26 protein-coding genes (1 of these 26 running past the window's edge) are annotated in these 57,671 nt (G+C 50.7%); 23 read left to right on the forward strand and 3 right to left on the reverse strand.

The features are described from left to right. The first annotated feature begins 991 nt into the window (after positions 1 to 991). The 11 genes from BCT34_RS06490 (at position 992) to BCT34_RS06540 (ending at position 40,273) form a co-directional block, all read left to right on the forward strand. Complete coding sequence (locus BCT34_RS06490) at positions 992 to 16,411, forward strand: hybrid non-ribosomal peptide synthetase/type I polyketide synthase (protein WP_076654312.1); 15,420 nt, start codon at positions 992 to 994, stop codon at positions 16,409 to 16,411. Further along, positions 16,408 to 31,566 (forward strand): non-ribosomal peptide synthetase, encoded by a 15,159-nt coding sequence (locus BCT34_RS06495; protein WP_076654311.1) that lies wholly within the window; start codon positions 16,408 to 16,410, stop codon positions 31,564 to 31,566. The genes BCT34_RS06490 and BCT34_RS06495 overlap by 4 nt, the downstream gene beginning before the upstream one ends. A 23-nt stretch (positions 31,567 to 31,589) precedes the next feature. After that, positions 31,590 to 32,555 (forward strand): TauD/TfdA family dioxygenase, encoded by a 966-nt coding sequence (locus tag BCT34_RS06500; RefSeq protein ID WP_053308782.1) that lies wholly within the window; start codon positions 31,590 to 31,592, stop codon positions 32,553 to 32,555. 13 nt (positions 32,556 to 32,568) lie between these two features. Beyond that, positions 32,569 to 33,690 carry a phytanoyl-CoA dioxygenase family protein gene (locus BCT34_RS06505; RefSeq protein ID WP_083702828.1) on the forward strand — a complete coding sequence of 374 codons (1,122 nt, stop codon included), beginning with the start codon at positions 32,569 to 32,571 and terminating at the stop codon, positions 33,688 to 33,690. A gap of 19 nt (positions 33,691 to 33,709) precedes the next feature. Then, positions 33,710 to 34,252: a VOC family protein gene (locus BCT34_RS06510; RefSeq protein WP_102300553.1), complete on the forward strand. Its 543-nt coding sequence runs from the start codon at positions 33,710 to 33,712 to the stop codon at positions 34,250 to 34,252. A 14-nt stretch (positions 34,253 to 34,266) separates the two neighbouring features. Next, positions 34,267 to 35,571 (forward strand): PLP-dependent aminotransferase family protein, encoded by a 1,305-nt coding sequence (locus tag BCT34_RS06515; protein WP_076654310.1) that lies wholly within the window; start codon positions 34,267 to 34,269, stop codon positions 35,569 to 35,571. Further along, complete coding sequence (locus BCT34_RS06520; RefSeq protein ID WP_076654309.1) at positions 35,564 to 36,571, forward strand: Ldh family oxidoreductase; 1,008 nt, start codon at positions 35,564 to 35,566, stop codon at positions 36,569 to 36,571. Before BCT34_RS06515 ends, BCT34_RS06520 begins: the two co-directional genes overlap by 8 nt. Positions 36,572 to 36,705: 134 nt before the next feature. Further along, the gene (locus BCT34_RS06525) at positions 36,706 to 37,677 is read left to right on the forward strand and encodes a hypothetical protein (protein ID WP_076654308.1); all 972 of its coding nucleotides are present in this window, start codon (positions 36,706 to 36,708) and stop codon (positions 37,675 to 37,677) included. Positions 37,678 to 37,800: 123 nt separating this feature from the next. After that, entirely contained in the window at positions 37,801 to 38,724 is a 924-nt protein-coding gene (locus BCT34_RS06530; RefSeq protein ID WP_076654307.1) for a cupin-like domain-containing protein, read from the forward strand. A gap of 15 nt (positions 38,725 to 38,739) precedes the next feature. Beyond that, entirely contained in the window at positions 38,740 to 39,534 is a 795-nt protein-coding gene (locus tag BCT34_RS06535) for an alpha/beta fold hydrolase (protein WP_076654306.1), read from the forward strand. After that, entirely contained in the window at positions 39,503 to 40,273 is a 771-nt protein-coding gene (locus BCT34_RS06540) for a 4'-phosphopantetheinyl transferase superfamily protein (RefSeq protein WP_076654305.1), read from the forward strand. The genes BCT34_RS06535 and BCT34_RS06540 overlap by 32 nt, the downstream gene beginning before the upstream one ends. Positions 40,274 to 40,359: 86 nt before the next feature. Here the strand turns inward: BCT34_RS06540 and mrdA are convergent, their stop codons facing one another. Continuing rightward, the gene (mrdA, locus tag BCT34_RS06545; protein ID WP_076654304.1) at positions 40,360 to 42,219 is read right to left on the reverse strand and encodes a penicillin-binding protein 2; all 1,860 of its coding nucleotides are present in this window, start codon (positions 42,217 to 42,219) and stop codon (positions 40,360 to 40,362) included. 924 nt (positions 42,220 to 43,143) lie between these two features. Here mrdA and BCT34_RS06550 point away from each other — a divergent pair. From BCT34_RS06550 to BCT34_RS06575, 6 genes are all read left to right on the forward strand, one after another. Then, entirely contained in the window at positions 43,144 to 43,653 is a 510-nt protein-coding gene (locus tag BCT34_RS06550) for a S26 family signal peptidase (RefSeq protein WP_102305786.1), read from the forward strand. After that, positions 43,640 to 45,220, forward strand: a complete 1,581-nt coding sequence (locus BCT34_RS06555) for a TrbC family F-type conjugative pilus assembly protein (protein ID WP_102305787.1) — start codon at positions 43,640 to 43,642, stop codon at positions 45,218 to 45,220. The genes BCT34_RS06550 and BCT34_RS06555 overlap by 14 nt, the downstream gene beginning before the upstream one ends. A 16-nt stretch (positions 45,221 to 45,236) precedes the next feature. After that, positions 45,237 to 45,464 (forward strand): hypothetical protein, encoded by a 228-nt coding sequence (locus tag BCT34_RS06560; RefSeq protein ID WP_102305788.1) that lies wholly within the window; start codon positions 45,237 to 45,239, stop codon positions 45,462 to 45,464. A 10-nt stretch (positions 45,465 to 45,474) separates the two neighbouring features. Continuing rightward, positions 45,475 to 46,542, forward strand: coding sequence for a TraU family protein (locus BCT34_RS06565; protein ID WP_157936598.1), 1,068 nt, complete (start codon positions 45,475 to 45,477; stop codon positions 46,540 to 46,542). A 133-nt stretch (positions 46,543 to 46,675) separates the two neighbouring features. Then, positions 46,676 to 49,639 carry a conjugal transfer protein TraN gene (gene traN, locus BCT34_RS06570; protein ID WP_102305790.1) on the forward strand — a complete coding sequence of 988 codons (2,964 nt, stop codon included), beginning with the start codon at positions 46,676 to 46,678 and terminating at the stop codon, positions 49,637 to 49,639. 25 nt (positions 49,640 to 49,664) lie between these two features. Next, the gene (locus BCT34_RS06575) at positions 49,665 to 49,934 is read left to right on the forward strand and encodes a hypothetical protein (RefSeq protein WP_102305791.1); all 270 of its coding nucleotides are present in this window, start codon (positions 49,665 to 49,667) and stop codon (positions 49,932 to 49,934) included. A gap of 75 nt (positions 49,935 to 50,009) precedes the next feature. Here BCT34_RS06575 and BCT34_RS24300 read toward each other — a convergent pair whose 3' ends face one another. Then, positions 50,010 to 50,177: a hypothetical protein gene (locus BCT34_RS24300; protein WP_157936599.1), complete on the reverse strand. Its 168-nt coding sequence runs from the start codon at positions 50,175 to 50,177 to the stop codon at positions 50,010 to 50,012. Positions 50,178 to 50,188: 11 nt separating this feature from the next. Then, positions 50,189 to 51,193: a hypothetical protein gene (locus tag BCT34_RS06580; RefSeq protein WP_102305792.1), complete on the reverse strand. Its 1,005-nt coding sequence runs from the start codon at positions 51,191 to 51,193 to the stop codon at positions 50,189 to 50,191. A 265-nt stretch (positions 51,194 to 51,458) separates the two neighbouring features. Between BCT34_RS06580 and BCT34_RS06585 the strand changes: the two genes are divergently transcribed. From BCT34_RS06585 to BCT34_RS06610, 6 genes are all read left to right on the forward strand, one after another. After that, entirely contained in the window at positions 51,459 to 53,306 is a 1,848-nt protein-coding gene (locus BCT34_RS06585; protein ID WP_102305793.1) for an ATP-dependent helicase, read from the forward strand. A gap of 303 nt (positions 53,307 to 53,609) precedes the next feature. Further along, positions 53,610 to 54,551, forward strand: a complete 942-nt coding sequence (locus BCT34_RS06590; RefSeq protein ID WP_102305794.1) for a single-stranded DNA-binding protein — start codon at positions 53,610 to 53,612, stop codon at positions 54,549 to 54,551. 16 nt (positions 54,552 to 54,567) lie between these two features. Beyond that, positions 54,568 to 54,726, forward strand: a complete 159-nt coding sequence (locus BCT34_RS24305) for a hypothetical protein (RefSeq protein WP_154723760.1) — start codon at positions 54,568 to 54,570, stop codon at positions 54,724 to 54,726. Between the two features lie 60 nt (positions 54,727 to 54,786). Beyond that, positions 54,787 to 55,872: an AAA family ATPase gene (locus BCT34_RS06595; RefSeq protein WP_102305795.1), complete on the forward strand. Its 1,086-nt coding sequence runs from the start codon at positions 54,787 to 54,789 to the stop codon at positions 55,870 to 55,872. Between the two features lie 404 nt (positions 55,873 to 56,276). Next, positions 56,277 to 57,311, forward strand: a complete 1,035-nt coding sequence (locus tag BCT34_RS06605) for a DUF3150 domain-containing protein (RefSeq protein WP_102305797.1) — start codon at positions 56,277 to 56,279, stop codon at positions 57,309 to 57,311. Between the two features lie 65 nt (positions 57,312 to 57,376). After that, a protein-coding gene (locus BCT34_RS06610) for a hypothetical protein (protein ID WP_102305798.1) crosses the window boundary here: on the forward strand, positions 57,377 to 57,671 show its 5' end (the start). Its footprint extends 1,565 nt past the window's final position; 295 of the gene's 1,860 nt are visible here — the first part of the coding sequence; its start codon is at positions 57,377 to 57,379; the stop codon falls past the right edge of the window.

The raw sequence follows: 57,671 nt of genomic DNA on the forward strand, positions 1-57,671 counted from the left end.
ACTTAAATAATGTTATTAAATAATAGTTAAATTAGTGGCACATGGTGTTGATTTTTTCGAAAATAATGAATATATTTATCTCGTTTTGATAACAAGCCCAGATATTCGATTACGGCCTGAACGGGATATTTTCCGTGCCGAAATGTGCGAACCCTGTGAAGCGTAATATGAAGGCGTAGTTGGCTAGAGACGCTTGTTTAAAGGGGCGCATTAGAACGAGATTTGCTGGCATATTGATGACAGTCGAACGCCCCCCCATCAACAACAAGGTCTGGAGAAGAATTATAAAAATTCTTAAAAAACAAATTGTTGATGTTGATTTTGGATAGCTGTGGATGCCGTTTTCTGCCTGGTCAGTGAAAGAAGAGGAAGTGCCGCTCGTGTTAAGGTGCCTCATGAGGTTGCCAATTGGAACGCGTTTAGTGCGAGCAAACAAAACGAATGCTGCAAGGGAAATAAAGTATTAAAGACGGTCTCCCAATGGGTCAACTTAATAGAAGGAAATAAAGCGTCATAAATATTTAATATAAGTTACCTCTTATGGTCGACGCTTTTTATTGTTATATAACCCATTGGTTATATATTTCTCAGGCCTAATCATTGCCATTAAAATGCTCGTTTCTGTCATTAAAAATAAATGAAATTTTACTCTGGTTTTAATCAACCATTAATAAGCAGAGTAATCGATTTATTTGACGATGTGATACGACGCGTTGCGTTACTTCTTTACTGCAGATGGTCGTCAATATCTCCCGCCATGATGGATAACTCGATCGACCGCGATCACGATGATGAAGTTGGGCTGCCAATATTTTTATTAACGAAATAAGTTAACTTAATACCCGCATAAAAAACAAGCCTATTAGTGTGGCGTAAATAAGCTTAGTCACCATTAGAAATACCTGCAAATCCAGCCAGACACTGCTGGGATGCACCGTGTGTGCGATTTGAATATGGATTACCACGATAATTAGAAGGATTGCTCGATCTCATGAACAGCAGCTCTCAAAGCAAAACGCTTTTGCAACACCTGGAACTCAACGCCGCTCAAAAACCGCAAGAGACGGCTTTTATTTTTCTGGAAGGCAAAGCACTGACGGAAGCCAAGATCAGTCATCGCGAATTAGTCAATGACGCGAAACGTCTCGCCGCCACCTTAGTTGCCGAAGTGCCTCGAGGTGAGAGAGTGATGTTATTGTTCCCCCCTGGTTTGGAGTACATTCGTGCCTTAATGGCGTGTTTTTACGCGGGGGTCGTGGCCGTTCCGCTATTTCCGCCGAGGGTGCGTGAAAAAAACAGCCGCTTGGCCAATGTGTTGGCGGATTGTGATCCGCGTCTTGTCCTATCGTGCTTATCTGTCAAATCGGCGCTTGATCGCCTGTTATCCAAGCAACGAGCAGCATGCTTATTTGACGTGATGTACACCGATACTCTGCCACTGAATGCCCTTGGTGAAGCGGCGGTAGAGCAGGCGTTAGCTGACCGGTCGTGCCCATCGGCTGACGACGTCGCCTTCCTTCAGTACACTTCCGGCTCCACTGGCGATCCTAAAGGAGTGATGGTCACCCATGGGAATGTGATCGCCAACCTGCAAGCGTTGGAGTCAACGACGGCTTGTCACGAAGACGACATTTTTGTTAACTGGTTGCCTCTTTTTCATGATCTTGGATTGGTAAACACCATTTTCCTACCGATTTACTTGGGGACGCAGTCGGTGTTAATGGCGCCTGGCACGTTTGTGCAGTCGCCGGCGTGTTGGTTTGAGGCCATCAGTCGTTATCGAGGAACCGTTTGTGGAGCACCGAACTTTGCTTATGAGTTGTGCGTCCAGCGGATCAGTGACGCGCTGGAGGCCGATTTGTCGTCTTGGCGCTTGGCGTTTAACGCGGCGGAGCCGATTAAACTCGAGACCTTGGAGCAGTTCGCGCAAAAATTCGCCGGGTTGGGTTTTGATCGTCGTGCGATTTACCCAAGCTATGGTATGGCGGAAGCCACGGTGTTTCTCTGTGGTGGCGTGCCTCAACGTTTCCCTGGGACGCATTCCTTGCCGAGCAAGCGCAGCAAACTTGTCAGTTGTGGGGCCATCGCTGAGCACCATCAGCTGATCATTGTCAATCCTGACTCAAAACAGGTATTGGGCGAGGAACAGGAAGGTGAGATTTGGGTACGAGGCCCGAGTATTGCGCGAGGTTACTGGGGAAGAGAAGCGGCGACGGCGGACGTCTTTCACGCGGTGCCATTGAATGGCGAACAACACTATTTGCGTACCGGAGATCTGGGCGTCTTATCTCAAGGACAGTTGTATGTCACGGGTCGGATCAAAGAGCTGATCATAGTGAATGGTCAAAACTATTACCCGAACGACTTGGAACATACGGCGCAGCGGGCTCATGACGATTTGGTGCTGGGTAAAGGGGCGGCGTTGAGTGTCAATGACAAGGGTGTCGAAAAGCTGGTGTTGGTGCAGGAGCTCAAGCGCACAGCGATGCGCCGAGCAAACGATCAGGCGATTTTTGACACGGTCAGTCAGGCCATCGGTGACGAACATCAATTGGCGTTGCACACGCTTATTCTCATTAAGCAGGGGTCGTTGCCGGTGACCTCGAGTGGCAAGATCCAGCGAGTGTCGGTGTCCGAGCAGTATTTGCGAAATGGCTTTGCTGAGGTGACGATTTTTGGTTGCCAGGCCGATGAGGTCGCGCCGATTGCCTTGGAGACGATGTCAGCCACCGAGCACCAGTTATGCCAGATGATCGAAACAGTGTGCAAGAGACGGGTCGTTTCGCTAGAGCAGAATTTCTACCAAATGGGACTGGACTCGCTGCAACAGTCAACACTGCTGTCTCAGATCAATCTTAAACACAACTTGCAGTTGAGCTTGGTCGAGGTGGCCGAAAACAATATGGTTTCGGCGCTCGCTCAGATCATCGACAAGGCGGGCACGTCGGCGGGGTTAGGGGCGTTACCTGTGGTGAGGAAATGTCCAACACGTGACGCGGGCCTTTCTCCGATGCAGACGCAACTTTACCGTCTGTGGAAAGCGGGGGTGGGTCATCATGCCTACACCGAAAGCAAAGTGTTCGCCTTGCCTTATCAGATCGAAAAGGACGTGTTACATGAGGCAATAATGGCCTTGATTGACAAACACGCATTACTTGCGGCACGGGTCGATGATCGGGAGCCGCCATTGTTGGTGTGCGATCAGGATGTGAACGCCCTTATTTCGTATCGTGATTTCGACAGTCAAGAGCAGGCAGAACAAGCCATAGCGAAAGAAAGAGTGTATGAGTTTGACCTAATCTCTGGCCCGCTGTGTCGTATTACCTTCATCACAACACCAGAGCAGCTATTTTTCCAATTTACGTTGCACCACATGATCACCGATGGTTGGTCGATGGCGATTCTGATCGAGGACCTCAATGCCTTGTATCGTGCGCGTTCGTTGGTGGCCGATGACGCGCACCTAGGCGAGTCAGAGTTAGGGAGAGACCTTGGCGCTGAGTTTGACTACCAAGATTATGTCAGTTGGTTACAACGGGCCAGCCAGGATAACGGCATGGCCGAGCAAATTCGTTACTGGCAGACGCGTTTGGCGGATCTGCCCCTGGTGCATCAGTTACCTTTAGATCACGCCAGGCCGGCGACTCAGAGTTATGATGGGGTCAATTACTTTGGCGAACTGTCGCCGTTATTGAGCAGTAAAATCGATGCGTTTTGTCGCGATCAAGGCGTGACGCCGTCTGCTTTTATGCAAGCCGGCTTTGCGCTGCTATTGAGTTATCTAAGCGGTGAAACAGATATTGTAATGGGCACCATTAGCGCAGGGCGGCGACAAGCACAATGGCAGCGGATCGTGGGTCTGTTCACCAATACCTTGGTGTCTCGGATCACTGTGGATCCGACACAGACTTTTCTGCAGTTGCTGCGCGATCATCAGGCAAACAGTGTGCGCGATTTCGATCATCAAGAATTGCCTTTTGAGGCGGTGCTCAAGGCGTTAAAGCCCGCTCGCAGCCCGGCGTATCATCCGTTGTTTCAGGTTTGGTTCGTCATGCAAAATGTCGAACAGGCATCCCTTGATCTGGATGGTCCCGCCCCCTTGATAGAGTCCCAGTCGCTTGCAACGGCTGCCAAGTACGAGCTGGCGTTGTACATCACGCCAAAAGCAGGAAAACACAAGCAATACACGTGTCAGTGGCAGGCCAATACCGCGCTGTTTAGTGGCGAAACACTGGCGTACTTTGCGCTTCAGTATGTGTCGTTACTTGAGGCGTGCTTGGACGCCCCGCAGCAACAGTGCTCGGACTACCCGATATTGCAAGTCAAACACCGGATTTCAAACCGCCTGGGATCGCAACCATTAACCCCCGCTCATGAACGTCAAGGTTTACTGACGAGATGGGACGACATGGTCGCACAGTATGGGGAAGCGTTGGCGGTAACCGACGGTGAGTTCGCCCTGACGTATCGTGAGTTGGCGCAGCGCAGTGAGGCCTTAGCGGGGCAGATCTTGTCGCAGAGCCGCGGTCAGCAAGTGGGTTTGTTGTTGGGCCAACAGGTGTCAATGGCGGTGGCCATATTGGCGGCGCTCAAAGCGGGCAAAACCTACGTCCCACTGGATCCCCAATTACCGCTCCCGCGTTTGCACGACATTTGCGAGGATGCACAAATCAGTATGCTGCTGTGCCATGAGGAGTTGCAGTCGGTGGCTGATGAGCTGGTGACGCTGAACCCGGTGCCGGTGTTGACTGTGACTGAGAGTACGGGGGGGGAGGTTGAGTCACAACTTGCGCGCGTTGAGCGCCCGGCCGATTCCGTCACATACATTTTGTATACATCAGGTTCTACCGGTAAGCCAAAGGGGGTATACCAGTCGGATGCCAATGTGGGCTACTTTGCTCAGCGCTACAGTGAGAGTGTGGCCATCGGCCCTAGGCAGCAGGTACTGCAGCTAGCGTCGTTCAGTTTCGATGCCTCAGTGATGGACTTCTATGGCGCGCTGTTGAGCGGGGCCACTTTGCATATCAAAGACATCAAACGCACTTCGTTGAGCGATCTTCAACGCTACATGAAGGAGGCGCACATTTCGCTCTTTCATGCCACTCCGACGGTATTCAAATACCTGTTCCGCGAGTTTGAGAGTCACGCTGAGCTGCAAGCGGTGGTCTTGGGCGGAGAAGCGGTGGATACTGACACGCTGAATATTTTCCAACGCAGCTGCAAAGCGCACTGCTTATTGATCAATGGCTATGGGCCGACAGAGTCGACCTTGGTCGCGCAGCGCGCCATACCACACGACGCGAACTTGGTCGATGTCGAGCGTGCTGGCCGCTTGGCGAATATTGGCCAGACGGTACCAGGGACGGATCTGATCTTACGCAATGAAATCGGTAAAACGTGTCGCGTTTACGAGGTTGGCGAAATTCATGTTGTGAGTCCACATGTGGCGTTGGGCTATTGGAACGATCCGGCGCTCACACACGCCAAATTTACTGATCTGGGGGATGGGACCAGGCAATACGCGACGGGCGATTTGGCCCGCTATTTACCGGATGGCAGCGTGGAATATTTGGCGCGCAAAGACAGTCAAATTAAGCTTAACGGTATTCGCATTGAGCTGTCAGACATTAAATATCATTTGTCGCGATTACCGGGTGTACAGCAGACCGCTGTTCAACTCAAAGCCTTGCCAGGCTTAGGGTGGCGCTTGGTGGCTTATGTGCAAATGGCGGGCGAGGAGCACGGTGCGACGCACGCTCAGGTTCAGAAATGGAAAGCGCAGCTGGCGGCGGCGTTACCCGATTACATGGTGCCGTCGTTTTTCGTGCCATTGGCGGATTTTCCTCGAACGGCCACAGGCAAGGTGGATCACGCACGTTTGCCGCTGCCTGAATCAACGGCAGAAGACGTACTGCCGTTTACTGAGGGTGGGGAAGCGGCCGATAACGTGATCCAGCCGATCCAATCTGTCTGGCAGGCACTGTTGAATCAAGTCCCGGTCAATCTGCAGGATAACTTTTTTGATTTAGGGGGCAACTCGCTGCTGATGATGCAACTACAACAGGCATTGAACACGCAGTTTGGGGTTGATATCAAGTTGACGGAGTTGTTTGCGTTACCCACGATCAGTGCCCAGGCTCAACGTGTGCGCACCTTATTGGGGCAAGCGGAGTTGGAGAGCGTGTTGGATGAGGCTCGCGAAACGACGAGGCATGGCCGTGTGCCCTCTGCTGGTCGCGATATCGCCATCATCGGAATGTCGGGTCAGTTCCCTGGCGCATCGGATGTGGAGGAGTACTGGCAGAACATTCGTGATGAGGTGGAGTCGATACGTCACTTTGATCAGGCAACGCTGCGAGAGGCGGGCATTGACGAGGCGATGCTGAACCATCCGGATCATGTTGCGTCTGGCGCCCCTTTGGCAGCGTTAGAGCAGTTTGACGCGGGCTACTTCGCGATGTCGCCTAAAGAGGCGAGCCTGACTTGTCCACAGCAACGTTTGCTGTTGGAAAATGCGGTGAGCGCACTGGAACATGGCGGTTACGGTGATTTTGACCAACCCCAGGATGTTGGGGTCTTTGTCGGCACTGGCCACAGTATGTATATGCTGGAGAACTTGTTACCGCAGACGGAGCTGGTCGCCTCTCTTGGGCCTATGACCGTGCTCAACGCGAATTCTCGAGCGGCCATGCGCATTTCGTACAAGCTCAATTTGTCGGGCCCTTCGGTGAATGTCGATACCGCGTGTTCGACTTCGGCGGTTGCCGTGGCTCAGGCGTGTGACAGTTTGGTCAACCGCCAGTGTCAAATGGCGCTGGCAGGCGGAGCCTCGGTGACGGCGTTGTCGCCAACGGGATACATTTACGAAACCGGTGGCATCAAATCACAGGATGGTCATTGCCGAGTGTTTGATCAAGCGGCTACGGGCACGGTGTTTGGTAGCGGCAGTGGATTACTGCTATTGAAACGGTTGGAAGATGCCGTGAGCGACGGTGATCTGATCCATGCGGTGATCAAAGGTTGGGCTGTGAACAATGATGGCAGTGATAAGGTGGGGTATACGGCGCCGTCTGCCGCAGGACAGACAAAGGTCATACGCCAGGCGCTCGCGAATGCGGGGGTGTCGAGTCGCGACATCGGTTACGTTGAAACGCATGGTACGGGCACCAAGATGGGCGATCCGATTGAGATTGCGGCGTTGTCTGATGCGTTTGCATCCCCAGGGGATGAGGGTCAACGCTGTGCGCTAGGTGCGGTGAAAGCGAATATTGGTCACCTGGACGCGGCGGCGGGTGTGGCGGGGATTATTAAAACCGTGCAAGCGCTGAAGCATCGAACCTTGCCGGGTAACCTGCATGTCAATCAGTTGAATGCCAACATAAATTTAGCGGGTGGACCGTTTCGTATTCATTCTAGCACACAACCTTGGGTGTCTGAGAGCCCGCGAACGGCGGGGGTCAGTTCGTTTGGCATTGGCGGCACCAATTCGCACCTGATCTTACAAGAGGCGCCGGTCCAACAACCCCAGCCTACGCCCGTGGCGCCACTCTTATTCCCGGTTTCGGGTAAATCGGAATCGGCTTTGAAGGCGAACTTAGGGCATTTACAGGCGTATTTGGCTGACCACCCAGAGGTGGATCTGCAGGCGGTGGCTTGGACATTGCAGCATGGACGTCAACAGCAGGCCTGGCGCCAAGTGGTGGTTGGCCATGAAACGGCGGAGCTACAACATCAGTTATTGACGGCGGCCAAGGTGGGGACCGCGCCGGTTTCTGGATCCGCGAATGTTGTGTTTATGTTTGCCGGACAAGGCACGCAAACGTGGGATATGGGCCGAGATCTGTACGACAGCCATCCGGTGTTTGCTGACGCGATTCGCGAGTGTGCGGCGATTTTCCAGCAGACGATGCAATTGGACATCATTGAGTTGTTGTTCCCGAGCCAGCCTTATGCGCAAGATCCATCGCGGTTTGAGCGTCGCTTTGCTGATACGGCGAACGCGCAACCGGCGCTGTTCGCCATCGAATACGCGCTTGCTCAGCTTTGGCTGGAGGCGGGCCTTCAGCCGAGCGCGATGATCGGTCATAGTTTGGGTGAATACGTCGCGGCCTGCCTCAGTGGCGTGATGTCGCTGGAAGACGCTTGCTATTTGGTGGCGGTTCGCAGTCAGTTGATGGCGCAAAGTCCGGATGGTGCCATGGTGGCGGTGATCGCCACGCAAGAAGTGGTGGCCTCACTGTGTGGGGACTTTGAGGTGTCGGTTGCGGTGGTCAATGGACCGACACGATTTGTCCTGGCCGGGACCATCGCGGCCGTGGAGGCTCTGCAAGCTCACCTGAATGAACGCGCGATTAACTGGTCGCGCCTCAATGTGGGTAAGGCGTTCCACTCACCCTTGATGGAGGCGGTGTTACCTGCGTTTGCTGATGCGTTTTCAGAGGTGAGTTTGCATGAGCCTCGCGTGCCGTTGGTGTCGAATGTGACGGGCGTGTTTGTTGAGCCTGGTCAAGTGACTCAGCGTCAATACTGGTGTGAGCATTTGCGCCAACCCGTGGCGTTTTCTGCCGGCATCGCGCATTTGCTGGCGCATTACGCTGATGCTTGTGGGCCAACGATCTTTATTGAAATCGGTCCGGGTGGCGCTTTGGGGGCCTTAGTCAAAGGGCGACGTCATGCCGATGGGCAGCCAGCGATAGAGGTCGTGGCTTCACTGCCTGATCTCACCAAAGGTGACGGGCAGGGTAGCGAGCAGGACTACCTGTTACGTAGCCTGGGCGCGGTGTGGCGCCGAGGGGGCGCGGTGCGCTGGCCGACGCCGCCGGAACAGGGGCGCAGACTGGCCTTACCGACGTATGCGTTTCAGAAACAGCGTCATTGGATAGAGGCGCCAAAACAGGCACAAAAAGCGGCGACATCGTTCCGAACACAGCCCTACTACGCGCAACAATGGCGCAAGGCTGACTGTGCCGAGCAGGCCCCAGAGACGGGCGCTGACGCCAGTCATTGGCTGATCTTCTCTGATGGTGCGGGTTTTGGTGCAGTGCTCGCGCATCTATTGGAAGAGCGCGGCGCGTCGGTGGTGTGCGTAGAGCAAGGGATCGCGTTCAGTCAGAATGGCGCTTATCAGTTTACCGTCAAAGCGGGCGCGAGCGACGATATCGACCGTGTGCTGAGTACATTGAAGCGTCAGAACTGGTTCCCAGATCACCTGGCGTATATGTGGCCATTGGATCAGCAAGCCGCGAGCGACTGTTCATCTCAGCTTGAATGGTGTGAACCGGAACAGCATGCATTGATGGACATTTATCAGGCGATCACCCGCCTTGGGCGCGCCCAGTTGGTGGATTGTTATCTGCTGACGCATCGGGGTGCTATCGCCAGTGATGCGGCGTTGGGGCATGGATCGCAGGTAGCGCTGTCGGCGCTGTGTCAGGTCATCGCACAAGAGGATCCGTTGTTCCAGATCCACCAGATTGATCTGGACCAGCCGAGTTTGGATGACGTGGCGATGTCGCTGTTACTCGACGATCTGTACGCAAAAGAAAAGCCGCCTCGTGTGGCGTATCGTGACGGCGTCAGAATGGTCCCTGAGCTTGTGCGTTTACCGACGGACACGACGCCCTTCTCTTTGAGTTCGGGTACCTATGTGATCACCGGTGGACTGGGTCGAATTGGTTTGAGTTTGGCGGCGCAACTGGCGATGGCGTGTCCTTGTCATCTGGTGCTGTTAACGCGTCAGGATTTTCCCGAGAAAGCCACTTGGTCGGCGTGGAGGCAAGCCACGGATCTGTCAGATGAAATGAAAGTAACGTTGCGTCAGTTGCAAGCTCTGGAGCGAGAAGGGGTGACGGTGTCCGTATTGCAATCGGATGTGACGGATTTGGCGCAGCTGCGGGGCACACTCGACGCGGTGACACAAGAATTTGGTGCGATCAAAGGCATCATCCACTGTGCGGGGCAGGTTGAGGGTTTAAGCCAATCTGCGACCCAGATCACGGCGGCCGATTTGGCGGCGCAGGCTTTACCTAAAATGGCGGGCGCGCGCAACCTTCAAACGGTTTGCCAAGATGTGCCCGTGGAGTTTGTGGTGCTTATGTCGTCGATTTCCACGGTGTTGGGAGGATTGGGTTACAGTGCCTATGCGGCGGCGAATGCGTGGATGGACAGCTTGGCCTTTAGTGAGCGCCATAACGAGGTGACGCGTTGGCGCACCATCAACTGGGACACTTGGCTGTTTGACTCTTCTCAAGGGGCTCAGCATGGCAACGGAATACCAGGCATGGATCCGAGCGAGGGTTTGGCGGTCATTGAAGCGGCGCTGAATCAGTCCGAGCCGCAGCTGATTTACGCGGCAGGTGACGTTGAGGCGAGACTGGCAAAATGGGTACATCGTCAGAGCGCACGAGAAGCGCAAAGCGTGGGAACGGTCGCCGCGTCAAGTACTGAGGCGTCGTCATTGCCGCGGGCTCATGAAGCATCCTTGCGAGACATTTGGCATGAGTTGTTGGGGGTAGAGCACATTGGTCCTGAGGATACGTTTTTTGATTTGGGTGGGGATTCCCTCTTAGCGACCCGTTTGGTGAGCTTGATCCGCCAGCGCTGTGGTGTGGAAGTGTCAATCGAGCAAATCTATCAATCCGCGGACTTTGCCGGATTGGCGACCTTGTTGGAGGCCGGCTCAGATCACGTGATGCTACCGGCCATTGCCGCGGTGCCAAGAGACGGCCAGTTGCCGCTCTCATTTGCTCAGCAACGCCTTTGGTTCATTGATCAGTTGGCTGCGGAGCAGTCTCATTATGTGATCCCGAGTGATTTTGAGCTCAACGGAGAGGTCGACGTTGAGAAATTGCATCAGGTGTTCAGCGCAATTATCGCGCGTCATGAAGTGTTGAGGACGCATTTTAGCCAACATGAGCAAAGCGTCACTCAGCATATCTGCAAGGATTTCGAGCTGCCGTTTACGCTGCATGATCTCTCGGACCGCAGTGGCGATGAACAAGAAGCCATCGTGGCTCAGTTGTTTGACGAAGAGGCCTCGACACCATTTGATTTGATGCGTGACATTTTGTTTAGAGCGACGTTGATCAAATTGGCCAGCGATCGTCATCGGTTACTCATTACGATGCACCATATTGCGTCGGATGGTTGGTCACGACAGATCTTCATCGAGGAATTTACCCAGTTGTATCTGTCGCCGTCAGTTGATGCCGCCCAGTTGCCAGCGTTGCCTATCCAGTATGCCGATTACGCGCACTGGCAACGTGACACCTTGGCGCACCCGGTGATGGTGGGACAGCTGGAGTATTGGCGCAAGCAATTGGCTGAGGCACCGGCTTTACACAGTTTCCCGTTGGACAGAGAAAGACCGGAAAAGCAAAGCGTTGAAGGGCATATTCTCCACTTTGATGTGCCAGCAGACATCGTCACGCCACTGAGACAGGCATGTGAGCAGCACAAGGTGACCTTGTTTGCCTATCTGCAAACGGTGTTTGCCATCTTGATCTCGCGCTACAGTCACAATCGCGATGTGGTGATGGGGACGGCCGTCTCCGGGCGCAGCCATGCTGAGCTGTCGGATCTGATCGGCTTTTTCGTCAACACTTTGGTCCTGCGTAGTGACTTTACGGGCGCGTTAAGTTTTGCGCAAGCCCTGTCCGAGAACAACGACATGATTGCGGCCGCGTTCTCCAATCAGCACGTGCCGTTTGATCAAGTGGTGGAGGACCTAAATCCGGAGCGAAGTGTGGCGTATAACGCGCTGTTCCAGATCATGTTCTCGATGCAGACCGCGCCGAAAAGCGGTGCGGACTTAGGGTCTCTTGAGGTGATTGCGCGGGACATCAATAACACGCAAGCCAAGTTTGATATAGAGCTAGACGTCACAGACTTGGAGGACGTGTTACGGTTGCGTTGGCGTTACAGTACGGCGCTGTTTGACGAGGCCACGATGACACGCGTCGCCAAGAACTTCTTGACGCTTTTGGTTTCGAGTCTCGAGCAGCCTAACACTGACATTATGGCGTTGCCGATGGTGAGCCGTGCGGAGTTGGCTCGGATCGAGGATGAGTGGAACAATGTCGGCGCAGAGTATCCGTTGGAGCTCAGTGTCAATGCGTTGTTTGAAGCTCAGGCACAAAGGGTGCCGGAGCAGACGGCAGTGATCTATGACGGAGAGGAGTTGAGCTATCGTGAACTAGACGCTAGAGCCAACCAACTGGCCCAGTATTTATTGGCGCAGGGCGTGCGTAGCAATCAACTGGTGGGGATTTACATGGAACGTTCCATCGACATGCTGGTGGCGATGTTCGGGATCCTCAAGGCGGGAGCCGGGTATTTGCCATTGGATGTGACGTACCCCTTAGCGCGTTTGCAGTACATGCTGAGTGACTCCGGTACATCGCTGATCCTGACGCAGATGAAGCATCAGGCCATGCTCAAGGACGTTGAGGTTGAGGTGATCACCCAAGATGCACCAGAGACGGTAGGTGTACTTGCGCAGATGCACACCTGTCAACCGCAATTACCGGTACTGCTACCGACGCATGAACGTTTGGCGTATGTGATCTATACCTCTGGCTCAACCGGGATGCCTAAAGGGGTAAAAGTCCATCATCGCAGTGTGACTAACTTTCTGTGTTTCAGTAAACAGCACTTTATGCTGCCACATATTGATGGTGCAGTGGTGAGTTCTCCGTTGACGTTTGATGCGACGGTGGGCTCGATTTTGGTGCCATTGGTGGCGGGCGGCTACGTCGAGCTGTTGCCTGAAAATGACATGATTTTAGAGGTCTTGGCCGACTATCTACTGGATGATGACGAAGCCCTGTTATTTAAGATCACCCCGGCGCACTTGGAGGCATTATCGGGTCAAGGGATCCTGCGAGATAACCCTGAGGCTCAGCACGTGGTTGTGGTGGCGGGTGAAGCGTTGCGTGAAAACGTGATCCAGCCATGGCGAAAAGCGCAGCCCAACACCCTCTTTATCAATGAGTACGGGCCAACAGAAGCGACCGTGGGCAGCACGATCTTCAAATTCCCGACGAACAGTTTAGAGAAAACATGGGGCTTCACGGTGCCGATTGGTGCTCCGATTGAAAACAGTCGCTTGTATGTGATGAACGAGCATTTGGTCCAGCAACCGATTGGCGTTGTGGGTGAACTCTACATTGCGGGGGAAGGCTTGGCGGCCGGTTATCTCAACCGTGATGAGCTCAACGCTGAACGTTTTGTGTCATTGACATTGGCGAGTGGTCAGGCTGTACGAGCCTATCGAACGGGCGATCTGGTGCGTTGGAACGACACCGGTAATCTGGAATTTTTTGGTCGTACGGATCATCAGGTCAAACTCAGAGGGTTCCGGGTGGAGCTGGATGAGATCCAGAGTAAGTTGCTCACCAGTGAACGCATCCAGGCTTGTTTGGTTACCGATTATCAAGCGCCGGATGACAGCAAAAAGTTGGCGGCGTATATCGCCCTCGATAAGGCGCAGTTTAGACAGATCTCGGCAGCCAAAGGTGAAGAAATTGTCGACAGTTGGCAAGAAGTTCACGACGAGTTCTACGACAAGGACGATCACAATCTGGGCGTTGAAGCCAACTTCAGTGGTTGGAATAGCAGCTATACCGGTGAGCCGATCGTGGTTGAGCAGATGCTGGAATGGTTGGATCTCACCATGTCGAGGATCTTAGTGCTGGCGCCTCAAAATCTGTTGGAAATCGGCAGTGGGGGTGGTTTGTTGTTGTATCGCTATGCGGATAAGTGTGACACTGTCACAGCGCTCGATATTTCGCATCAAGCGATTGCGATGATGCAGAAGAACTTGGACGACAAGCAATGGGATCATGTGGCTTTGTATCACGATGATGCCTCCGGGATCGCGCGTTTTTCTGCCGGTCAGTTTGACACGATCGTCTTGAACTCTGTTGTGCAGTATTTCCCGAATGAAGACTACCTGACTCAGTTATTGGAGCAAGCGGTCAGCAAATTGGAAGACGGTGGTCACGTCTTTATTGGTGACGTGCGTAACTTGGATTTGTTTGAGCCGCACCTCGCCACGGTGGAGGCGCACCGCTTAGGCAGCTCTGAGTGTCAAGTGAGCGCCTTTGCACAGCGGATTCAGCGTGCCAGATTGCAAGAGCATGAGCTGTTGATCAGTCCCGCTTACTTCAAGCAGCTTGGTGACAAATTGGCGCGCGTTAGCGACGTGGACATCCAAGTGAAACTCGCTGACGGCGACAATGAGTTAATGCGTTATCGCTATGACGTGGTGATCCGAGTGGGTGGATCCGCTCAACGCCGATCCGTTACCCAATGGCATCAGTGGGAGGACTCGCACGACTTAGCGCAGCGTTTCTTGAACGACAACACGGGACTGTTTGGGCTTCATTCCGTACCTCACGGGCGGGTCGAAGGGGCGGTGGATTTGGTGAGAGAGCTGAAACACTGGCCTGGAAGCAAAAAACTGGACAGCCGTGTCTTGCAGGACTACATCCGCTGTGATGCGTCAATGATGCGTGACATTGAGACCAAGGCAAACGCGGCGGGTTATCAGGTGGCCGCGACTTGGTCCCAAACGCATGCCCAACATTTGGATTTCGTGTTCTGGCAAGGGGAGTCTCCGGTGATCCAAGCTCAGGCGGAGTATCGTCAGACTCACTTCACCAACTTGACCAATATCAGCAAACTCAGCGCGGGGCTATCAACGGAGCTCAATCAATACTTAGCGGAGTACCTACCTGAGTTCATGTTGCCCGACATTTACGTGTTTATGGAGCAATTCCCGTTGACACCGAACGGTAAAGTCGATCGTAAGGCGTTACCGACACCGGACGAGACGGACTTGCTTAAGGAGCAATACCAAGCGCCAGAGACACGCATTCAGACGCAAATCTGTCAACTGTGGGAAGAGCTGCTGCAGGTGAGTGAGATTGGGATCAACGACAACTTTTTCTCGTTGGGAGGGGATTCCGTGACCTCCATTCAGATGGTGTCCAAAGCGAAAACGCTGGGTTTGCCACTGAAGGTGAGGGACCTATTTGAACATCAAACGGTGGTGGCGTTGGCGCAAAAAGTGGAGCAAAACCTTGGAGATGAGGCCGATGAGGCAACGTCGCTAGACTGGGTCAACCAAGTCCTGCATGCCCAAGGTGTGGCCACGTTGACAGGGGAGACACAAATCACGCTGACGGCCTTGCCGGAGGCGAGTTCGGTGTCAGAGGTTGAAGCCCGGCTTGCACAGCTGGTGGAGCAGCAGCCCCTGCTTGCCGCGACCTACCAGCCGGCATCAGAGTCGCTTAGCGTCTTGCTGCCGTCTACCGATCAACCGGCTGTTGCGCGAATGTTCTCTCATGTCGAGTTGGCGGCGTTGCCGGAGGCTAAGGACTTGGCGCGACGGATGACAGAACGCACCGCGGGCCAGGATCAGTCGTTATTTCGACTGGTGTTCCTCAGTATCGCATCCGGGGGCGATTATTTGCTGACGGTTAGCCATCGTCATTTTATGAATGTGGCCGCACTTCAGCAGTTGCTGGCGAGACTCACGCAACCCCTGGCGATAGGTGCGGATGCCCTGTCCGCAGGTAGGGTCAAAGGAGAGCCGCCGATGCACCAGTTAAGCCGAGTCGGACGAGCCGTGAAGATACACATTCCTGAAGGGGGGAGTCACCGCACAGTGAAGGCTCAACAGGACACCGCTGGCTGTTTAGCGATGCGGATGTCGACAGAGCAAACGGCGCTGCTGCTGGGGGAGGCCAATGACGCCTACCAGACTCATGCCTCGGAGCTGTTGATGGCCGCGGTTCATCAGGCGTTGTGCCAACTCCCTGAGGGTCAGGCTTGGCAATTGAACGTTAATCGCAACGTTTTGACGTTAAACATCGATCAGCCAGCGCCGGATAGTGAGCTATTTCGCTTACCTGTGGTGACCCGTTTCACCGACTCGACCGGATCTGAAGTGTCGACGACAGAGCCAGGCGCGTTGATCAAGCGGGTGAAAGAGAGGAACCGTCAACAGATGGCGCAGGGCTATCAACTGTTGTCAGAGGTGACACCGGCTCTGCAGGCCTGGCAAGTCAACTTCCATTATGTCAACCACATGACGGTCGGTGACGAGCTAGCAGTGGGCATGGCTTCGCCGCTCTTGGTCGAGGTGGAGGCTGCGCTGGGTGAAGAACGGGATAGCCACCTTATTGACATTGAGTATTGGACCGAACAACAGCAACTGTCCCTGCGGATACACGCTTCAGAGCAGGCTCTGGCGGGGGCAGCCATGACCGAGTTTTCAACCTTATTACCGCAATCATTGGCCGCAATATTAGCGCACTGTCAGTTAGTGAACTCAGTGAAGCTAAAGGCAATGTTAGAAAAGAACAACCCACCAGGTGTGGACGAAGGAGAGACGCTTTACCTATGAGTATTTTTGAGCTTGTAAGTCGTATTCGCTTAACAGGACTGGAGTTGGCACTGGAGGCTGGGCAGCTGAAGGTCACCAAACGTGAAGGTGCCGTGTTAGACGAGGGGATGATTGACGAGATAAAAGCGCATCGCGATCACATCATCGAATTCTTGTCGGCTGAGCAGTCTCTGGCGCAGGAAATGGCGCAAGGAGGGGGAACGTTATCGGCTTCTGATCACGAGTTTAGTGAGTTGAGTGATGGCGATCTTGCCCGCCTTCAGCAGGCGCATCCTAATGCGGTGGCGGTTTATCAGGCGACCGCGATGCAGGAAGGGATGGTGTTTCACGGCATGTTTGAGGAGACGCGTTCAACGTATCTGACTCACATGGGCTGTTATCTTGAGGGGGAGGTCTGCCCGCAAGCATTCGAGGAAAGTTGGGCGACCTTGGTGGCGCGTCACGACATGTTCCGTACTTGTTTCTTTGAGTCGGAAATGGGCAAACTGCACCAGGTGGTGTTGGCTGAGGCGGAGCTGAGCGTCACATTCGAGGATTGCTCTCAAGCGGATGACGCTCAGAAAGCGGCGCAGATAGACCGATTGCAGCATCAGCCATTGTCGGATTTACAGGGGGCGCCGCTGATGGCGTTAACGCTGCTGAAGCTGGCCGAGGGACACTACTATTTCCACTGGTGTTATCACCATCTGTTGATGGATGGATGGTGTCAACCGGTGTTGCTGTCCGAGGTGATGCAGTGTTATCAGGCCAAAGTGAAGGGTCAACCGGTGACGCTCAATGCGGTGCGACCGTATAAAGACTACATTCGCTGGCTAAACGATCAAACGCCGGGTGAAGCGCAAGCTTTCTGGGAGACATATCTGGCGGGGGTGAGCAGTCCAACGCAAATGGCGATTGATAAATTGCCGATGGTGGCCGGTGCGGTGGCCGAGGTGCGCAACCACATCACCATCCCTCCAGAGTTGATGACGCCGTTACGAGCCCTGGCTCGACGCTGTCATACCACCGTCAGTGTGGTGTTTCAGGCCGCCTGGTTAGTGTTGCTGTCTCGTTATTCTGGAGAGCAGGATGTCGTGACCGGCACGACGATTTCTGGGCGCCCGGCGGATTTGCCGGGGGCGGAGACCATGATTGGCCTGTTTATTAATACGATTCCCTTACGAGTGACAGTGGATGATGAGGCGGATCTGAGTCACCTGTTACAAAACGTGCATCAGAGCGTGATAAGCAGAGACGAGCACAGTTATTTGCCCCTGACGCATATCCAGGCACAGTGTGATGTGCCGAACAACATGCCTTTATTTGACCACTTATTGGTGATAGACAACTATGATCTGCGAGGGGCAGTCACGGGCGAAGGGGAAGAATTCGCGGGGATCCGAGTGGGGGACAGTCTGACCCAAAATGCCACTCATTATCCGTTGACGATGCACATTACCCTGGCCAATGAGGCGAAGATCACGGCCGACTATCATACTGATAAGATCCCGGGTACGGCGATTGAGCGTCTGTTGGAACAGTTCCATTGTCTGCTTGAGGACATGGCGGCTTGCGATGTGCCGCGTAAAGTCGGCGATCTGACGTGGCTACCTTGCCGTCAACAGCGACAGTTGGACGCGTTTTGCGACGTTGAGGACGAGAAGGTGATGCCCGTGGCAGCGTGGGTTGACCAGCAAGCCTTGTGTCAGGGTGACAAAGTGGCGGTGGTCGCGGGTGAGCAAGCGTTGAGTTATCGCGAACTGCACACCAAGGTTACGGCGCTGGCGAGCCATTTGAAAACGCAAGGTGTATCGGTAGGCACAAAGGTGGTGGTGTATCTGGAGCGAGATACCGATCTGCTGGTGGCGTTGTTAGCGGTATTGAGAGTCGGGGCGACGTATGTGCCTATTGATCCGGGGTACCCCACTCAGCGCAACAATGACATTTTGACAGACAGTGGTGCCACTTTCATCCTCTCTCATCGAGGGTGTTTGGACGGTCTTCAACGTCAGCAGCAATCGGTAATTTTGCTGGATGACACGAGCGTTTGGCAGCCGAGTTCGGACGCCGATCTGGATGTCTATCCGGTTGAGGAGACCACGGCGGCCTACATCATTTATACCTCGGGTTCGACGGGGCAGCCCAAAGGTGTGGTGATCAGTCATGGTGCGTTAAGCCAGGCGTTGAGCGCGTTCCAGCACAGTTTTGTCTTTACCCAAGACGATGTCTTACCGTGTTTGGCTTCTCAATCGTTTGACATTTCCCTCGTTGAAATGCTGTTGCCTCTGATCTCTGGGGGCCAAGTACTGTTATTGACCAAAGCGCAAGTGACGGATCCCGATCGCTTGGTGGTGGCGACGCAAGGCGCGACCGTTTTGCATGCTGTGCCGAGTTTGATGCGACTTTGGTTAAATCACCTGCAAGAGACGCATCAATTAGGGGCTTACTCTCAATTGCGTACTCTGTTGGTGGGTGGAGAGGCGGTGCCACCGGAGCTGGTCTCTGATCTGGGTCAAGCCTTACCAGAATGCCAGTTGATTCAATTGTATGGCCCAACAGAAAACACGGTATTGAGCAGCTATAAAAAGGTGCATTGGGATGAGCAACCGATCCCGTTTGATTTAGGCTGTCGTTTCTCTCATGTGGCGATGCAGGTGCGTGATACGGCGGGACGCGAGTGTCCGGTTGGCGTGCCAGGCGAGCTCTATCTGGGCGGTTCCGCTTTGGCGCAGGGTTATCTCAACCAGTCGGCGACTACGGCTGATAAATTTGTCACCTTGGCGGATCAGCGCTGGTATCGCAGTGGCGATTTGGTTCGCTGGGTCGACAGTGGGGAGTCGGAGGTGACACTGCAGTTTTTAGGTCGTATTGATAACCAGGTCAAGATCCGCGGTTTTCGTGTTGAACCGGGGGAAGTCGCTCAGCAAATCAAGGCGCTTGGGTCCGTTGAAGACGCGGTTGTGGTGGCGATGGAAGATGACGCACGAGGGACGCAGTTGGTGGCTTATGTGTGTGTTCAAGCAGAGGACACTGGCCGCGTGATTGAGGCGCTTCCTCAGGCATTGCAGGCACGGTTACCTGACTACATGGTGCCGGCGGTGTTCGTGCCTTTGTTGGCGATGCCACTGTTGCCAAATGGCAAGTTAGATCGTAATGGCTTACCGGCCATCACGGCTGATGATTACCGCACGCACGCCTATCAGGCACCGCAGACTGAGCGGGAAAAACAGTTGGCGCAAGTGTGGGAACAACTGCTGGATCTGGACAAAGTCGGGGTCCACGACAATTTCTTTGCGTTAGGGGGGCATTCGTTGATTGCCACGAAAATGTCGGGGTTATTGAGGCATCAGTTCAACATTGAACTGCCGGTTGCGGCGGTGTTTACGCATCCTACGATCGCGTTGCTGTGTGGCTATTTATCGGCAGCTTCTGGTACGACGAGCCCTGCCACGATAGAAAAACGCGACGATCATGGCCTGGCACTGGCGTCATTTTCACAGCAGCGTCTTTGGATGGCCACGACGCTCAAACGCGCATCCGGTGAGTACAACATGGCGGGCAGCTTGAGCCTGACGGGGGAGGTTGATCCCCAAGCGGTTCAGGCGGCTCTGGACGCGATCGTCGAGCGCCACGAAGTGCTGCGTACTGGCTTTATCGAGCGGGAGGGAGAGTTATACCAGCGGATCGTTAGTGAGGTCGACAGCCCGTACCGCTGGGTGGATCTGTCCGCCTTGTCTCAAGAGGCGCAAGCGGTTGAACTCGAACAATTGATTGCCAAAGATGCTGAGCAGGGCTTTGATTTGGCCCAGGGGCCGTTGCTGAGAATGACGTTGGTGAAGTTGGCGGATCAGCCAGGCCACACGCCGTCCTATCGTGCCTTGTTTAACATTCATCACATTGCTTGTGATGCTTGGTCTATGGATATCCTGATCCGTGAGTTTGTCACTTTGTATCGTCAATTGACGAGCGGCCAGGCGACCGCTTTACCGGAGCTTGCCATTCAGTACGCCGATTATGCTCACTGGCAAAGACAACAGTTGGCCCAAGAGGAGGGAGTGAAGGCAGGTTTGGCTTTTTGGCAACACGCCCTTAAGGATGTGCCGACGTTGCATGAGTTGCCATTGGATTTTGTGCGACCGGCGGTGCAAGGGTTTGAAGGCCGTATCCACCAACTGAGGGTGGAAGGCGACCTATTGCAGCGTTTGAAAACGTTTTGTCGTCGCCATTCGACCACACCATACATGGTGTTGCAGTCGGTATATGCGGTGCTGATGGCTCGACTCAGTCGCCAAGAGACGGTGGTGATTGGGTCGCCTATCTCGGGACGTGGTCAGCAAGAAACCGAAGCGTTGATTGGTTTTTTCGTTAATTCGATGGCGATCCCATCCAAGGTGTGTGGTGAGCAGAGCTTTGACGCGTTTCTGAAGCAAAATCAACGCACGATTGAATCGGCGTTGGATCAGCAACACATTCCCTTTGACTTAGTAGTGGAACACCTCAACCCGCAGCGAAGTCAAAGTCACCATCCCGTGTTCCAATTGCTGTTTGCATATCAACCGGCCAGCGCGAAAATTCCGGATTTGCCGGCGCTTGAATTTGGTGACTACGTGCCTTCTCAGGCCAAATCCCGTTTGGATTTGGAGTTGTATGTGAACGATTTGGGTGAGGCACTGAGTTTCAATTGGCATTACAGCCGCGAATTGTTCGCGCCTCAGACAATCGTCAGTTGGGCCGATAGTCTGTTGGTGTTGTTGGAGGCGGCCTTGTCTTGTCCTCATGCGAGTCTGGCCTCCCTCAGTCTGCAGTCTGACGCGCAAGCGCAGTGGATGACAGAGTGGAATGCTGCGTCTTGGGCGCCGGTCAGTGAGTCCAGTTTTCTTGAGTTGTTCCGCGCCCAGTGCGCGAAAACCCCTGATATGACAGCGGTGGTGCATGGGAGCACGTCGCTGAGCTACCGTGAACTGGATGAGAAATCGACGCAGTTGGCGCAGTATCTGGCGCAGTGCGGGGTGGCGTCTGAGCAGAAGATCCCTGTCTGCTTATCACGAAATGAATGGTTACACATTGCGCTGATTGGGGTGCAGAAAGCGGGAGCGGCCTTTGTGCCGATAGATCCCCAATTACCGGATGCTCGATTGGCGTATATTGCCTCTGATTGTGCGGCAGATCTGATCTTGACCGAGCAGTCTCTGTGTGACCGATTTGAGGCGTTCGACTATGCTGGGCAGGTGATTGCTGTCGACGCACCTGAGGTTCAGGCTCGTTGTGCTGAGCAGACGCAAGATGGCCAGCGAGTCTTTGCCAGTCGCGGTTTGGACTCATTAGCCTACATCATTTATACCTCGGGCTCGACCGGCCAACCTAAAGGGGTCTTGATAGAGCAACAAGGTTGGGTGACGTATTTAAGCACGGCAGCGCAACAGTATATCAATGCAGAGCCTGAGGCGCCGCTTGCGGGCAGTGTTGTGTGCACCTCAATTTCCTTTGACGCGACATTGACGACGTTGTTTGCGCCGTTGCTCACGGGGGGATTTGTCGAGTTGATGCCGGATAACCGCAACAGTTTATCGCTGCTTGCGGACTCCGTGATGGACAGTGAAGAGCGGTTACTCTTTAAGCTGACCCCGACGCACATGGACGCGTTGCTGCACACGGAATTATTGGCGCCGGATGACGAGGTGGCACATACCTTAGTCATTGGGGGGGAGCAGTTGAGCGAAAGGTTGCTGCTGCAATGGCTCGATCTGTATCCGAATATGCAGTTCTGCAATGAATATGGACCGACCGAAGCGGTGGTGGGTTGTAGTGTGTTCGCGACGACGAAAGCGCATTACCAGCCAGGGCAAGCGTCGGGCGCTGTCCCGATTGGTCGCGCCTTTTCGGGAAATCAGCTCCACATCCTGGCACCGGGCGGTAAAAGCGTTCCGTTTGGTGCCATTGGCGAGTTGTATGTATCGGGGACACCGCTGGCGCGAGGGTATCACAATCAAGCTGAGTTGACCGACAACGCGTTTGTTCGGGTGAACGAATCGCGTATGTATAAAACCGGTGATCTGGTGAGAATGCAAATGAATGCCAAGGGTGAGCCCACGGAGCTGGTGTTTATGGGGCGCGCGGATGAGCAATTTAAGCTGCGTGGCTATCGCATCGAACCAGGGGAAATCGAAAGTGCCTTGACTGATCTGGACGGCATCACGCAAGCCTGTGTGGCGAAACGAAGCGAGGCAGACAGCCATGATGAGTTGGTGGCGTATTTGGTGGGCGACCGTCCGGAGGTGAGTGGTCACACGTCGAGTGAACTGTACAAACGATACAATGCGCCGTTGGCGGACAGATTGCCGGCCTATATGTTGCCATCGCGTTATGTGATGGTGGCGGCATTGCCACTGACGGCCAATGGTAAGCTCGATCGTCGGGCGTTGCTGCAAATGGAGATCGATGAGGGTCAGTTATTGCCGTTGAGCCAACCGCGTACCCAAACCGAAGAGGTGATGCTGGGATTGTGGCAAGACGTGCTGCAGACTTCGGAGATTGGGCGCCAGGACGATTTCTTCGCCTTGGGCGGTCATTCCCTGTTGGCGACCCAATTGGTCAGTCGGATCAGGGACGTCTTTTCAGTGGAGCTTTCGCTTGGCGTTTTGTTTGACCATTCCACTTTGGTGGCATTGTGTGAGCAAATTGAATCTCTCAGCCCTGGGGCTCAATTGCCGGACATCAGCGTGGCGCCGGCGGCTCAGTACCCACTGTCGTACTCTCAGCAACGACTGTGGTTTGTGCAGCAAATGGACAAACAATCCCATCACTACAACATGCCGGGGAAATTTGAGCTGGCGGGATCGTTTGATGACACCGCATTCGAGTATGCGCTCAACACGATTTTGCAGCGTCATACTGTGCTGCGCAGTGTGTTCTGCCAGCAGGGGGATGAGGTTTTCCAGCGGGTTGTTGCTGACTATCGCTTGCCATTGCAGGTGACCGATTTGAGTCACCTTGACGCGGCGGAGCAGCAACAGCGGATCGCGGCACTTGAAACCCATGACATGCAGCAGCCGTTTGCGCTGGATCAGGAGATCCCTTGTCGTTTCCATCTAATCAAACTCAGCGCTGATGCGAGCGTCGAGCCAAAGCATGTGGTGTTGTTTAGCTTGCACCACATCGCGGCGGATGGCTGGTCTTTGGCGGTGATGGTGAATGAGTTCAAGGTGTGTTACGAAGCGAAACGAGCCAAGATCTCAGCGTCACTGCCGACGTTGCCCGTGCAATATGGTGATTTTGCGCGTTGGCAAAAGCAGTGGTTGTCGGGCGAAGTCTTGGCGTCGCAATTGCAATACTGGCGACAGCGTTTGGCGGGGGCGCCGCAGTTGCATGACTTGGCGACGGACAAACCAAGGCCAGCGAAGCAGACGTTCGCGGGGGCCCGCTACGAAACGGCCTTATCGTCGGATTGTCAGAAGCGCATCAGTGCGTTTTGCCGCCAGCATCACTTGACCTTGTTTACGTTCTTGCAGACGGCGTTTTCTGTGTTGATCAGTCGCCAAAGCGGGAGTCAAGATATCGTGATGGGCTCGCCGATTTCCGGTCGAGTTCACAGCAAGGTGGAAGCCCTGATTGGTTTTTTTGTCAACACGTTAGTGATCCGTACTCAGTTGGATGATGAGCAAACCTTCTTGGAATTAGCCGCGTGCAACAGACGCAATGTATTGGAAGCGTTCAACCACCAGCATGTTCCTTTTGAGCTGATAGTCGAAGCGGTCAATCCGGAGCGCAGCTTGAGTCATGCGCCGTTGGTTCAAATCACTTTTGCGTTGCAAAACAACGACAAAGCCGAAATGCGCCTGTCCGATGCGCAGGTAAGCAAGGGGCCGATCGCCGATCGTCATGCTGACACGAATGCGCGTGTTGATCTTGAACTGCACATCTATGAGGAAGAAGACGGCCTGCGTTGTGATTGGATCTACAACAAAGCGCTGTTCTATCCGGCGACGATTGAGCGGATGGCAGACAACTTCTCAGTGCTACTGGATGGCATTTTGAGTGCCCCGCAGACGCAGTTAGCGCGACTGCCTGTCGTGAATGCCGCGGATCAAACGTTGTTGCTTGAAACGCTCAACGCGACTCAGGCGGCGTTTCCACAACACCGACTCTTGCACCATTACCCGCAGACTGCGCGCGAGGCGGACCAGCGCATTGCGGTGAGATGTGGTGACGTTTCATTGAGCTACGCGGAGTTGCATCAGCAGTCTGAGCGCTTGGCGCGTCGATTACGTTGCTACCACGATGAGCCGGGTCATTTTATTGCGGTGTGTTTGCCAAGATCGGTCGAGATGATTGTGGCGATGCTTGCGGTGTTAAAGTCTGGCGCTGCGTATTTGCCGATCGATCCGCGTTACCCTCATGCCCGGATAGAATACATGCTGCAAGACAGCCAGGCTTCGGTAGTGATTTCCAATCACGACTTGGCTCAGACGTTCAAATTCGAGGGTTGTCATACCCTATGTGTGGACAGTCATGAACAAGGGGTGGAGGATGCGCCGTCAGCTCTGATCAACGAGCCCACTCCGGATCAGCCCGCCTATGGTATTTATACCTCAGGCTCGACAGGCCGGCCGAAAGGCACGGTGGTGAGTCATTCAAATGCGTCGAACTTGGTGAACTGGTACAGCCGTCGCTATGGGTTTTGCTCCGATGACAATACGCTCATCATTAGCGCGATAGGCTTCGATTTAACGCAGAAAAACATCTGGGCTACGTTGGCGACGGGGGGCACTGTGGTGCTACCCGATATGCATTTGTTTGACGTAGATCTGGTGGTGAAGACCATCGCGTCTCAAGCCGTGACTTCTTTAAACTGCACCCCGTCGGTGTTTTATACCCTGGTGCAAGACACAGATAGCTGGGCACAGTTACAGAGTCTTAAGTACGTCTTCTTAGGTGGTGAGCCGGTGGCGAAAGAGATGCTCGAACCTTGGCTCAAGAGCGGATGTTGTCAGGCTAAAGTGATCAATATGTATGGGCCAACAGAGTGCAGTGACATCACGGTCGACTACCAGATCACGGGCGAGGAGACCGGGGTGATCCCGATTGGGGCGCCGATTGATAACGTGACGGTGTACGTTCTTGATGACGCGGGGCAGTTGGTGCCTGTCGGGACGCCTGGAGAGCTCCACATTGGTGGGGCAGGCGTCACAGAAGGGTACTTGCATCAGCCTGCGTTGACGGCAGAGAAGTTCATCTCAGATCCCTTCCGGGCAGATGGGAAAGCGACACTGTATAAAACGGGGGATGTCGTTCGTTGGCAAACGGCGCCAGATGGCGACGTCCGTTACCTAGAGTTTTTAAATCGACGGGATCATCAAATCAAAATTCGTGGCCACCGCGTTGAGTTAAGCGAAGTGGAAACGCGCATCCGTAACCACCACGATGTGGCCGCGTGTCGGGTGCAATATGACGCACAGCTTGAGCAAATTTGGGCGTGGGTGAGTCCGACGGAGCAGGCGTTTGAACGTGCTTGCGATGATCTTGCGCAACAAAACATCCAGGATTGGTCGCGCGTGTTCGATGAAACCTACGAAGCCAGTAACGGATCGTCTGAGGCTCATCAAAGCGAATTAGCGGGTTGGGTGAGCAGCTACACCGGGGAGATGATCCCAGAGCAAGAAATGCAAGACTGGGTCGATGATACTGTCGAGCAAATCTTAGCGCTTAAGCCGCGGAAATTGTTGGAAGTGGGCGTGGGCACGGGATTGCTGTTCCACCGGTATGTGGAGGCTTGTGACGCGGTCTTTGCTACGGATATTTCCGCAGCGGCTTTGGCGGGCATTGAAGCCAGCGTGAAGGACAACCATTACGATCACGTGACCTTGTGTCACGGGGCTGTTGAGACGTTGGATCTGCCGGCAGATTGTCAGTTCGATACCATTGTGATCAACTCAGTCATTCAGTATTTCCCGAACCTGAAGTACTTGCACGACACCATTCAACGTCTACTGCCATGGTTGACCGATGACGGCCAGATATTTATTGGTGATATTCGTCATTTTGCTTTATTGGATGCGCACAACGCCGCCTCGATTGTGGGCACCACTGAGCGGACGGCCAACTTGTCGGTGCAGCAGGTACGTGAACAGTTGAATCAATTGCGCTACAAGGATGAAGAACTGCTGGTCAGCCCAGGGTATTTTCAGCATCTGGTGGCTGAGACAGAGGGACTCGAACAGGCGGACATCAGTGTGAAAACTGGCGCTGGTAACAATGAAATGCTGCGCTACCGCTATGATGTGGTGTTGCATAAAGCGGCGTCGACGGAGGCGGCGCCACTGCGTGAGTGGCATGACTGGCAGGATCTGACTCAGTTTGAGTGTTTACTGCAGACTGGTGAGCATGCGAGTTGGGGTGTTTGCGGTGTGCCTAATGTCAGGATCCTTGACGATCTGACGTTATTGCAGCACGTCAAATCGGCCGGGGATCAGGTTTTGGTTAACGATTTGAGGTTGACGGCGTCGACGTTACCGGCCGCAGATTTACCGCGCTTAAAAGCCCTTGCCCATCGTTATGGTTATCAATTGAGTGCCACGTGGTCTAGCCGTGACTTGCACAGTTTGGATCTGGTGTTGTATCGCGAGGTGAAGCCTCCTGTTGCGGGTCGTGGGCACTATGAGTACCAGCGCTTCGCCAACTACCCGAAAATTGCGCACGTGGCGGAAGGCTTGGAAACAAAACTGGTCGCGGAGCTGAGCACTCATTTACCGGACTTTATGTTACCGGCAGGTTATGTGTTGATAGACACTCTGCCCACAACGCCCAATGGCAAAGTCGACGTGAAGGCGTTACCGAAAGTGGCGCATCAGACGTTGTCCTTGAGCCGCTACGCCGCGCCTGTGACTGAGCTGCAAGCGCGCTTATGCGAGCTTTGGCAGCAAGTGCTGCGAGTACCGAGTGTGGGGGTGAACGACAATTTCTTTCACTTGGGTGGGCATTCGTTGCTCGCGACGCGCTTGGTGAGCAAGTTGCGGTCTGATTTGGCGGTGACGTTGACCATCAGCCAGATCTTTGAGCACCCTACGATCGCCGAGTTGGATGGTCTTATTCGCGAGGCGCACCCGCCTTTGTCGTTGCCGCCTTTAGAGGTGGTTGACGCCACGGAGGCGATCAGGCTGTCGCACGCTCAGAAGCGTTTGTGGTTTATCGATCAGTTGCAAGGGGGCAGTACGGAATTCAATATGCCCGTTGCGTTTCAAGTTCATGGTCCGCTCGATGTGCAGGCGTTGAAAGCTTCGTTGAGCAACGTGATGCAACGTCATAGGGTGCTCCGTTCGACGATCCGCACGGTTCAGGGTGAGCCTGAAGTGTTGGTGCATGAATCGTTTGACGTACCGTTTACTTTTACCGATATGTCGCCTTTGTCTGACGCTGAGCGGGACACACAGGTGACCGCGAGTTTGAAGGCGTTGACGGCGCAGAGTTTCCAATTGGCGACAGAGTTTCCGGTCAAGATGCAGGTGATTCGGCTCCCCGATGTGGACGGTGAGGCGTCGCATTGCCTGCTGATCAATGTGCATCACATCGCTTCCGATGGTTGGTCGCAAAATCTGTTTGTTCAGGAGCTGAGCGAGGGCTACCGAGCGTACCAAGAGGGGGGCGTACCGACGCTGCCAGAGCTCACGGTCCAATACAAAGACTACGCGGTTTGGCAGTCACGCTGGCTGCAAGGTGAGAAGCGCCATGCGCTGATCGAGCATTGGCAAACGCAGTTGGCGGATTTGCCGGTCGCCCATGGTCTGCCGTTGGACAAAGCCAGACCAGTGGATCTCGGTCACGAGACCCAGATGGTGAGAACGATGTTGCCACTTGAGACTCTGAACCGAGTTGAAGCGCTGACGCAACACGTCGGTGGTACGCTGTTTATGTTCATGCAAACGGCGTTTGCTCTGCTGCTTGAGCAGTACTCACACGAAAAAGACATTGTGATGGGGACACCGGTAGCGGGTCGTTATGACGAAAACACGGAGTCGTTGATCGGTATGTTTGTCAACATGCTGGTACTGAGAACGGAGTTGGATCCTGAGCAGACATTTTGCCAATTGTTGGCGGAAAACAAAACCAGGTTACTGTCGGCGTTTGAGCATCAGTATTTGCCATTTGACGTGTTGGTTGATGAATTGAACCCACAACGTAGTACCAGTTATCACCCGTTGTTCCAGATCCTTATCGTGTTGCAAAACAATGACCAAGACACGTTGAGTTTACCTGGTCTGGACATGGCGTCGCTGGAGGTCCACGAAGGTCGAGGTTTGCTGTCACCGTATGATCTCGAGCTGCAACTGGAGCAAAAACCGCAAGGTTTGATGATCAATTGGCAATACAACGTGCAGCTCTTTGAGCGGGACTCCGTGACTCGAATGGCGAACAACTTGTTGCATTTGGTCGACAGCATTTTGTCACGCCCAGAGGCTAAGATTGCCGATTTACCCGCGATGGTGCCTGAGGAAAGAGCGCAGCTTACCGACACGTGGTCGGGGGCTGACGTGGTGGTCCCGACGGCCCAGTACATACCTGATGTGATCACCGAGGTGGCGAAACGACAGCCGCAGGCGATAGCGATTGAGCATAGGCAGCGCAGTGTGACGTATCAGGCGTTGCATCAGGCCTCCGACAGATTGGCCCTGAGTTTGGTTGAACGGGGACTAAAGAGCGGAGAGCGCGTGGGGATCTTTTTACCGCGCTCCCCGGAGACGATCGTGTCGATTCTGGCCATTTTGAAGGCGGGCGGGACCTATGTACCGCTCGACAAGAGCTATCCGGCGGATCGCTTGACTTACATCATTTCGGATGCGGAGTGCAAATTTGTGATCACCATGGCGGGTCAATCGCCTGCGGGGATGGACGCGGATCGGCTGGTGGATTTCCACGCTGAACCTCGCCATCACGTCGCGTTGCCGGTCAGTAATCCCGCCTTGTTGGATGGTCCAAGTTATCTGATCTACACCTCGGGTTCAACGGGACAGCCGAAAGGCGTATTGACTGGGCATCGAGCGATTGCGACGCATATCCAAGCGATGATTGCTTTGCATGAGATTGGGGTGAACGACAAAGTGTCGCAGTTCTTTTCATTCAACTTTGATGGATCAGTTGAGCAGATCTTTATGGCTTTGTGTGCGGGTGCGACGTCAGTGATCTACGACTTTGAACAAGACCGTGTGGGTTTGGTCGAGCATATTTGTCAGACGGGCATCACCATTGCGGATATGCCGCCCAGCTTGTTCCAGTCCGCGGTCTACGATCAAGCCACTCTATCGACGTTGGCAGACAGTGCGCTGCGCACCTTAGTGCTGGGGGCGGAAACGTTGCCGCCATCGATTGTCGCTCGTTGGTTTGAGTCGCCACTGTCAACACGATGTCGTCTGTTTAATGCGTATGGGCCGACGGAAGCCACGGTGACGTCGAATGTGTATCCGGTGACCGAGGCCACTGGTGGCAGTGTGCCGATTGGGGCCTTTGTCCCGGGCACGACAGGTTATGTTGTTCACGATGACAAGCTGTGCCCGATTGGCGTGACTGGGGAGTTGCTACTGGGCGGCGTGGGTCTAGCGTCGGGGTACTGGAAGCAATCGGCACTCACGGAGCGCGCCTTTGTTGAGATCCCTGAACTGCCGGGTCAAAAACTGTATCGCACTGGGGATTTGGTGCGCTGGTCAACGACTTCGGGAGAGGGCCCGGTGCTTGAGATTTTGGGCAGAAACGACCAACAGGTGAAGATCCGCGGTCATCGAATTGACTTAGGTGAGATCGAACAGTGCTTAGGTCAGCTGGCGTGGGTGAAAACGCCGTTGGTGGCGGTCAAGGGTGAAGGGGCGTTGCGTCAGCATCTGGTGGCTTATCTGCTGCCTCATACGGAGCGCGAGCCGAGCAATGGTATTGACTTGGCAAGACAGCATCTTCAGGCGTGTTTGCCGGAGTATATGCTGCCGTCGGCCTTCGTCATGCTCGAATCTATTCCGGTGACGGCCAATGGGAAAACCGATCTGGATGCGCTGCCTGAGCCCAAAGTGAGTGGTGACGCCGATTATGTGGCGCCAAGTACGGAGCTCCAAACGGTATTACAGGGCATTTGGCAAGACTTATTGAAGGTGGCCCGGGTGAGTATTGACTTAGACTTTTTTGCCGCAGGAGGGAATTCCTTAGTGGCGATCCGTCTGGTGAATCAAATCAATCAGCACTTTGGTCTCAATGTGCCGGTCAGAGCGGTGTTTGAGCATCCTACGATCGCGCAGTCTGCTGAGATCTTGGACGCCTTGTTAGAAGAAACGGCCAATTTGACGCCGAGCTCCAAGGGGGATGAGGGCGTTCAGGACTTCAAACCTACGGTCTTTGTGAAGCTCAAAAAGGTCGGTGGCACGTCGTTGGCGAGTTCTGTGCTGTTTCCTTACTGTGTGAAACATGGATTGACGTTTGTCGATACGGGCGACGAGCCTGAAGTCAGCCTCGCACAGCAGCAGGCCGAGCAGACGCGTGAAAAAGCCAGCATGCTCTTTCGTCATTTTCCAGACTTCCCGAAACCGGAAGGTAAGGCGTGGCTGCGAGACAGAATGGGTGAGCACAACCTGATCACCTTGCTGCGTGATCCATTGAGCCGAGCGATCTCGTTCTACAACCACTTGAGTTTGGACAAAGCGCTGAGCTTTGACGACTACCTGGACTTCTATCATGAGCCTAATCATCAGGCGAGTTGGTTGGGGTATGAAGACGGGCAGCCGGACTTTCTACAGCGCGCATTTACCAGCGTTGGGATCACGGAACGCTTTGACGAAAGTGTGTTGTTGTTTAGGCATGCGCTGGGGATGAGCCTGGATGAAGTGTTGTACGTGAAGCAGCGTGACAAGGTGAAAAAGACCCTCACTCGTGACGATCTGACGCCAGCACAAATTGGTCGCTTGAAGGCGCTGGATCACCTGGACTGGGCGCTGTATCGCGAGGCGGAAGCCTTAGTGCAACAACGTGTTGATGCCTTGCCACAACTGCAGGCCGAACTGGCTGTATATCAGGCGGCATTGGCCGATTTAACGCATCCGCTGTGGCAACAGCGGGGTGATTTCACCATCGGATACTCGAAACGGAGTATCTGGGCCAAATATAACGCCCGTAAAGGCCGCGTTATTGAATTCCAACGTTTGATGTAACCGGGATTGAAAGGAGTACCACTATGACACCAGTTTGTGACGAATTGAGCACACACTTAACCACGCTAAACGGTGAGCCAATGATGCTGCTCACCGAGGGGAGCATGGATGCCGAATGGGCGGCGGCGAACCGGGAAGCGATTGATCAGCATTTGTCGCAACACGGTCGCTTGTTGCTGCGTGGCTTGACGCTTAAGGGGAGCAAATCGTTAGGAAAATTTCTGACCGCGGTCTTTGGCGGTGAGTTATTGGAATACAAATACCGTTCGACCCCGAGAACTCGACTCAGAGGCAACGTGTACACCTCTACGGAATACCATTCTGACAGTACGATTAATCTGCACAATGAAAATTCGTATGCCAACAGTTGGCCGCTGCGCATTGGGTTTTATTGCATGAATGCCGCTGAGGTTGGGGGGGAAACCCCCATTGCGGACAGCCGCTTGATTTATCGTGATATGCCAGCGGCGATCCGTGAGGAGTTTGAGGCTAAGGGCCTAAGGTATGTGCGTAATTACCTTGATATTGATCTGAAGTGGAGCGAGGTGTTTCAGACCAACAGTAAGCAGGACGTCGACGCATTTTGTCAGGCCAACCAGATTGAGCATCAATGGCTTGACGGGGACGGATTGCGCACCAGTCAGAATGTGGCTGCCGTGAGAAGGCACCCTATCACAGGGGAGAAGCTATGGTTTAACGCCGCTCACATGTTTCATCTGCGTGGGCTTGACGAAGCGGTCAAGCAGTCGATGTTGGCCAGTCTAGCGCCGGACCAGTTACCTCGTAATGTGTTGTTTGGTGATGGCAGTGTCATTCCCGATCACTATATCGACGAGATCCTCAAGGTGTATCAAAAACACAAATTCACATTTACGTGGCAGGAAGGCGATTTAATGCTGCTCGACAACATGCTGTATGCCCATGCCAGAGAGCCTTTTCGCGGTCATCGCAAGGTGATGGTGGGAATGGGTAAGGAGGTCAGAGCCTAAGTAAAAGAGCCTAATGTGGGCGAGAAGATCATCGCTCGCATCGGATGAAGATGGGAAAGAGTCAGTGCACGTCGGTCGTGTGCGGCTTTTAGGAAAACAACCAATCAGAGATGAGAAAACCATGTTAACGAAAGAGCAATTGGAATTTTTTGAGCAAGAAGGCTACGTAGGACCATTCGACTCACAACTCTCGGACGACACGATAGATTCGGTCGCGAACTATTTGCATGAGTACCTTGACAAACGTGCGGATCACCCGCTTTACGGTCGTTTTTCTGTCCGAGAGATGCACTTACTGAACGAAGACGTGTTGGCGTTGGCGAGTCAACCGCAATTGGTGGGGGCTTTACAACAGATCTTAGGCGACGACTTGGCGTTATGGCGCTCTAAAATCTTCTACAAAAAGCCCGGTGATGCCGCGATCGAATGGCATCAGGAATGGGGGGCGTTCAACGGGGAAGAGATTGGTAATGATATCCCCGGGTTGAAGCCGAGTGCCGACAACCAGAATGAGTTTTGGAACCTCACGATTTGGTTTGCCTTACAAGATATTGATGAGTCGATGGGACCGATGCAGTTCATTCGCAAGTCATACAAAAAACGCTATCCGATAGAAATGGTGCCGATGGTCGACTCCGCGTTTTGGCAGGATCCTTTCCTGGGCTTGGAATCAAAAGAGCAACTGGTGGAGAAGTGTCGTAATGCCACTTTGGTGCTCGATATTAATACGTCGGATTACCTCGACGATATCGACATTGACGCCAGTAGCGTCGAGACACTGCAGCAGCACATTCTGAACAAGTGCGCCAAATTGGAAGCGGCGTACACGTGCGACTTTGATTACACGGACGACGAATTGGTGACCTTGCCAATGAAGAAAGGTCAGTACGTGATTTTCCCAGAGCGCACGATGCACCGTTCAACCGCGAACGTCAGTGAGTCGGGTCGTATGGCGATCAACTTCCGTGTCACACCGAGCAGCACGCTGATTTACCCTGGCCGTGTGGAGGGTGATTATGTGGATGGGTCAAACATTGATATTTCCCACCATAAATCGATTCTACTCAGTGGTGAAAACCGTGAGCCTCGCAATGAATACATGGACGCATCGGACGTAAAAACGCACCGTTTTTAAGCCGCTAAGGAGAACAAAAATGACCGAACTATTAGAACGCGACGCGGTGGAGACCGTGACGGCTGGCAAGATCCCCAACCTGTTTAAGCTTGAATACTCGAGGATCGATCACATTGCGGTGGCGGTGAAGGATCTCAACAGCGCCAAAGAGTTTTACTGCAATATCTTAGGTTTCGAGTTGAAAGAAGAGCGTCTCACTCAAGGGGAACGCTCGGGGATGATTTCGGCGGTCGTGTCGAGTCAAAGCTTCGATATTGTGTTGATACAGGGACTTGAGCCCGAGTCTCAGGTGTCGCGTTACATTGATAAATATGGTCCGGGCGTGCAACACGTCGCGTTGCACGTCGATTGTATAGAAGAGGCGGTGGCTGAGTTGTCTAAAAAAGGGTTGGAGTTTGCGACCAGCATTTTGTCAGACACTAGCTTAAAGCAGGCGTTTACACGTCGCGATCCCAATTCGGGCATGATGATTGAGCTTATCCAGCGTGGCGAAGGGAAAGGCTTTTCAGACAAAAATGTCAGCAACCTTTTCAACCAATTGGAGTCAGCAGACTTGGTCTGACAGGTTCAACGTTTATGCAATTAACACAATCTCAACTGACCTCGCTTGCGCATCCTGCACTGGATGTGATGAATTTTCTTAATGAGGTCATAGAACAGTACCCGGAGGCGACATCGTTCGCCTCCGGGCGTCCAAGTGAAGACTTTTTCGATGTGGCGAAGGTGTCGGATTACGTTGAGCACTACGCTCGATATCGCGCTGCTCAGCAGGGCAGCACGTTAAAGGCGGTGTATCAGAAGTTAGGTCAGTATGGTCCAACACAAGGCATTATTTGTGATGTGCTGGCGCAGCATGTGCTGAAAGAAGAGGGGATCTCGGTGGCTCCGGAGCACATTCTGGTGACGGATGGCGCGCAAGAGGGCATGGCGCTGTTTTTGCTGGCGCTGTTCGATGCGGCAAAGGATGTCTTACTGGTGACCGATCCGGCTTACATCGGCATTGTTGGTATGGCCAGCGTGCTGGGCATAGAAGTCTGTGCGGTGGCGATGGATGACGAAGGGCCAGACTTGGCTGATTTGGAGGCCGTCATTGCAGAGATCCAAGGCCGTGGCAAAACGGCCAGAGGCTTGTATGTGGTACCTGAGTATAGCAACCCACTGGGGGTGAGTTTTTCTCGTGCACGACGTAAGCAACTGGTGGCATCTTGTGGGGCGCAGCAAGTGCTGATCTTGGAAGACAATCCCTATGGGATGTTTCGTTATACCGAGCAGGGGTTACCCAGTTTGAAGTCGTTGGACACGGAAGGCTGTGTGATTTATTTGGGCACCTTTGCGAAATCGTTGTGTCCATCGCTGCGAGTGGGCTACTTGGTGATTGATCAACAGGTGCGGGATCACGAGCGCACCACGCCTTTGATTACGTCGTTTGTGAAGGTAAAGAGCTTTAATACCCTCAATACCAGTCAACTCAATCAGGCCACAGTAGCCGGAGTGCTGTTGTCAGAGGATCACACGCTGGCGTCGTTTGTGGCGCCGGCGAAACGGCATTATCAACGTAACCGAGATGAGATGTTGCGCTGTTTAGAGCAGCACTTTTCTGAGTTAAAAGAGACCTACAAGGTGAGCTGGAATCAACCGGAAGGCGGCTTCTTTCTGGTGATTGACTTGCCGGTGGCGTTTACCCAGCAGGAGTGTGCGGAATGTGCGGACAAATTCAAGGTCATATGCGTGCCATTGGCTTTCTTCAGTGGAACGGAGGTCTACAAAAAGCAACTGCGTCTTTCGTTCAGTTATGTCGCTGAAAACGACATTGAGGCCGGGATCAAAAATCTGGCGCAGTATCTTAAAATCTTGATCATGCGGAGTACTGGTGATGCATAAGGTACACGTTGAGGCGTTGTCTGGCGCGATCGCCGGTAAACTGAGAATGTTAGGATTGAGTGAAACGCACATCCATGATGTGGTGGACGGATTGATCGTGCCGTCACTGCGTGGTGTGGATACCCATGGTTTTCGTTTATTTAGCACGTATCTCTCTGAGCTTGAGGGGGGACGGAGCAAGGCCAAGCCCAATATTCAGATCGACCGGGTGTTGCCGGCCTTGGCTCAGATGGACGCGGACGGCGCCTTAGGCATTGTGGCAGGCAGTGAAGCGGTGCGCTTGCTGATGGAGATGGCGAGTGAGCAGGGCATCGCGGCGGTGTTTGTGAAAAATTCCAATCACTTTGGCGCGGCGTCCAATTACAGTTTAAAAGCTGCCAAGGCGGGGTTCATGACTTTTTGTTGCAGCAATGCCGACGCGCTTGTCGCGCCATTTAATGGTGATAAAGCTCTGTTTGGCACCAACCCCATGAGTTTTGCTGTGACGACGGACAAGGATGCGTTTTGTTTGGATATGGCCACCAGTCAGGTGTCGTACTCCAAAGTGAAGCAGCATCTGAAACAGTCAATGCCGGTTCATTGCAGTTGGGCGATTGAAGATGCGTCGGCGGCGTCTGGGATCCGCGCGTTGTTGCCACTGGGTGGCTACAAAGGCCAAGGGTTGGCTGCCATGGTGTCGATATTGGCCGGTTTGCTCAACGGCGCACCTGACGATGAACACATGGCCCATTTCTATGCGGAGCCGTTTGATACCCCGAATAACGTAGGACACTTTCTGTTTGCCATCAATCACAGGGCGTTGATGAGCGCGAGTGAATTTGATGCGCGCTTGGAGCGTTTTCTCGACAGCATCAGAGCGACCGCACCGCGTGGTTCGGAGCCGGTGAGAGTGGCTGGTGATCTGGAGCGCGACACGCAGGAGAGTCGAGAGAAAGAGGGGATCCCGCTCAGCGAGGAGGAGTACCAACTTTACTTGCGTTTGCAACGCGAAGTTCAGTAACGACGTCCCGTTGACACTGGGCTATCGCCTAAGTGCGTGGTGGGGTCAAATTCGCAAACCGAGCTTGAGCCGGGCGAATTTGGCGTCACTACGTGACTCAATTTACGATTTACTATTCTTGGCAAGGGGGTTAGATGAGTGACGACAATCACCCAGATCTGACGCGCAATACGTACCAGGTGCCGCTGTTACCTGGGCGTTGGTTTGAGCTTACTTGGGGGGAGGCGCTCACGAGCACCGCGCGGATTGGTGAGGCATTGCAACAAGATAAGGTGGTGAAGGTGGTGGGCCTGCAGAGTGGCCGACACGCCGACCAATTGATGCTTCAAATCGCGCAGCACTTTTCGTTAGAGGACAGCTTGGAGCTGCAGGCTGGGTATGCAACCAGTAAGGGGCATCGCCGCAATGTCGGCGAGTACTTTATGACGGTATACGATCGTGATGACTACCGGGTGATTTCGCCTCATTCGGAAGGGAGTAGCTATGCCGGTATGCAGATGGCGGCCTTTTACTGTGAGCGGAATGATACCGATGGCGGAGAAACGGTGTTGTTGCAGGTGGATCAGGACAGCCCGCAATGGGCGTCGCTGCGTGAGCGTAAGACGAAAGCGTTGTGCACTCGCGCACTCACTCCGGCCGATGCGGCGAAATTGAAAAGGATGTTTCAGGTCGATAGCGCGTATCCGGTGACTGCGCAGGATGACATTGTCAGTGAGCACAAGGTGACGCCAGAGCTGACGTTGGTGCATGTGCTCACACCGCTGTGCCCGATCTATTCCCGCTTGGCTGAAAAAGAGGTGTTTACCTACTGGGACACGGTGGAGTCTGTCGACGCTCATTCGCCGCAGGCGTTTGCTGAGACGTTGGCCAATCTTGGTTTGTTGAAATTGCCCGAGCCGGGGACCTCGTTGGCGGCCTTCGATGACGCTTACAAGCGGCGATTAACAACGGTAGCGGTGCGTTATCAGGATCTGTTTCAAGGCATGCTGGTGCACAAGCTGCAGCCTGGAGAGATGATCCTGTTCAACAACATGACTTGGGCCCATGCGGTCAATAACTGGACACCGGGATCGGGCGAGCGCACTGTGAGCGCAGCGTTTGCGTGAGACTCAACCTTAAGGGGAATCTTGGGCTGCGTGGCCTGTCCCGAACAGGAGAGTGGCGCGTGGTTAGGTTTGCCAACCTAAGAAGAAAATGGCGCTGTCAATCAAATAGCAAAGAGCAATCATATGCAAAATCAATTTACTGTAGATGAAGTGGACAAAGGGATTGCCCGAGAGGCGTTCTTAACCCAATATGTGGCCAAAAACCAACCGTTGATCATCCGTGGCTACGCCAGAGATTGGCCGGCTTTGACGCGGTGGGACGTGGACACGCTGAGGAGGCATTTTGGGCATTTAAATGTCCTCTGCTCGCAGTCCGAAACTCACAAACACCCGGATTTGACGAATGCCCGACATAACCGCCATATCCCTAAGCCGCTTAAGATGTCGGACTACTTGGATCGCATTGTCGTGGGGCCGGCGCAGGAAACCGCGAAACTGGCGTTAAATCGTTTGATTTTCGACAGTGGCGAGCAGTGTCAGTATCGACACCATATTGACTTGTCACCGTTGGCTGAAGACTTCACTCAACCAGCTCTGCTCGACGGTGCAAGCTTTGAAATTGGCGTGTTGTGGATGCAAGCCCAACTTACGCAATCATGGCTTCATACGGATGCGTTCGAGAATTTGTTTGTTCAGGTTCAGGGCAAGAAACGGTTTATGTTGTTCGCTCCCCAGGAAGCAGGATCGCTGTACAACACACGTAAGTATGGTGCGTATTGTGAAGTGAACGCCTTTGAGCCGGATTTGGCTGAGCACCCACTATATCAGAATGCCCATGCGATGGAGGTGATGTTAGAGGCCGGGGATATGTTGTATTTACCGGCGTTTTGGTTTCACGCGGTAGAATCGCTAGATACGTTCAATATCAGCATGAACTGGTGGCATCGAGCTGACGCCTTGGCGGTTTCTCAACCCAGTCTGCAATTTTTATTAAAGAAAAGCGGCGAGCGTGCCCAAGAGCGTAAAGCCTTCATGGATGCGATGGACAAGTTGAATGAGATCATCTCTTGCCCTGAGCAGGCGTGTCTTAGCAGTTATTATCGTTAAGTTCGGGTACGAGAGATGAACAAAAACCCATTATTTTGGACCCCACAGCCGGTGACGTCGCCTTCATTGAGGCTCTTTTGTTTCCCGTTTGCTGGGGGCTCGGCGCAGACCTTTACCTTTTTAAAGGCGAACTTGGATCCATCGGTCGAAATTGTACTGATAGAGTATCCGGGTCGGGGACGGAACTTTCAAAGCCCTCCGAGCGAGAGCATGTCGCAATTGGTGGACAGTTTGTTAGACAACTATCGGCAGTTGCCTGCGGCCTCAAGTGTGTTTTTGGGCCACAGTTTGGGGGCCTGTGTGGCTTGGGAGCTGATGCGTAACATGCGAGAACGAGGCATCGTATTACCGAGACTTTTGATTGCTTCGGGTTGCTCAGGTGCGCATCTCGCCTCCAATCTCACGCGTATTCACGATTTGCCCGATGAAGAATTTGTCCAGGCTTTGAAAGGGCTCGAGGGGACACCGCAAGAGGTGCTCGAGCACGACGAGTTATTGGCGTTACTCAAGCCCATGTTGCGGGCGGATTTTAAAATCGCCGAGCAATACTGCGCGCCTGCAGAGAGAATGCCAGTGCCGATCCTCGGGTTAGCGGGTACTCAAGACGAGCTTGCGACGCCGCAAAGAGTGCAAGCTTGGAGCGAACTCACGGATGATTTTCGCATTGAACTGATTGAAGGGGGACACTTTTTCATGAACACTCATCCAGAGGATGTGGTAACGTATGTCAATCAGGCGATCAGCCCTTTATTGTGTGGAACAAGGAGTCGTGAGACCAGTGAGTTTTCCGAGCTTTACACGAGTTGCTAACCCAGCGACAGAGGCCTTTTCTGGGCCTCTTTCTGGTTTTATTAAGAACGCAACGTTTTGGCAGCATGCGCACAGGCCGGTCATCATGAGCCGTTGTGAGTTTGCTCGAGAGCAGTTCGAGCCGAGTTTTTTTGAGGCACTGGGGGTGCGTTTTGTGCCGAGCATTAGAGCAGCAGTGCCCAAAAGACAGGCGGAGTTTCTGGTGGGGCGTTATTTGAGTCAATCGGCGATGGCCATGTTTGAGCCTGGTGTTTCTTGTGGTGGTTTTGAGTTGCCCATCGGGGAGCATCGTTGTCCCATCTGGCCTTCTCATTTGATGGGGTCGATCTCTCATTCAGAGCGGATGGCTTTTTCCGTGGTGATGAACAAACCGTTGGCCCGACGTGGTTTTCTAGGGATTGATGCGGAAGGTATTGTCACCGAAGACAACGCAGAATGTTTGAGGGAGTATGTTTTGCGGGAGGAAGATCGGCAATATTTAAAGACCGTCGATCTTGCGGACAATGTGTTGCTCACCCTCGTCTTTTCGGCCAAAGAAGCCTTATTTAAAGCGACGTACCCATACATTGGGGCCTATTTTGGCTTTGAGCTAGCAAGGGTGATGTTTATCGATGTCGAGAAACGGTGTATTGGCTTGGCATTGACGCCTGAGTTTCAGTTGGAAACGGGCATTAGCGACACGTTTGTTTGTCACTATGATTGGCAAGACAATCATATTTGCAGTCTGATCTTACAATGACAATTTGAGGTTGCCGCGGGAATGCGGGGCAGCCTTGGGCGATGACGCAATCGCCCACTGCTACCGATTGGGTTATCGCTCGGACTTCACTGACTTGGTTCGAGTAACACGTGATCAAAAATCTTCTTAACGATGGGCGCACTATTGAATGAACCGCCACCGGCGTTTTCGAGGATCACCGTCACGACGATTTGCGGATCATCGTATGGGGCAAAGCCGGTAAACAAGGCCAAATCTCTTAGGTGTTCGGGAATGTTCTCAGCATCGTATTCTTGGTTTTCTGCCAGACCGAAGAGCTGACTGGTACCGGATTTCCCGGCGCTCTTGTAGGGAGCGTTTCGAAACACTTTTCTGGAGGTGCCTTTTTTACCGTGGTTCACCAAATACATGCCGTATCTGGCGAGTTCCCAGTAGTTTGATGGTACGCCTTCGATCGGCGGGAATTCGGTTGGCTCTTTGGCGGTCGACGCGTTATCCGACACACTATCGAGCAACCGGAGCGGTTTTTTTCGGCCATCATTGATTAGGATGGAAGTGGCATTGGCGATTTGGATGGGGGTGGTGGTCCAGTAACCCTGGCCAATCCCGATAGGGATGGTATCACCGATGTACCAAGGTTTATTGAAACGACTTCTTTTCCAATCTCTGGTTGGCATATTTGCCGACGTTTCCTCGAATATATCGATCTCGGTACTTTGGCCAAAGCCAAACATCATCATCCAATTGGAGAGTGAGTCAATGCCCATATCGTAGGCGATCTGATAAAAGAAGGTATTGACGGATTGTTCGATAGAGTGAGTCACGTCGACGTTACCATGGCCCCATTTTAGCCAATCGCGAAACGCGCGAGAATTGCTGTTGGGGACTCGCCACGCGCCAACGCTGCGAATTTTGGTTCTCGGGGTAATGATCCCCTCATTGAGGGCGGCAACGGCGACAAAGGGTTTGATGGTCGAGCCTGGAGAATAGGTACCTAACGTGGCGCGATTGACCAAGGGTCTATCTCTGTCGTTGAGCAAGGCTTTATAGGCGGCACTGGAGATGCCACTGACAAAGGCATTGGGGTCATAGCTCGGACTTGACACCATCGCTAAGACGCCATTATCGCGAGGGTCGAGCACCACGGCGGTACCTTTTCGGCCGCCAAGCAGGTTATGAATGTAGGTTTGAAGCTCAATATCGATATTGAGGGTGATATCTTGACCAGGGATAGGCGGCACGTATTTGAGTACACGTATGACGCGACCACGACTGTTCACTTCGACTTCTTGATAGCCCACTTTGCCATGGAGCATGTCTTCGTAATAGCGTTCAATGCCAATTTTTCCGATGTTTCTGGTGGCTTTATAATTGAGCTCTTTCCCTTCACTGATCAACCTGTTGAGGTCCGACTCGTTCAAGCGTCCTACATAGCCGAGTGAATGGGTCAAAATATCGGCGTAGGGATAATGTCTCTTGAGCATTGCCATGACATCCACGCCGGGAAATTTATAGCGATTGACCGAGAATTTGGCGACTTGTTCGTCATTGAGGTTGTCCAACAGAGGCACGGAACTAAAACGTCGTGCCCGTTTGAGGTTTGTATTAAACCTTTCTTCTTGCTCTTGAGAGATATCGATGATTTCACGGAGTCTCTCAATCGTTTTGGGAATATTCTTTATCTTTTCTGGCACGAGTTCTAAGCTAAACACTGGCACATTCTCGGCTAAAAGGGTGCCATTGCGGTCATAAATCAGCCCTCTGGTCGGCGGCAAAGGAATGATTTTGATGCGATTAGAATTCGAGCGTGTCTGATAATACTGATGTTGTGTCACCTGCAGGTTATAAATGTTGAGAACCAGCAGCCCGGTCAGAAAGGCAATACATACGAAAGCAAACACGGCTCTATTTTTGAATAAACTGGCTTCCAGTTTATGATCTCGAAGTCTGCTTCTTTTACTCTTCATAATGTTCCTTTATTGTGGTCGAGTTGAATTGGCCACAGAAGTGAACCATCAATGGATGGACGCATTGAATTATTCACTAAATAATTGATTCAACTTATGTAATATCTCTTGTTTTTACTTCGGTACGCGTCCTTGGGGACCGGGTATTGTCGCGCTGGACATATGAGATACTATGTAGATGTCAATTTCAAGTCTGGTTTGGTTTTCTAGGTTAAAATTGACTAAGCAATCCACTGATTATCAAGGAGTATGAACGCAAAGCGTACATTGTATAATGGTTATTCCCTCAGCCCTCCAAGGTGACGATGCGAGGGCGATTTCCGCAGTACGCTCCAAATCCATGAACCTAGGCGCACTATGACTGATATTTTTCATCACCCACCATTGTTTAAGCAACTTAACGCAGCTCTCACCATGATATGACGTCGATCCCATACATTATGATGTCGTGGTTGCTGGCGATGTTTAGAGATTGCCTATTGAATAGCACAGTCTTTCTATGTGTAAATATTGAGCATACCTTGAGGAGTGATAACCAAAATATATCGTGTAATACCTATATTTTTTCTAATACGTAATGGTCTAAATAGAGTAAATCGCCTAACACACTTTTGTCCAGAGGTGAGTTAGAAGGTATATCTGGCAAGTATGATCACCATTGCATAGTATGATGCAAAGCATAGCTATGTGGAAGAGTGCTTTCACGTGGAGTGGAACACTGACTAGCGACAAAATGTCGAGAACTGCTTTGATCTACTTGATGGGATAGTTGAGAATTTTTGGATGATTTTCTCAGGTTTTGCTTAGAGAAAGGGCTTTTTGTTGAGAAATCCATGAACCCATTGGTATTGCTGGTCTCTCTCATGATTCATAAAAACAAAAATTAATTCTTGCACATCATCAATGTTTCGATAATGGCGGCGTATGAACATTACACAGTACACATATATCAAAATATTCGGCACTCTCGTTGGCCTAGTGCTGGCCATATTTCTTGTGAGTAGTCGGTATCAAGTTTCATTAGTCCCGACAGCATTAGGTTGTTTACCTATAAAAGCGGCAGTCATTGATTCCAAGAACCATCACCCCAAACGTGGGCAGCTCATGTCCTTCTTGTCGGAGAATGCCGAACCTTATTTTGCTCATGGAACAAATTTTCTGAAAATAGCTGCTGGTATAGCGGGTGATACTGTGACCATTGATTTAGATGGGGTCACGGTCACTACGGACGACGGTCAAGTGACTCGTTATGCGGCTGATGCTCGTCGAATGATGAAATATGCCCAAATTGATGCCGAAACCCTCATCCAGACTTTCGTTGTCCCTCAAGGACATTATTTCGCTCTTGGCACCCTACCTACATCGTTTGATTCAAGATACTGGGGTCTAGTTGAACACTCTCAAATCATCGGAGTTGGCTATGCATTTCTTTAAGTCTATTTATGTCTTATCACTTACCTCATTCCTTGCGGCTTACGCGTCAGCTAACGGGCAACTCACTCAAGAAGATCTGGACAATGTACAACGTAGTAACGACATCGTATCCAATGCCCATGAAGTTCAGGGTACTCAAGAAGTTTTAGACGCGAGTAACCTAAACCAAAAAATGATGAAAGAACTTAAACAAATGGCGGATCACGCTAAGTTGCTAAACAGCACCATTTCTAATCAGTCCGACTCTCTTATCGAATATCGGAAGGATGAAACCCCTGATATCAATTTCAGAGCTCTTCAAGATGTTATCAGTGACAACCAGACTCAGTATCAAGGCAATTCCATTGTCCATGAAAGACAACCAAAACCATTAGCATTCGATCCCTCCACATTGACAATTGATAACCTCGATTCGATAAGCACTGAACAATCTAACCCTGCATCTCCAAGCCAAACCGTAGACAACAAATATGACGATGAAGAAGCCAATACCGTTTTTTGGATATTCGTGTCGAGTTCAATGCCTGATCACCAAATGAAAGAAGTGTTAGAGCTCGCCGCAGAGTGGGGTGCTCGCGTTGTCTTTAACGGGTTGCGACCTGGCGATGTGGGCGTGCCAGATATGATTAAGGGCTTGTGGCAATTGAAGGTCAAATTGGCAAATGCTCAGGCTGACATACGCACGCATGCCGAGAGCCCAGATAAACTGAAACGAATCAATAAAGCAGCGGTTTACATGGACCCAATGGCATTCGAACGATTCAACGTCGAACAAGTTCCAACCATGGTTTATGAGCGCAAACTTTCCGACAACACAAAATTGGTCGGGAAAGTGAAAGGTTTAATCAGCGCAAGCTACTTGCAGAATGAGACGGAAAGCGCAGCGGCAAACCCTGATTATGACGGTTCAGAGGTGTTCCTCGGTGAAATGGGAACAATATTCCCCATTGCAGAAAAAAGCTTCATAGAAGAGTCAAAAAATAGAATGAGAGCCGTGGACTGGGAAACGGAGCAAAAGCAAGCAATTGCTCGCCACTGGCATAACCGCAGTTTCCATACTCTGCCACCAGCCGCTAAAGACCGTGAGTTCGATTTCGATCCAACCGTGAAAGCCACGGCTGATGTGAAAGCAGTGAATGGTCTTATTCTCGCCAAAAAAGGAGAGCTAATAAATCCACTCAAGCCTCTCAAACACCATGACATTGTACCTGCGCATTTAACCATGTTCATTTTTGATTCGACCGACGAACAGGAAGTGGAGTTTGTTAAATACATGTCTCTCAATGAATCTCGCGGGAAAGTGAAACTCATTTCTACACGTATCGACAAGGATAGGGGGTTTGACCACATCTCTGAGTTAAATAAGAAGTTCACCTATGACGTGACCATCCTGACGAAAGAAATCATCGATCGATTTGATTTGGAAGTGACCCCAACACGGTTAATTAGTACCGATGAAGGTATGTTCCAAATTAATGAATACTCTTCGCAAACGGTCACTCAGGTCAACCTACAAGTGGCAGACGGTGGCCAGCCTACACCGTTCAATCAATCCAAAACACACTAGTTAAGGAAAACAAATTATGATCAAGAATCTCGTATTAATTGGTTTCGGCGTCGCACTTGGTGTATGGCTCGCAGATACTCAGCCAAATTTAGCCAACTCGGTGAGGGACATTACGGAAACCAGTGTTGATGCTGCCGAGCAGTTGATGAAGGACAACCCCAATTTCTCGAATTCCGTGAACAACATTAAGGAACAAGGCATTGATGCCGCTGGTGTTGTCATCGAGCAAGTTAACAAGAACTGAAGAGGTACATATGCTTAGGTTCATTTTGATTGGTTTGATGTCCACAATGTTAAGCTTGGCGAGCTTATATTCTGTGGCTGCGGATAACGATAAAGCCGGTGACTTGTGTCCTGATGCAAATATATTGAGCACAGTGATCGATGGTATGTGTTGGAGTTGTTTATTACCTATTCGTTTAGCCGGTATTGGTGGTGACGCACCTAAAGGAGCAGCGTCGAGTAAACCTTTTTGTATGTGTGCCGATGAGTTAGGAGTGCCGGAGTGGGGTATTCCACTCGGCTTCTTTCAACCATCAAGGATCGTATCCTTTTCACCTACACCTTATTGTATGCCTTCATTCGGCGTTCGACTGGCCGACGATAATACTCGTGCTGGACAAGGACGTACTGAAACGGCGATTGACGACACAGAAACTTCTTTTTTTCACTATAAATACTGGGTTTACCCAGTGATGCAAATGATAGAAATGTTCGCGAATGCAGATTGTACGTATGACGGCGCGACTACGTTGGATTTGGCGTATTTTTCTGAAGCCGACCCGTTATACCAAGATGACCTTTTAGCATTTGTTATGTTTCCGGAAACCGTGATTTTTGCAAATCCAATCGCTACATCTATTTGTACGGCTGATTGCGCGCAAATTCTCGCAGGCGGTGAAGTTGTGGAAAATTATTTCTGTGCAGGTTGCTCAGGTAACCTTTACCCGATGACAGGAAATAATCAATACAGTGATGACCCTGTACGTGGCACCTCGTTATTGACCACGCGCTTAATGGCGACATTACACCGACGTGGCCAAGCACAGCTAACGATGGGTAATCATATGATTCAAGACAGCTGTGAGCCTAACTACGCGCCTATGTTGCCGAAAACACAATATCGCACATCCATGCTTTACCCTGTTAGGGAAGCGAGCTCGCAACCTACTGGTGGGGGCGGGTCTTCGATACCCTTATCTACAGGCTGTTGTCACAAACTGGGTGACAGTGTTCTTAAATGGGGTAACGGGCGGCTGGTTCCCGGTCGAGAAGCGTTCGTTTATCTTATGTACTCTTGGAATGATTGCTGTTTGAGATAACATATTAGAGCCACCCATTTTTGGGTGGTTTTTTGTATTCGGTCAACAAAAACCCAAAATGCGCTCACTAATTGAAATTATTTGCTGTGAAGGCGATTAACCTGATCTTGTTTTGAGTAAAAGGCAGGGCGTTATGTTTAATCGAATACTGACTCATTTTAGCTTGTTCGCGTTTCTGGTTCAGATCTTCCACTTTTCGTTTATCGGTGTGTTGTATGCGTCTACCTCAACGGTGACATACGCCCAAACCATGTCACTTGATGATATGTACGGAAACTTTCAAACACCCACATACAGCGATGGTAATGCCTCTGTAGGCGGCAACACGTTAGGTAATTCAGAATTATTTGGATTAGATGTTGAGCGAGTTGGCTCTGAAGGGCAATTCGACGCTTACCAAGCCTATCAAAATGAAAACAAACTCAGAGATTCAGGGCAAGGTGTCTCGGATAGATTTTCTAGCAACACAGTTGGCAGTGAGTCAGATTATGACGCTAAGGCATACAACACCTTAAAACTGAACTATAACGACAATTACCAAAAGCTAGAGTCCGATGACGCTATCATGGTCGATGCTGACAACATCTTTAAAGACTTAGCCAATAACCTCGAAGATTCAGATTCTGACTTTTATAGTGCCTGCACCACTGAAACAAACACGTATTCAGTAAACAGGGAGTATGTCGGAAAAGTGCAAAATGAATGCATGGAACCCGATCGTTCGAACTTAATGAAGTGTGAACTGACGCGACACACAACTTACCCTTTGAAAAAGCGTTCGGGGAGTGGTGATGTAGAAATTCTGGATTCTCATACCTTCAGGTTGACGGTAGGTGACCCTACAAATAACGGCACAAATGACCACGGAATGGGGTGTTACCACAAAATTAACTTTGTTGAATTTGAACTCGAAGACGATGTGCGTATCAGCTCCGTGACCTTTGAACGCGTGTGGGTGGATGATGTCATTCAGTTTACTCTTAATGACGAAATCGTTTATCAATTCGTTCCTACCAAGTCGTATTGGTTTGGCAATAACGATTCTTCATACGATGATTATGATGAGAATGGCAATTGGGCGCACCCATATGTAGATGAAACTGGCTTTCCATACCAGCATACCAATTGTGAATTCAGTTCAAGCCGAGTCTTTACCACGAACACAAACATAACGAGCCAATTTCAAGCCGCTCGTGGCTCAAACAACGGGATAGTGAAATTCAAAATGCGCCTCGGTGTTGGTGGTGGAGGGGAAGGTAAAGCCACCATCCTAGTTCGTACCGTAGACCCAATCGACCCACGAGAATTCATAGAACAATCGCCTGTAGGTTGTGCTGCTGAACTTGGGTGGATTCAAGACCCATCAACGTGTGGTGTGTTCGGTAATGAAGGCGACGAAATATACATCAACCCAGATTGTAGCAACCCTTTGAATCAAAGTGGTGGACAACAAGGCATGATGTGTAGCTATGGTGGTTGGGAGTGCGTCGATACAGAAGCCGCGCATATAGACGATTACGATCCGTTTTTGATTGGCTTGCCGATAAATGTTCCTCGTGCTGGCCAAACGAGCGATGGTAAAGAGTGTCTAAAGGCCAACGCCGTCAACTATGAATGTAACCCCTTACCTGATCAGCAAATTTGTGGCCAACCTTATTGGCCTGAAAGCAATGAGCGGGTTTGTACTTCTTTCACTGAATTTAATGCCAATATTCCGGACCGATGCGAGCCATACAGAAACAGTGCTGATTGTGCGTTAATTGAACAAAATCCAGCCTTTGTTGACCCGATAACGGGTCGAGCCTACGTACAAGAGTCAGTCTACGAATGTAATACCTACACAAACGGAAACTACTCGTACACGATGGAGGAAGACATCTGCACGGGTGAAATGCAGTGTGTGGGTGGAGATTGCCGCTATTCCGAGCTAGAGATGAATGATGATTTTGCAGAAGCGATGGCAACGTTCAAAATGCTCGAAGACATCAAATCGAACATGGAATGTGAAAATCCAGATGATGTCTCTACCTGCAAAGTTTTCAATGGTGAAGTGTCATATTGCGGTATCGAGCAAACAGGACTTGGCTTCAATTGCTGCACGCTATCCGCAGGCCAAACTAATATCTTCGATTATATCAAAGGGGTCTATCATCACTACGCAATGGAGCAATCATTAGCGGGATTGGCTGAATCTGGAGCTAGTTTTGGTTCGTGGGCGTCGAGTTACCCGACTCCTGTCACCGACACAGTAACTTATGTAACCGATGCCGTGAGCGCTGGATGGGATTTTGCAGTTCGTAATGTCACGGGTGAAGTTGGAGAGGCCGCAGCGGAGGCCGCCACAGAGAGCTTGTTAGACGAAATCAAAGGTGAATTGATGAAAAAGGTCGCGGATTTGATCCCAGATGCAATTCGAGATGCCATCTTTGATACCGTGACTGAGGGGACGGGTTCAACAGCCACTACCACAGTGTCACTCAACCCAGCTGTCTCTGGTGCATTTGCAACAATTATGGCCGTGTATGCCGCGTATCAGCTGATTAAATTGGGCGCAATGATGATTTCGGAGTGTGACGACCTCGAAATGGGCATGGGTATGAAGCTTGACCAACAACAATGTATATATGCCTCTACCAGTTGCCATAAAGATACCCCTTTCGGCTGTCTGATAAAACGGAAGCACTATTGCTGCTACCCAAGTCCATTGGGGCGTATCATCATGGAGCAGGCTGCGCCTCAACTGAATATCAGCCTAGATCCTAGAAATGGACAATGTTCTGGTATGACGCTTGAACAAGTCAGTGAGTTGGATTGGGACGCCATAGATTTAACCGAATGGGAAAACTTGATCATGGCCTCTGGGTTAGCCGTTGAACATGATGACTTAAATATCGATACACTGTCGAGCCAAGCTTGGATGCCGAACAATGATGATGCATTGAATCCTGTGGACCTTAACCAAGCGCGATTCGAGTCAACTGACGCTGATGCAAACTTGAAAGAAACGCATGATGCGGCAATGCCTGGTAACTTAGATTGCTCGGTTTACCCTAGACCACCAGTGTGTGACTCTCCGTTATCGATTTTGGACGACTAGATTTCATTTATAAAGGACAAATGGCATGAATCAACTCACTGAATTACAAGCTGGGTTAGCAGTACTACAAAGTCACTGTACAAGGGGTAAAGTTATCGTGGAGGCGAATACAGGGGGAACGGGTATCAACGTTACCCTTCGTGCGCCAAAGAGTGAACAAAATGGTCTACTTGAGAAATTACGTTCTGTCGCCCCATTCCAAGGCAAAGAACAGCTGATTTCTCTGTGGGTCGATGACCTTAATTTCTATGAGTGCCGCCTAGAGAAGTACATGGCGTATATCACGGATAGCTAACCATCAATGATACTGCTGACTTCGAAACATGAAAAAGGGCTTACAATGTAAGCCCTTTGTATTCATATTGACTATTTAGCTGTCTGCTTCTAGTCGCTCAACACGACTGATTTCGTCGTCGCACGAGATAGCGGTTATTTCAACATCTTCATACTTCGAATCCGCGCAGAACGCTTGTGTCAACTTCTTGGGTAAGGACGCCCCCTCTTTAAACTTAAAAACCACTGTCAGGAATTGTTCCATATTCGGGCTCCTTACTGCGTAGAAACATTTGTATGCGAGTTTTTGTTTTTGGCGCGTTCAAGAATCTCAGTGACCGTCGAGTGATACTCCGACAACTTTTGAGTGAACTGCTGTCCATCAACTGGCTTAACGAAATAGTACACCGTGTCATTGTTTCGCACTGCGTTGACGTTAGGGATGTACTCAGAATCAGCTATGTACTCTTTCATTGGCAAGCTCATAAATGTGGCGGTAGGGAGTTTGATATCGGGGCTGGTGGATAAACCATCGGCATTGACATAACCTGTGCCTTCGAATTCGTTGTACTGCATGTGCGCTATCAGGCTGCTGTAATAGGTAAACCGTACAGCGATGACATTCGTTTCTGGGATCTGCTTTTTCAGGTTTGCATCGAACAAGCCTGTACTGAAAGGTTCAGACACTGACCGAACACCGATTCTCGTCCCGAGGAACGCGGTGTCAACGCCACTGAAATATATCGCAGCATGTGAGTCCAAGTTGGATTTTAGTGGATATCCTTCGACGCAGAGGCTTTCCCCACCATTGTATCTTTCATCGTAAAACTTCGAATCACGCGATAATGGTTTTTTGGTAAAGGATTGAAGGGTATCGAATGAAGGAACCATTGCCTCATCCATTTTAGACATAATCACTTTACACATTTCATACTCGTCTAAGCCACTATAAGTATCAGCATTTAAATACATAACTAGGTTTCTTCGATCCCAACCGTATTTTTGATCCGCTAAGATGGCCAATCCGAAACCCGTCGCCATAGAACCAAGTGGTAGTCCTAATAACGTAGAGCCGACATAGCCACCGATACCCACATCGGAAATCGCGCCTTTGGGTAAGGTTTGGTCTTCGATGATAGTTCCACTTCCAGCTGAACGGGTAACTTGCAGCGCGATACTTGATGTCCCTTTTTCCGGTATTTCATATTTTGCACTGTTCGAAGCACATGCATTCAAAAGTAATGCGGCGGTTATGACTGATGCTGTTTTGAATAAGTCCATAATTCTGTCTTCCTAAGCCAAGTGAAACTGTATGAGTATTTGTTAACTCTTCTTACATTTATACATCATGAGCAGAAAAATATAAAAAATGGCCCATCAAAAAAGGGGGGATATGGGGGGAAGGGTTCGATTTTTTTCGAATTTAGTGATGGATGTCGAAACGAGTTAACAAAGTGAATTCCCTTCGTTAATTGGACTATGTAGCTAAATTTTCACCTACGCTGATGTACATATTCAATTCCAGTAGGCAGTTCGAGTCCCGAATATGTTAAATCCAGATCAAAATCTTTGTGTGAATGCGGAAGGCCATACCATGGTTGTTGCCTTACCAGGTTCAGGCAAAACTGAAGTGTCCGTGCGATACGCCGAGCGAGTGTTATCAGTTTCTGAATTAAACGCAATTGCTATGCTGACTTTCACTGATGCCGCTGCGACCAACCTCAAGCGCAGACTCCAGTCCACGATGCCTAGAAGTCAGACTCTTCGCATCTTTCCAAGTACCTTTCATTCGATGGCTGTGCAGCTCTGGCGTCAAACTAATTCGTATAAAACGATTGTAATGGGCGGTCATTTAAACATCTACGTTGAACGTGCTATGCGTTCTTGCGGGGTGGCAATGACTTACGAGGAGGCTGAGAAAACAATAAGTACCCTTGGCCAGTACCTATCAATCCCACGCTCAGAGTTCACATCTATCAAACTTAAGTTGTTTGCTTCATATGAGAGCATCATGCGAAAAGAAGGGAAAATCGACTTAAATCAGATATCGCGTGATGTCATCCATGGTTTGCGAGATGGAACAATACGCCCAATGTCGGAAACGCTAGGGGTCACCCACATATGTGCTGATGAGTTTCAAGATTCTGACGATTTACAGTACATGTTCCTTTATGAACACGCTAAACGTGGTTGCTGCATTATGGTGGTTGGTGATGATGACCAATCAATTTACGCGTTCAGAAACGCTAGAGGAGTAGAGAACTTCCGTCGAATGCAAGCTGATTTGAACGCCAAAGCCTACAGTTTGAAAATCTGCTACCGATGTCCACCAGCTATTCTTGAAGTCGCTAACAACCTTATTCAGCATAATGTGGAGCGTATTCCCAAGGAATTAAAGTCTCACGTAGAGATGGGAGGAGTCGTTGATTGTCACGGTTTCAAAGATGAAGACCATCAGGTTGAAAGTGTCGTGGAAGGTATCCTTCGCGATCAAGGTGGATGGGCTGTACTGGCTAGAACCAATAAGGAAATCGACTCAATAGAGTTAGAGTTATCTAAGCATAAAGTGAAAATAAAACGACTAGGAGGAAAGAGCTTCTTTGAGTCAGCTGATGTGATTTGTTATATCAAACTGATGTGGATGATCACTCATCGTAATAGCCGCTATTTACAAGATTTCTTGGCGTATATGCATGAAGACGAAGTGATGATTGATTTGGCCAAAAGTTCAAAGTCAAATGGCATCGACTTTACCAGTACGGTAACAACCTTGATTCAAAGCCAATCGTTGCTGATTCATACGCAATCCATTTTTGAAATGTTTATTCATGAAGGTGTCCCACAAGAGCCAACCAAAACCGTTAATGCAGAGTATCAACGAAAAATCATCTCAATGGTGATGGCGCAACGAAATATGAATTCACCTGCAGCGCTAGGTGCCATGGCTGACATCCTTACCAAGACCGCAGCTTCTCTCGGTAGTTTAGCTAAGGCTGCCGATCAGTTTCATGACCGTATAACCAAAATTAACTCCAAAAAGGCTGAGAAGATTGCAAGTGATGAGGTGGTAATTGCCACGCTGCACGGTTCGAAAGGGCTGGAGTTTCCTAAAGTTGCCATATTGAGTTGCCAAGACGAAAGAATTCCGCAACCAGATAAAGATGGGGTGGGTGAAAAGCACTGGGAAGAGGAGCGGCGCTTACTTTACGTAGGGATAACAAGAGCGGAAAAATACTTACGTCTTTGTTTTTACAAAGAGCAATTGTCGTTTCTGCGTGAAGCCGTACCCGATAAAATTGAACTGGCCGTGAAACAGCGAAATGAAGAACCAGATTTGGCAGGTCAGAGCGAAAAACTGCAACAGCTGAAAAGCGACTTTTTAAACGCTTCATAACAAGAGCTTCCGCATATTCACTCCACGCAATAACGAAACAAAGAAAAACGGGCGACTATTTTACAAAAAGATTCCTTACTTGGGTTTTACTATAGGTGATTAACCCGAGAAATTTGTTCACTTTATTAAAGTGATTTTTTTCTCCCTTAGTTGGAGAGCTAATAGCAATTCTCCCATAGATTTATTCTATGTCCCCAGTGACTTTTTTAAGTCATAAACCTGACCCTAAAGTGGGCTATAGATTTCCCACTATGGGATTACTCTATCTATAGTTCCGCGTTATTTATTAATGAGGAATTAATTATGAAACCTTTCCGTTCAAACAATGGCCTTATCGCAATCGTAGTTACTGGTTCTCAAATTGAGAATGGCAACACGACCATTTGGGCCGATCAAGTTACCTCTTGGGTAGATGGTCAAAACCAATTGCAGTCACGTACTAATCAAATCCAGTTATTTGCCCATGGGCAAGTTGAGTTTCAGCAGGGTGTTGGTTTAGTGTGTAAAGTGTCTCTTAAGACGTGTAAATTTACTGGTAACAATAACAGCGAAGTTACACATTCTTATTATGATCTTCATAGTGTATTAGGCGAAATTGATGGCAATTCTCTGAATCAATTCGGACTCCCTTCACTGTGTAACTTTACGCTTGGCGGCAACATTGGTTCGATTGAGCAGAAAAATGCAAATGGTAGTACTTGGTACAATGTCTCAATTGCATTAACTCGTTCATTCAAAGATGAACAACAAAATTGGCAAGATGAAACCCACTGGGCTCGCCTGTCAATTTCACAGAAAACTTTTGATCAAAACTTCAAACAAGGTTTAGACAAAGGTGACTCTTTGATGGTTGAATCCGAACTTTCTACAAACAATTACACTGATAAACACGGCAATAATGTCACTGGACATGAATTCCGCGTTAGTCGTGTTCTAGGTATGGTTAAGAAGTTCGAACTTCAAAGCTTAAAAGCTGCGAATCAATCCCCACAAAACAATGGTCCAGCGCATAACAACGCGCCACAGCAAAACGCTCCACAGCAAAATGCTCCTGCGAATAACAACGCACCACAGCACAATGCTCCACAGCACAATGCTAATAATGGCCCATCGTACAATGCACCACAGCAGAATGCTCCACAGCAGAATGCAAACAATGCACAACACAATGACTCTACACAGCGTCAATTCCGACCACAATCAGGTAACGCTGGCTTCCGCCAACGTACTTATAATCAGCAATAATTCGAGGTACGCGGATATGAATTTTTCTCACCAGAAAAATGTATCTGCAGCACGAAAAAGGCGCGCTCTGCGCCTTCTTCGAAAAGCGCAGGTACTGAATAACCCCAAACTTCTTCATAAAGCAGAAATGCTCCTTGAAGACGCCAACAAAGCTTTCTTTCTCAAGACAGCTTAACCCTTTAATTAACTACCTATATTAATTTAACCCCACACTTCATTCCTGGAGGAATTAACTATGTCTAATGCTAACCCTGTGACTACTGTCGACACGAATAACCAAGCGACTTCTACTGTAGAAGAAATTGATTATTCAGAGATGATTACTGTTCGAATGGCCGACGTATTCAAACCGTTTGTGCCACCAGCAGTTACGGCAGTCATTCAGATCCCTAAACATCGTCATCCAGATGTACCTCGCGAAATCGCAGGTTATATTCCAGATGAAAAACAACTATCCCAAGTTATCTCTTGGTTTTGCTCACCACATCGACCTAACTTCATGCATATGGTTGGTCCTACTGGTTCGGGTAAAACTGATTTTATGCTTTGGCTTTGTGCTCGCCTTAATTGGCCTACTGCGCTGGTGTCTGTTAACCCGACATTACGCCCTGAAAAGATGCAAGGCCGCTGGGTGTTGATAAATGGTAAAACGGAATATGTTTATGGGCCTATCGCTGACGCCATGGAACACGGTAAATGTGTGTTACTTGATGAATGTGATAAAGGGTCTTTAGATTTTATTGCGAAACTTCACCTTCCTTCTGAGATGACGAAACCTTGGTCTATTGAAGACACAGGAAAAATCATCTACCCACACCAGAACTATCGTTTTGTAACGTTAGGCAATACTTCTGGAGAAGGGGACGTTTCAGGTTTGTATCCATCGTCTCGACGTTGGGATACGGCTTTTCGAAATCGTTCATTCGTTGTGAATTTTCCGTATTTACGTGCGGAAGTAGAAGAGAAAGTGTTACTCGGTAAATACCCGTTCTTACGAGATCACAAAAAGTTGCTTAAGAAGTTAATCCAGTTTGCTAATGCTATGCGTGACGCAATGTTAGGTCCTAATCGAGATCGAACAACCAAATCTGGTATTGGAACGGCTTTTTCAACTCGTGTGCTTTTATCTTGGTGCTACTACATTCAAATTAATGGTGATAGAGCTCCATTGCGTGCTTCGTTTGATAATATTTTTTGGAATGGCTGCGACACTCGTGACAAAGCTGATATCGAAAAGATTATTGATCAAGTATTCAAAGATAAGAATGGCCATATTCTCGATCAACCGTATCCATGGTTGAAAGAGCAATCAAAAAAGTAACAAGCAGTGATTCAGAGTGTGATGATGCTGATTTGCCAAGATCAGAGTTAGACGGTCTAGATATCAGTTCAGTCAAGTTCTATATGTATCATTGCAGTGACAATGGAAGTAATAAGCTTTGGGGATATGAGTACCATGGTGCCGACACACTTGTTGTCTACGGGGCCAAAGGTCAAAAGCTTAACTTCTATCGTAAAACCCATCAGTCTGAGTTACTAGCTCGTAGCTACATAGACAAAAAAGTTAAAGAGAAAATGAAGAAGAAATATACGTTTCTACATATATCTTCTTTTGATGCAGCCCAACTTAGGTTCGCTACTCCTTAACAAACCTACCTAACCCATTCAGGGACTTGACTCCCTGACCGGGATCAGTCCCTCCAATTTTTATTCCCTGGAGGAATTATGAAAGACATCAACGATACCCAAACTCTTGATATCGATACAGTAGCTCAAAATCAACTTGACCAAGTGGATCAACAAGATGGCGAATTTGCTAATCGACTCGAACAAGGTCTTGTGATTATCGATGTAACGACTTCTGGCCGTGACGGAGAAAAAACTTTAGCGAATGCTAAAACTCTCTTGGACGAAAAGGAAGTGAATTCAAAGATTGCTCGTAAAGCCCGTATTGAGTGGTTTCCCCGTTCTGAGTTGCAGTTTAAGAACACGCTGGAAACAAAGGCACGTCGCGCTATTTCAGCCCGAGGTGTTCGATATGGACGCGTTACTGCGATACCAGTTGATGAACTTGATGCTCTACTCGTTGAACTCAATACAATCAAAGCCGAGTTTTATTCAGAAGTGGCCGACCGTGCAAATCGCTATGACACCATAGTCGAAGAGCATAAGAAAGCTAACCCTGATATGGCCGAAGTAATTGAGTCGTTGAAAACACCAAAAGATGATTTCTTTAGACGTTTTCAATTCAACGTGTTACCGCCGATGGCGTTCAAACCTTATTTCAATGATGACCAGCAGGCAGCTGTTGATCACATCGTAGAGGGAATTTTGGATAATGTCGCGGAGCAAGCTGTTGTGGTTTACGACAAAATTATTGGTAAAGGTTCAATGATTCAACGAACTTTCAAACCGATAAGAGCTATTCGTGATTACGTTTACTCAATGTCGTTCCAACACACTGTGTTTGACCGATTGGTTGATGAACTTGATGAGGCGTTCGATACCTTACCCAAAACTGGGAATATTGAAGGCTCTGACATGACCTACGCGGTTAAATTGGTACATAACCTTACAGAACGTGGCTCCATCTTAAATGGCATTGTGCCGGTGATGGAAGTCGCAGATGAATCTGAACCGAGAATTATTGACGCGATTAAGGACTCAGTAGTTTCTACTGAATCTAATGGCGACAAGAGTGCTCCTGTATATGAAGAAGTCACTGGCGAAACGTCAACGACTGGCTTCTGGTTCGGCTAACCCCACCTACCTAACCTAATGAGCTCCTTCGGGAGCTCTATCCTACTTTTTTGGAGGAACATCCTATGGCTTCAATTCAAGAAGTTCAGAATACAATGCGAGTCATTACTGATATTCATGCACGTTTTGACGTCAATATCTATTTTGATCATCGAACTTGCTATACGAACGGCAAAGATATTTACATCAATGCTGGCGACCCTTCTGATGAAGTTTGGTCACGACTTGTAGAAGCAAAAATTACGCACGAAGCTGGTGGTCATTTAAGATTCAGTGACTTCTCAGTATTCGAGAAACACCTCAAAGGTAAATCAAGTACGTTTTTATCAATCAACAATATTATTGAAGATTGTCGTGTAG

The sequence above is a fragment of the Vibrio sp. 10N.261.45.E2 genome (assembly GCF_002875705.1).
GTDB lineage: Bacteria > Pseudomonadota > Gammaproteobacteria > Enterobacterales > Vibrionaceae > Vibrio.

Excerpts from the sequence above, each read along its gene's own strand:
- BCT34_RS06590 (WP_102305794.1), top strand. The coding sequence starts at position 53,610 with ATGAAACCTTTCCGTTCAAACAATGGCCTTATCGCAATCGTAGTTACT.
- BCT34_RS06520 (WP_076654309.1), top strand. The coding sequence starts at position 35,564 with ATGCATAAGGTACACGTTGAGGCGTTGTCTGGCGCGATCGCCGGTAAA.
- BCT34_RS24305 (WP_154723760.1), top strand. The coding sequence starts at position 54,568 with ATGAATTTTTCTCACCAGAAAAATGTATCTGCAGCACGAAAAAGGCGC.
- BCT34_RS24300 (WP_157936599.1), bottom strand. The coding sequence starts at position 50,177 with ATGGAACAATTCCTGACAGTGGTTTTTAAGTTTAAAGAGGGGGCGTCC.
- BCT34_RS06605 (WP_102305797.1), top strand. The coding sequence starts at position 56,277 with ATGAAAGACATCAACGATACCCAAACTCTTGATATCGATACAGTAGCT.
- BCT34_RS06515 (WP_076654310.1), top strand. The coding sequence starts at position 34,267 with ATGCAATTAACACAATCTCAACTGACCTCGCTTGCGCATCCTGCACTG.
- BCT34_RS06580 (WP_102305792.1), bottom strand. The coding sequence starts at position 51,193 with ATGGACTTATTCAAAACAGCATCAGTCATAACCGCCGCATTACTTTTG.
- traN (WP_102305790.1), top strand. The coding sequence starts at position 46,676 with ATGTTTAATCGAATACTGACTCATTTTAGCTTGTTCGCGTTTCTGGTT.
- BCT34_RS06525 (WP_076654308.1), top strand. The coding sequence starts at position 36,706 with ATGAGTGACGACAATCACCCAGATCTGACGCGCAATACGTACCAGGTG.
- BCT34_RS06530 (WP_076654307.1), top strand. The coding sequence starts at position 37,801 with ATGCAAAATCAATTTACTGTAGATGAAGTGGACAAAGGGATTGCCCGA.
- BCT34_RS06560 (WP_102305788.1), top strand. The coding sequence starts at position 45,237 with ATGATCAAGAATCTCGTATTAATTGGTTTCGGCGTCGCACTTGGTGTA.
- BCT34_RS06505 (WP_083702828.1), top strand. The coding sequence starts at position 32,569 with ATGTGGGCGAGAAGATCATCGCTCGCATCGGATGAAGATGGGAAAGAG.
- mrdA (WP_076654304.1), bottom strand. The coding sequence starts at position 42,219 with ATGAAGAGTAAAAGAAGCAGACTTCGAGATCATAAACTGGAAGCCAGT.
- BCT34_RS06575 (WP_102305791.1), top strand. The coding sequence starts at position 49,665 with ATGAATCAACTCACTGAATTACAAGCTGGGTTAGCAGTACTACAAAGT.
- BCT34_RS06490 (WP_076654312.1), top strand. The coding sequence starts at position 992 with ATGAACAGCAGCTCTCAAAGCAAAACGCTTTTGCAACACCTGGAACTC.
- BCT34_RS06595 (WP_102305795.1), top strand. The coding sequence starts at position 54,787 with ATGTCTAATGCTAACCCTGTGACTACTGTCGACACGAATAACCAAGCG.
- BCT34_RS06550 (WP_102305786.1), top strand. The coding sequence starts at position 43,144 with ATGAACATTACACAGTACACATATATCAAAATATTCGGCACTCTCGTT.
- BCT34_RS06565 (WP_157936598.1), top strand. The coding sequence starts at position 45,475 with ATGCTTAGGTTCATTTTGATTGGTTTGATGTCCACAATGTTAAGCTTG.
- BCT34_RS06535 (WP_076654306.1), top strand. The coding sequence starts at position 38,740 with ATGAACAAAAACCCATTATTTTGGACCCCACAGCCGGTGACGTCGCCT.
- BCT34_RS06555 (WP_102305787.1), top strand. The coding sequence starts at position 43,640 with ATGCATTTCTTTAAGTCTATTTATGTCTTATCACTTACCTCATTCCTT.
- BCT34_RS06510 (WP_102300553.1), top strand. The coding sequence starts at position 33,710 with ATGACCGAACTATTAGAACGCGACGCGGTGGAGACCGTGACGGCTGGC.
- BCT34_RS06495 (WP_076654311.1), top strand. The coding sequence starts at position 16,408 with ATGAGTATTTTTGAGCTTGTAAGTCGTATTCGCTTAACAGGACTGGAG.
- BCT34_RS06585 (WP_102305793.1), top strand. The coding sequence starts at position 51,459 with ATGTTAAATCCAGATCAAAATCTTTGTGTGAATGCGGAAGGCCATACC.
- BCT34_RS06500 (WP_053308782.1), top strand. The coding sequence starts at position 31,590 with ATGACACCAGTTTGTGACGAATTGAGCACACACTTAACCACGCTAAAC.